49 protein-coding genes (2 of these 49 only partly in view) are annotated in these 56,375 nt (G+C 72.3%); 14 read left to right on the plus strand and 35 right to left on the minus strand.

Going from position 1 to position 56,375, the window contains the following annotated elements:
• The 3 genes in view from LN251_RS41665 to LN251_RS41675 are tightly spaced (at most 1 nt apart) and all read right to left on the minus strand, a layout consistent with a single transcriptional unit that may run on beyond the window.
• Positions 1–662, minus strand: partial view of a succinate dehydrogenase/fumarate reductase iron-sulfur subunit gene (locus LN251_RS41665; RefSeq protein ID WP_058921614.1) — the 5' portion only. The gene continues 88 nt to the left of window position 1, outside the view; the window shows 662 of its 750 coding nt (coding positions 1–662); it begins with the start codon at positions 660–662; its stop codon lies beyond the left edge, outside the window.
• Complete coding sequence (locus tag LN251_RS41670; RefSeq protein ID WP_458249331.1) at positions 659–2,605, minus strand: fumarate reductase/succinate dehydrogenase flavoprotein subunit; 1,947 nt, start codon at positions 2,603–2,605, stop codon at positions 659–661. The genes LN251_RS41665 and LN251_RS41670 overlap by 4 nt, the downstream gene beginning before the upstream one ends.
• Before the next feature lies 1 nt (position 2,606).
• A complete protein-coding gene (locus LN251_RS41675; RefSeq protein ID WP_458249546.1) occupies positions 2,607–3,278 on the minus strand; it encodes a succinate dehydrogenase in 672 nt (223 codons plus the stop codon).
• A gap of 120 nt (positions 3,279–3,398) precedes the next feature.
• Between LN251_RS41675 and LN251_RS41680 the strand changes: the two genes are divergently transcribed.
• Positions 3,399–4,286 carry a LysR family transcriptional regulator gene (locus LN251_RS41680; RefSeq protein WP_458249332.1) on the plus strand — a complete coding sequence of 296 codons (888 nt, stop codon included), beginning with the start codon at positions 3,399–3,401 and terminating at the stop codon, positions 4,284–4,286.
• A gap of 69 nt (positions 4,287–4,355) precedes the next feature.
• Here the strand turns inward: LN251_RS41680 and LN251_RS41685 are convergent, their stop codons facing one another.
• From LN251_RS41685 to LN251_RS41710, 6 genes are all read right to left on the minus strand, one after another.
• On the minus strand, positions 4,356–5,135 hold the full coding sequence (locus tag LN251_RS41685) for an SDR family NAD(P)-dependent oxidoreductase (protein ID WP_362987031.1): 780 nt from the start codon (positions 5,133–5,135) through the stop codon (positions 4,356–4,358).
• Positions 5,136–5,171: 36 nt separating this feature from the next.
• Positions 5,172–5,996: an alpha/beta hydrolase gene (locus tag LN251_RS41690; protein ID WP_458249333.1), complete on the minus strand. Its 825-nt coding sequence runs from the start codon at positions 5,994–5,996 to the stop codon at positions 5,172–5,174.
• Between the two features lie 128 nt (positions 5,997–6,124).
• A complete protein-coding gene (locus LN251_RS41695) occupies positions 6,125–8,821 on the minus strand; it encodes an AAA family ATPase (RefSeq protein WP_458249334.1) in 2,697 nt (898 codons plus the stop codon).
• Positions 8,822–9,094: 273 nt separating this feature from the next.
• Positions 9,095–11,230, minus strand: coding sequence for a putative bifunctional diguanylate cyclase/phosphodiesterase (locus LN251_RS41700; protein WP_458249335.1), 2,136 nt, complete (start codon positions 11,228–11,230; stop codon positions 9,095–9,097).
• Entirely contained in the window at positions 11,227–12,039 is an 813-nt protein-coding gene (locus LN251_RS41705; protein ID WP_458249336.1) for an SAM-dependent methyltransferase, read from the minus strand. Before LN251_RS41705 ends, LN251_RS41700 begins: the two co-directional genes overlap by 4 nt.
• Positions 12,040–12,289: 250 nt before the next feature.
• Complete coding sequence (locus LN251_RS41710) at positions 12,290–13,252, minus strand: SCO0930 family lipoprotein (protein WP_249835043.1); 963 nt, start codon at positions 13,250–13,252, stop codon at positions 12,290–12,292.
• Between the two features lie 744 nt (positions 13,253–13,996).
• On the opposite strand from LN251_RS41710, the gene LN251_RS41715 reads away from it, so the two are divergent.
• The 3 genes from LN251_RS41715 to LN251_RS41725 all read left to right on the plus strand — a co-directional run bounded on the left by LN251_RS41715 (position 13,997) and on the right by LN251_RS41725 (position 15,648).
• The gene (locus LN251_RS41715; protein ID WP_458249337.1) at positions 13,997–14,125 is read left to right on the plus strand and encodes a hypothetical protein; all 129 of its coding nucleotides are present in this window, start codon (positions 13,997–13,999) and stop codon (positions 14,123–14,125) included.
• A 16-nt stretch (positions 14,126–14,141) separates the two neighbouring features.
• Positions 14,142–14,906, plus strand: coding sequence for a bestrophin-like domain (locus LN251_RS41720; protein ID WP_458249338.1), 765 nt, complete (start codon positions 14,142–14,144; stop codon positions 14,904–14,906).
• Between the two features lie 199 nt (positions 14,907–15,105).
• Positions 15,106–15,648, plus strand: a complete 543-nt coding sequence (locus LN251_RS41725; RefSeq protein ID WP_458249339.1) for a hypothetical protein — start codon at positions 15,106–15,108, stop codon at positions 15,646–15,648.
• Positions 15,649–15,763: 115 nt separating this feature from the next.
• Here the strand turns inward: LN251_RS41725 and LN251_RS41730 are convergent, their stop codons facing one another.
• Entirely contained in the window at positions 15,764–16,258 is a 495-nt protein-coding gene (locus tag LN251_RS41730) for a hypothetical protein (protein WP_058921626.1), read from the minus strand.
• 333 nt (positions 16,259–16,591) lie between these two features.
• Between LN251_RS41730 and LN251_RS41735 the strand changes: the two genes are divergently transcribed.
• Complete coding sequence (locus tag LN251_RS41735) at positions 16,592–17,248, plus strand: class F sortase (RefSeq protein ID WP_458249340.1); 657 nt, start codon at positions 16,592–16,594, stop codon at positions 17,246–17,248.
• Between the two features lie 30 nt (positions 17,249–17,278).
• Here the strand turns inward: LN251_RS41735 and LN251_RS41740 are convergent, their stop codons facing one another.
• Both LN251_RS41740 and lysX read right to left on the minus strand, forming a co-directional pair.
• Positions 17,279–18,118: a polysaccharide deacetylase family protein gene (locus tag LN251_RS41740; RefSeq protein WP_458249341.1), complete on the minus strand. Its 840-nt coding sequence runs from the start codon at positions 18,116–18,118 to the stop codon at positions 17,279–17,281.
• 96 nt (positions 18,119–18,214) lie between these two features.
• Positions 18,215–21,496: a bifunctional lysylphosphatidylglycerol synthetase/lysine--tRNA ligase LysX gene (lysX, locus tag LN251_RS41745; RefSeq protein ID WP_458249342.1), complete on the minus strand. Its 3,282-nt coding sequence runs from the start codon at positions 21,494–21,496 to the stop codon at positions 18,215–18,217.
• Positions 21,497–21,584: 88 nt separating this feature from the next.
• On the opposite strand from lysX, the gene LN251_RS41750 reads away from it, so the two are divergent.
• Positions 21,585–22,046, plus strand: a complete 462-nt coding sequence (locus LN251_RS41750; RefSeq protein ID WP_058921629.1) for a universal stress protein — start codon at positions 21,585–21,587, stop codon at positions 22,044–22,046.
• 13 nt (positions 22,047–22,059) lie between these two features.
• Here the strand turns inward: LN251_RS41750 and LN251_RS41755 are convergent, their stop codons facing one another.
• A complete protein-coding gene (locus tag LN251_RS41755) occupies positions 22,060–22,878 on the minus strand; it encodes an alpha/beta fold hydrolase (RefSeq protein WP_458249343.1) in 819 nt (272 codons plus the stop codon).
• A 57-nt stretch (positions 22,879–22,935) separates the two neighbouring features.
• On the opposite strand from LN251_RS41755, the gene LN251_RS41760 reads away from it, so the two are divergent.
• Complete coding sequence (locus LN251_RS41760; RefSeq protein ID WP_458249344.1) at positions 22,936–23,415, plus strand: MarR family winged helix-turn-helix transcriptional regulator; 480 nt, start codon at positions 22,936–22,938, stop codon at positions 23,413–23,415.
• A gap of 1 nt (position 23,416) precedes the next feature.
• Here LN251_RS41760 and LN251_RS41765 read toward each other — a convergent pair whose 3' ends face one another.
• Positions 23,417–24,568 carry a CapA family protein gene (locus LN251_RS41765; protein WP_458249345.1) on the minus strand — a complete coding sequence of 384 codons (1,152 nt, stop codon included), beginning with the start codon at positions 24,566–24,568 and terminating at the stop codon, positions 23,417–23,419.
• 232 nt (positions 24,569–24,800) lie between these two features.
• Here LN251_RS41765 and LN251_RS41770 point away from each other — a divergent pair, with 232 nt between their 5' ends.
• The 3 genes from LN251_RS41770 to LN251_RS41780 all read left to right on the plus strand — a co-directional run bounded on the left by LN251_RS41770 (position 24,801) and on the right by LN251_RS41780 (position 26,833).
• The gene (locus tag LN251_RS41770) at positions 24,801–25,346 is read left to right on the plus strand and encodes a sigma-70 family RNA polymerase sigma factor (RefSeq protein WP_058921633.1); all 546 of its coding nucleotides are present in this window, start codon (positions 24,801–24,803) and stop codon (positions 25,344–25,346) included.
• 173 nt (positions 25,347–25,519) lie between these two features.
• Entirely contained in the window at positions 25,520–26,032 is a 513-nt protein-coding gene (locus LN251_RS41775; RefSeq protein WP_458249346.1) for a hypothetical protein, read from the plus strand.
• A gap of 150 nt (positions 26,033–26,182) precedes the next feature.
• On the plus strand, positions 26,183–26,833 hold the full coding sequence (locus LN251_RS41780; RefSeq protein WP_458249347.1) for a zf-HC2 domain-containing protein: 651 nt from the start codon (positions 26,183–26,185) through the stop codon (positions 26,831–26,833).
• 21 nt (positions 26,834–26,854) lie between these two features.
• Here the strand turns inward: LN251_RS41780 and LN251_RS41785 are convergent, their stop codons facing one another.
• Together LN251_RS41785 and LN251_RS41790 are read right to left on the minus strand one after the other, a co-directional pair.
• Positions 26,855–27,718, minus strand: a complete 864-nt coding sequence (locus tag LN251_RS41785) for an Fpg/Nei family DNA glycosylase (protein ID WP_458249348.1) — start codon at positions 27,716–27,718, stop codon at positions 26,855–26,857.
• 49 nt (positions 27,719–27,767) lie between these two features.
• Positions 27,768–29,834 (minus strand): SpoIIE family protein phosphatase, encoded by a 2,067-nt coding sequence (locus tag LN251_RS41790; RefSeq protein WP_458249349.1) that lies wholly within the window; start codon positions 29,832–29,834, stop codon positions 27,768–27,770.
• Between the two features lie 174 nt (positions 29,835–30,008).
• Here LN251_RS41790 and LN251_RS41795 point away from each other — a divergent pair, with 174 nt between their 5' ends.
• A complete protein-coding gene (locus tag LN251_RS41795) occupies positions 30,009–31,433 on the plus strand; it encodes a lipase maturation factor family protein (RefSeq protein WP_458249350.1) in 1,425 nt (474 codons plus the stop codon).
• A 10-nt stretch (positions 31,434–31,443) separates the two neighbouring features.
• On the opposite strand, the gene LN251_RS41800 is transcribed toward LN251_RS41795, so the two are convergent.
• Complete coding sequence (locus LN251_RS41800) at positions 31,444–32,697, minus strand: alpha/beta hydrolase family protein (RefSeq protein WP_458249351.1); 1,254 nt, start codon at positions 32,695–32,697, stop codon at positions 31,444–31,446.
• A 235-nt stretch (positions 32,698–32,932) separates the two neighbouring features.
• Here LN251_RS41800 and LN251_RS41805 point away from each other — a divergent pair, with 235 nt between their 5' ends.
• A complete protein-coding gene (locus LN251_RS41805; protein ID WP_458249352.1) occupies positions 32,933–34,285 on the plus strand; it encodes an MFS transporter in 1,353 nt (450 codons plus the stop codon).
• Here LN251_RS41805 and LN251_RS41810 read toward each other — a convergent pair.
• The 8 genes from LN251_RS41810 to LN251_RS41845 are packed head-to-tail and all read right to left on the minus strand — an operon-like array spanning position 34,280 to position 42,116.
• Positions 34,280–35,113 carry an amidohydrolase family protein gene (locus tag LN251_RS41810; protein ID WP_458249353.1) on the minus strand — a complete coding sequence of 278 codons (834 nt, stop codon included), beginning with the start codon at positions 35,111–35,113 and terminating at the stop codon, positions 34,280–34,282. The two genes, LN251_RS41805 and LN251_RS41810, sit on opposite strands and share 6 nt — an antisense overlap.
• Positions 35,110–35,424, minus strand: coding sequence for an L-rhamnose mutarotase (locus LN251_RS41815; protein ID WP_458249354.1), 315 nt, complete (start codon positions 35,422–35,424; stop codon positions 35,110–35,112). Before LN251_RS41815 ends, LN251_RS41810 begins: the two co-directional genes overlap by 4 nt.
• Positions 35,421–36,407: an aldo/keto reductase gene (locus LN251_RS41820; RefSeq protein WP_458249355.1), complete on the minus strand. Its 987-nt coding sequence runs from the start codon at positions 36,405–36,407 to the stop codon at positions 35,421–35,423. Before LN251_RS41820 ends, LN251_RS41815 begins: the two co-directional genes overlap by 4 nt.
• A complete protein-coding gene (locus tag LN251_RS41825; RefSeq protein WP_458249356.1) occupies positions 36,404–37,159 on the minus strand; it encodes an SDR family NAD(P)-dependent oxidoreductase in 756 nt (251 codons plus the stop codon). The genes LN251_RS41820 and LN251_RS41825 overlap by 4 nt, the downstream gene beginning before the upstream one ends.
• Positions 37,156–38,496 (minus strand): L-fuconate dehydratase, encoded by a 1,341-nt coding sequence (locus tag LN251_RS41830; RefSeq protein ID WP_458249357.1) that lies wholly within the window; start codon positions 38,494–38,496, stop codon positions 37,156–37,158. Before LN251_RS41830 ends, LN251_RS41825 begins: the two co-directional genes overlap by 4 nt.
• 32 nt (positions 38,497–38,528) lie before the next feature.
• Positions 38,529–39,554, minus strand: a complete 1,026-nt coding sequence (locus LN251_RS41835) for an ABC transporter permease (RefSeq protein ID WP_458249358.1) — start codon at positions 39,552–39,554, stop codon at positions 38,529–38,531.
• Positions 39,547–41,049, minus strand: a complete 1,503-nt coding sequence (locus LN251_RS41840; RefSeq protein ID WP_458249359.1) for a sugar ABC transporter ATP-binding protein — start codon at positions 41,047–41,049, stop codon at positions 39,547–39,549. Before LN251_RS41840 ends, LN251_RS41835 begins: the two co-directional genes overlap by 8 nt.
• Positions 41,046–42,116: a sugar ABC transporter substrate-binding protein gene (locus LN251_RS41845; protein WP_458249360.1), complete on the minus strand. Its 1,071-nt coding sequence runs from the start codon at positions 42,114–42,116 to the stop codon at positions 41,046–41,048. The genes LN251_RS41840 and LN251_RS41845 overlap by 4 nt, the downstream gene beginning before the upstream one ends.
• A gap of 163 nt (positions 42,117–42,279) precedes the next feature.
• On the opposite strand from LN251_RS41845, the gene LN251_RS41850 reads away from it, so the two are divergent.
• The gene (locus LN251_RS41850) at positions 42,280–42,981 is read left to right on the plus strand and encodes a FadR/GntR family transcriptional regulator (RefSeq protein WP_458249361.1); all 702 of its coding nucleotides are present in this window, start codon (positions 42,280–42,282) and stop codon (positions 42,979–42,981) included.
• 10 nt (positions 42,982–42,991) lie between these two features.
• Here the strand turns inward: LN251_RS41850 and LN251_RS41855 are convergent, their stop codons facing one another.
• From LN251_RS41855 to LN251_RS41870, 4 genes are all read right to left on the minus strand, one after another.
• The gene (locus tag LN251_RS41855) at positions 42,992–43,660 is read right to left on the minus strand and encodes an alpha/beta hydrolase (RefSeq protein ID WP_458249362.1); all 669 of its coding nucleotides are present in this window, start codon (positions 43,658–43,660) and stop codon (positions 42,992–42,994) included.
• Between the two features lie 410 nt (positions 43,661–44,070).
• The gene (locus LN251_RS41860; protein ID WP_458249363.1) at positions 44,071–45,225 is read right to left on the minus strand and encodes an RNA polymerase sigma factor; all 1,155 of its coding nucleotides are present in this window, start codon (positions 45,223–45,225) and stop codon (positions 44,071–44,073) included.
• Positions 45,218–45,640 (minus strand): YciI family protein, encoded by a 423-nt coding sequence (locus LN251_RS41865; RefSeq protein ID WP_058921651.1) that lies wholly within the window; start codon positions 45,638–45,640, stop codon positions 45,218–45,220. The genes LN251_RS41860 and LN251_RS41865 overlap by 8 nt, the downstream gene beginning before the upstream one ends.
• 120 nt (positions 45,641–45,760) lie before the next feature.
• Positions 45,761–47,203 (minus strand): DHA2 family efflux MFS transporter permease subunit, encoded by a 1,443-nt coding sequence (locus LN251_RS41870; RefSeq protein WP_458249364.1) that lies wholly within the window; start codon positions 47,201–47,203, stop codon positions 45,761–45,763.
• Between the two features lie 130 nt (positions 47,204–47,333).
• Between LN251_RS41870 and LN251_RS41875 the strand changes: the two genes are divergently transcribed.
• Complete coding sequence (locus tag LN251_RS41875) at positions 47,334–48,023, plus strand: TetR/AcrR family transcriptional regulator (RefSeq protein WP_458249365.1); 690 nt, start codon at positions 47,334–47,336, stop codon at positions 48,021–48,023.
• 29 nt (positions 48,024–48,052) lie between these two features.
• Here LN251_RS41875 and LN251_RS41880 read toward each other — a convergent pair whose 3' ends face one another.
• The 6 genes from LN251_RS41880 to LN251_RS41905 form a co-directional block, all read right to left on the minus strand.
• A complete protein-coding gene (locus LN251_RS41880; RefSeq protein WP_458249366.1) occupies positions 48,053–51,073 on the minus strand; it encodes an alpha-mannosidase in 3,021 nt (1,006 codons plus the stop codon).
• Between the two features lie 83 nt (positions 51,074–51,156).
• Positions 51,157–53,157, minus strand: coding sequence for an endo-beta-N-acetylglucosaminidase (locus LN251_RS41885; protein ID WP_458249367.1), 2,001 nt, complete (start codon positions 53,155–53,157; stop codon positions 51,157–51,159).
• Entirely contained in the window at positions 53,154–54,410 is a 1,257-nt protein-coding gene (locus LN251_RS41890) for a glycoside hydrolase 5 family protein (RefSeq protein ID WP_458249368.1), read from the minus strand. The genes LN251_RS41885 and LN251_RS41890 overlap by 4 nt, the downstream gene beginning before the upstream one ends.
• A 34-nt stretch (positions 54,411–54,444) precedes the next feature.
• The gene (locus LN251_RS41895) at positions 54,445–55,350 is read right to left on the minus strand and encodes a carbohydrate ABC transporter permease (protein WP_458249369.1); all 906 of its coding nucleotides are present in this window, start codon (positions 55,348–55,350) and stop codon (positions 54,445–54,447) included.
• Positions 55,347–56,249, minus strand: a complete 903-nt coding sequence (locus LN251_RS41900; protein WP_458249370.1) for a carbohydrate ABC transporter permease — start codon at positions 56,247–56,249, stop codon at positions 55,347–55,349. The genes LN251_RS41895 and LN251_RS41900 overlap by 4 nt, the downstream gene beginning before the upstream one ends.
• A gap of 6 nt (positions 56,250–56,255) precedes the next feature.
• A protein-coding gene (locus tag LN251_RS41905; RefSeq protein WP_458249371.1) for an ABC transporter substrate-binding protein crosses the window boundary here: on the minus strand, positions 56,256–56,375 show its 3' end. The gene runs 1,173 nt beyond the window's last position; 120 of the gene's 1,293 nt are visible here — the last part of the coding sequence; its start codon lies beyond the right edge, outside the window; the stop codon is at positions 56,256–56,258.

The following is a 56,375-nucleotide window of genomic DNA, read 5'->3' on the forward strand; positions in this document are numbered from 1 at the left end:
GTGGCGCACTCGCCGGTCAGCGTGCAGCCGCCGAAGCCCTCCTCGTCCATCTGCGCGACCATGTCCAGCACGCGCGTCTCCCGCTCGGGCGCTCCCTGCGGCAGCACGTTGAGATGGTTGACCTTGGCGGAGGTGAACAGCATCGCCGCCCCGTTCGGGCACGCGGCCACGCACGCCCCGCAGCCGATGCACTCGGCGTGCTCGAAGGCGAAGTCGGCGTCCGGCTTGGGCACGGGGGTGGCGTGCGCCTCCGGGGCGGACCCGGTGGGCGCCGTGATGTACCCGCCGGCCTGGATGATCCGGTCGAACGCGGACCGGTCCACGACCAGGTCCTTGATCACGGGGAACGCCGACGCCCGCCACGGCTCGATGTCGATGGTGTCGCCGTCCTTGAAGGACCGCATGTGCAGCTGGCAGGTGGTGGTCCGCTCGGGCCCGTGCGCGTCCCCGTTGATCACGAGGGAGCACGCGCCGCAGATGCCCTCGCGGCAGTCGTGGTCGAAGGCGACCGGGTCCTCGCCCTTGAGGATGAGCTCCTCGTTGAGGGTGTCGAGCATTTCCAGGAAGGACATGTCGGAGGAGATGCCGTCCACCTCGTACGTGGACATGGCGCCTTCGGCGTCGGCGTTCTTCTGCCGCCAGACGCGCAGGGTGAGCCTCATGCGTAGCTCCGCTGGGTGGGGTGGACGTACTCGAAGACGAGGTCTTCCTTGTGCAGGGTGGGCGCCTGACCGGTGCCGGTGAACTCCCAGGCGGCCGCGTAGGCGAACTCGTCGTCGCGGCGGGCGGCTTCGCCGTCCGGCGTCTGGGACTCCTCGCGGAAGTGGCCGCCGCAGGACTCGGCGCGGTGCAGGGCGTCGAGGCACATCAGCTCGGCGAGCTCCAGGTAGTCGACGACGCGGTTGGCCTTCTCCAGCGCCTGGTTGAACTCCTCGCCGGTGCCGGGCACCTTGATGCGCCGCCAGAACTCCTCGCGGATCTCCGGGATGCGCTCCAGTGCCTTGCGCAGCCCGGCGTCGGAGCGCGCCATGCCGCAGAACTCCCACATGAGTTCGCCGACTTCGCGGTGGAAGGAGTCGGGCGTGCGGTCGCCGTCGACCGACAGCAGCAGGTTCAGCCGGTCCTGCGTCTCGGCCAGCACCTCCTGGACGACGGGGTGTTCGTCGGTGACCTCGCCCTGGCGGGGGTTGCGGGCGAGGTAGTCGTTGATGGTGGCCGGCAGGACGAAGTAGCCGTCGGCCAAGCCCTGCATCAGCGCGGAGGCGCCGAGGCGGTTCGCGCCGTGGTCGGAGAAGTTGGCCTCCCCGACGGCGAACAGGCCGGGGACGGTGGTCTGCAGGTCGTAGTCGACCCACAGGCCGCCCATCGTGTAGTGCACGGCCGGGTAGATCCGCATGGGCACCCGGTACGGATCCTCGTCGGTGATCCGCTGGTACATGTCGAAGAGGTTGCCGTACTTGGCCTCGACGGCCTTGCGGCCCATGCGCTCGATGGCGTCGGCGAAGTCCAGGTAGACGCCCTGTCCGCCGGGCCCGACGCCGCGGCCCTCGTCGCAGACGTTCTTCGCTGCGCGGGAGGCGATGTCGCGCGGGACCAGGTTGCCGAAGGAGGGGTAGATGCGCTCCAGGTAGTAGTCGCGCTCGTCCTCGGGGATCTCGTTCGGCGGGCGGGTGTCTCCCTTGGCCTTGGGCACCCAGATCCGGCCGTCGTTGCGCAGCGACTCGCTCATCAGGGTCAGCTTGGACTGGTGGTCGCCGGTGCGCGGGATGCACGTCGGGTGGATCTGCGTGAAGCAGGGGTTGGCGAAGTACGCGCCGCGGCGGTGGGCCCGCCAGATGGCCGTCGCGTTGGAGTTCATGGCGTTCGTCGACAGGTAGAAGACGTTGCCGTAACCCCCGGACGCCAGGACGACGGCGTCCGCGAAGTACGTGGAGATCTTCCCGGTGATCAGGTCGCGGGCGACGATGCCGCGCGCCCGCCCGTCGACCACGATCAGGTCGAGCATCTCGGTGCGCGGGTGCATCTCGACGTTCCCGGCGGCGATCTGCCGGCTCAGCGCCTGGTAGGCGCCGAGGAGGAGCTGCTGGCCCGTCTGGCCGCGGGCGTAGAAGGTCCGCGAGACCTGTACGCCGCCGAAGGAGCGGGTGTCGAGCAGGCCGCCGTACTCGCGGGCGAACGGCACCCCCTGGGCCACGCACTGGTCGATGATCTCGACGGAGATCTGCGCGAGGCGGTGCACGTTGGACTCGCGTGCCCGGAAGTCGCCGCCCTTGACGGTGTCGTAGAACAGCCGGTGCACGGAGTCGCCGTCGTTGCGGTAGTTCTTCGCCGCGTTGATGCCTCCTTGCGCGGCGATGGAGTGGGCGCGGCGCGGGGAGTCCTGGTAGCAGAACTGCACGACGTGATAGCCCTGTTCGGCGAGCGTGGCGCCGGCGGAGCCCCCCGCGAGGCCGGTGCCGACCACGATGACCGTGTGCTTGCGCCGGTTGGCGGGGTTGACCAGCTTGGCCTCGAAACGGCGCCTGTCCCAGCGCTCGTTGACGGGTCCGGCCGGGGCCTTGGTGTCGGCGACGGGTGCGCCGGTGACGTAGTCGGTGTAGGTCATGTCAGCTCACCACTCCGGTCATGACGCCCACGGGGACGGCGATGAAGCCGGCCGTGAGCAGCAGCGCGAGGACGTTGGCGACGGTCTTCAGGGCGCGGTCGCGGGTGCGGCTGCCGACGCCGAGGGTCTGGGCGGCGCTCCAGAAGCCGTGCCGGATGTGCAGGCCGAGCGCGAGCATCGCGACGATGTAGACGACGTTGCCGTACCAGGTGGAGAAGGTGTCCACGACGTTCTGGTACGGGTGGCCGGGCTGGAAGCCGCCCGCGTGCACGGTGCCGGTGGTCAGGTCCAGGATGTGCCAGACGATGAACAGGCCGAGGATGATCCCGCCCCAGCGCATGGTGCGCGTCGCGTAGCTCGCCCCGGCCTTCGTGTGCACGTACTTGCTGGGCCGCGCCTTGATGTCGCGGCGGCTGAGCTGGTACGCGGAGACGGCGTGCGCGACGACGGCGGCGATCAGCACGACGCGGACCAGCCACAGCGTCCACTCGTAGTGCATGAACGGTTCGCCTACGGTGCGCAGCCAGTGGGCGTAGTGGTTGAACTCGCCGGGGCCGAAGAAGATCTTCAAATTGCCGATCACATGGGCGACCAGGTACAGCAGCATGATCACGCCACTGACGGCCATCACCGTCTTCTTGCCGACGGAGCTGTCCCACACGGTGCGCGCCATCGACGGCCGTCGGTCCGTCCGCGTTGCCAGAGCCATGAGTCCTGACGTTAGGACCGTTCGGCCCCATCGGTCCAAGACATGATCGAGCTCGTTTCCATAGGCCACGGCTATCGTACGAGGATGCAGTTCCAGCAACTCCAGTACTTCGTGGCCGTCGCCGAGACCCGGCACTTCACCCGGGCCGCCGAACTGGTCCACGTGGCCCAGCCGTCGCTGTCCCAGCAGATCAGGGCGCTGGAGCGGGAGCTCGGGGCCGATCTGTTCCGGCGCGCGCGGGGCAACATCACGCTCACCGACGCGGGCGAGGCGCTGCTGCCGCTGGCCCGCCGGATCCTGGCCGACGCGGACACCGCAAGGCACGAGGTGCAGGAGCTGGCGCAGCTGCGCAGCGGCCGGGTGCGGCTGGGCGCCACCCCGAGCCTGTGCACCGGTCTGCTGCCGGACGTGCTGCGCGCCTTCCACGACCGCTATCCCGGCATCCGGCTGCTGATCGAGGAGGGCGGCTCGCACGACCTCGTACGGGAGCTGGCGCGCGGCGCCCTGGACCTGGCCCTGGTCGTCCTGCCGCTGCCGACACCGTCCCCGGCGCTGACCACGGTGGAGCTGCTGCGCGAGGACCTGGTGGTGGTGTCCTCACCGGAGTCCCCCGCCCCCGGCGGCGCCAGCCGGCGCACCGTGCGCATCTCCGATCTGGAGGGCGAGCGCCTGGTGATGTTCCGGCACGGCTACGACCTGCGGGAGCTGACCGTGGCCGCGTGCCGTGCCGAGGGCTTCGAGCCGGAGTTCGCGGTGGAGGGCGGCGAGATGGACGCGGTGCTGGGGTTCGTGCGGGCGGGGCTGGGCGTGGCCGTCGTACCCCGGATGGTGGCGACGCGGACCGGCCGGGGGCTGCGGGTGACTCCCCTCGCCCGGCCGGGCCTGTATCGCACGATCGCGCTGGCGCACCGCAGCGACGTCGCTCCGCCGCGAGCGGCGCGGGAGCTGCAGCGGATGCTGCTGGAGCGGTGAGCGGCGCCGAGCGGAGCCCGTCCGCTCACGGGGCCGGGAGCAAGGCGCCGTCGCTCACCCAGTGGGGACTCACCAGGTGGGGATGAACCCGCCGTCGATCACCAGGTCGCTGCCGGTGATGTTGCGGGAGTGGTCGCCGGCGAGAAAGAGGACCAGGTCGGCGATCTCGGCGGGCTGGGAGAAGCGGCCGGTGACGGCGGCCTTCGAGGCCTGTGCGACCACGTCGTCGGGGGTGATGCCGGCGGCGGCCGAGACCGTCTGCGCCACTCCCCCGCCGCCCAGCCACAGCTCCGTCTCGACGGGGCCGGGGCTGACCGTGTTGACGCGGATGCCCTTCGGGCCGACCTCCTTCGACAGCGCCTTGGAGAAGGCGACCAGGGCGGCCTTGCCCGCGCTGTAGTCGATGACCAGCGGGTCCGGGAGGGTGGCGTTGACGGAGGCGACCGTGATCACCGAGCCGTCGCCGGCGTCCAGCATCACGGGCAGCGCGGCCCGGGTGACCCGTACCGCCGTCAGCAGGTTGAGGTCGATCGTGCGCCGCCACTCCTCGTCGGTGACCGACAGGAAGCCGCCGGTGCGGGCGGGTGCCGAGCCGACGTTGTTGACCAGGACGTCGATGCGTCCGCCGGCCGCCGCGACCAGTTCCCCGGCCGCGTCGGGCTCGGCGAGATCGACCGGCACCCAGGTCACCGAGCCCTCCTTCACCAGCGTGTCCAGCCGTTCGGAGGTCGTGCGCGATCCCGCCACGACCTGGGCGCCCGCCTGGGCGAGGGCCTCCACGATCGCCAGTCCGATGCCCTTGCTGGCGCCGGTGACGACGGCGGTCCTGCCCTGCAGTTCGGTGCTCATACTGTCCGACTCCCTTGATGCGATGGAAAAGCGATGTCAGGCGTGCGCGGTGTCATGGCCCTGGATGTTCTGCCGGTCCAGCCAGTCCAGGGCGTACTCGGCGACGGTCCGCCAGCCGTGGTCCACGGTGAGCGAGTGGCCGCGGTCGGGGAACTGCTTGAGCTCGGTGACGGCCGGCGAGTCGCCGTAGAGCTTGTAGGCGGAGCGGGTCACCACGTCCGGGACGGTGTGGTCGGCCTGTCCGGAGATCAGCAGCAGCGGGCCCCGGTCGGGGTTGCGGACGGCGACCTCGGCGGCCGAGTGCCGGGTGAAGTTGGCGAACGCGGCCTCGAACAGCGGGCGGCCCGGCGAGGGGACGGTGAACCGCTCGTGCAGGGCGTCGGACTCGGCCTGCTCCAGCGCGTTGCCGAAGCCGTAGCGGAACTGCGCGGGCGTCAGGGACACCGAGCGCTTGCGGTTGGCCGGGTTGCCCAGCACGGGGAAGCCGGAGCGCAGCTGGGCCGGGGGAAGCGCCTTGACGCCCTTGATCTGCGCCGGGTCGACGGCTACCGCCGCCCGGGCCAGGCCCTTGCCGAGCAGCTTCTGCGCGATCAGCCCGCCGAAGGAGTGCCCGATCAGCACCGGCGGGGCGTCCAGGGAGCGGATGATGCCGGCGTAGTGGTCGGTGACGTCGTCGATGCCGAGCCCCGCGACGGCCTCCGGGTGCCGGCGCGCCTCGGCGACGGTGCCGGCCTCGCCGGGCCAGCCGGGGGCCACGGGCGCGTACCCGCGCTCGGCCGCCAGGTCGATCCAGGGCTGCCAGGACGAGGCGTGCAGCCACAGTCCGTGGATGAGGACGAGAGGGACGCGTGGTGTGGCCATGGCCGTTTCTCCTGGGCTTCGGGACCGCCGTGGGGCGGTGCGTTGCCTTCACGGTGCCGCGGCAGTCACCCCCGCCGATTGAGTCGAATGACTGTCGCCGGCGACGGTGGCTGAGGGCGCGGAACGCGTCAGGTCCCCTCCAGGGCGTCCCGCAGGGAGGCGCGGGAGGAGATGCCGAGCTTCGGGAAGATCCGGTACAGGTGCGCGCCGACGGTGCGCGGGGACAGGAAGAGCCGGGCGCCGATCTCCTTGTTGCTCAGGCCGCTCGCCGCGAGTTCGGCTATCTGCCGCTCCTGCGGGGTGAGCGCCGCGCCCGTCGCGGTGGGCTCGCCGGGCAGCCCGGAGGCGCGCAGCTCGGCCTGGGCGCGGCGCAGCCAGGGCGTGGCGCCGAGCCGCTCGAAGGTCTCGGCTGCCCGGCCGAGGGCCGTGCGGGCGGTGGTGCGGTCGCGGGTACGGCGCAGCCACATGCCCTGCTCCAGGCGGACCCGGGCCAGCTCGAAGGGGAAGTCGACACCGGCGGGATGGGCGACCGCCCGCTCGAACAGCGGCCCCGCCTCGGTGTCCTCCGCCGTCATCGCCAGCGCCGCCGTGGTCAGGAAGTCCAGGCGCGGGGAGACGGCCGGCAGCCCCTGGTCGCGGGCCGCCAGGGCGTGCGTCCGTGCCTGGTCGAGGCGGCCGGTGTGCACGGCCGCCTCGACCAGGTCCAGCAGCGTGCGCAGGGACTGCTGGGAGTACGGCGTGAAGGTGCCGGGGGCGGTGAGGCCGCCGGCGTAGGCGTACGCGCTCTCGTAGTCGCCGGTGGTCAGGCCGAGGGCCGCGCCGGTGGCCTCGGCGAGCTGGGTGAGGTAGCCGACACCGCGCGGGCGGGCCCAGCGGTCGACGCGGTCGAGAGCGGCGCGCGCGGCGTCGGCGTCGCCGCGCCAGGCCGCGAGAAGGCCGAGGAAACCGTGGTACTGGTACTCGAACAGCCGGTAGCCGTGGGCGACGGTGAGGGCGAGGCCGCGGCGGCCGGTCTCCTCGGCGGCGTCCCACTCGCCGCTGGAGATCTGGTCGAGCATGACGAGCTGCTGCAGCGTCATCGCGTTGGTGACGGCGCCGCTGCCCGTCTCCCGGTCGGCGACCCGGCGCACCAGCGTGCGGTGCTCGGCGAGCGCGTCGAGGAAGTACGCGGCCACGCCGAGCCGCATCACGTCCCAGGGCTGGCCGTCGCCGAGCTCGCCGAACGCGGCCAGCACCCGCTCGCGCGCACCGGCGCCCCTGCGGGCCACATCGCCCCAGGCGTCCCGGTAGAGCGGGGTCGGGCCGCCGACGCGCTCAGCGTCCCGGTCGGTCAGCGCGTCGCTCACCCGCCACAGGGCGGGGTCGGCGGAGAACACGCTGATGGCCAGCAGCAGGTTCAGCAGGCGTGCGCGGATCTCGTCGTCGGCGTCCGGCGGGAGCGCCTGGAGTTCCGCGGCGACCCTGCGGTGGGCGGAGCGGACGTCGCCGTCCTCGTAGAGCGCGGTGTAGGCGTACGTGATCACGGCCGTCGGCGACTGGCCCGTCCCGGCCAGCCGGTCGGACGCCTCGCGCAGTTCGTGCGCCTGGTCCAGCAGCGCGGACTGGGCGGCGACGAAGGCGGCTTCCCCCAGGCGGCGGGAGCGCCTCGCCGCGGTGGGGCTGAGTTCGGCGGCCCGGGTCAGCAGGGTGAGGGCGGCCGCCGAGCCGCCGCGCGCGGTGGCGGAGCGGGCTGCGCGCTCCAGGACGACGGCGACGGACTCGTCCGGGTCGACGGTGGCCGCCGCGAGGTGGGTGGCATGGCGTTCGAGTTCCTCGCGGTGCAGGCGGGCCAGGTCGGCGTGGGCGGCACGGCGTTCGTTGGGGGTGGCGGACTGCAGCAGGGCGGAGCGGACGAGCGGGTGGCGGAAGACCAGGTCGCCGGTGCCGGCGTCGGTGGTGAGCAGGCCGCGGGCGACGGCGACGTCGACGGCGCGCAGCGGATAGCGGGTCCGGCCCGGGAGCGCGGCGGCACCGGTGCCGTCGAGGGCGGCCCGCAGCAGCTCGGCGCGCTCGGCCGGGTCGAGGCCGGCGATACGGTCGCCGTACAGGCGCTCCAGCCGCCTGGGCAGCGGCAGTTCGGGCCGGTCGGCGGAGCCGTCCACGCCGGCGGGCAGCTCCAGCAGGGCGAGGGGGTTGCCGCGGGCCTGGTCGAGGATCCGGGACCGGGCCGGCTCGGCGAGGCCGGGACTGCTGGTGTCCAGCAGCAGGGCCGAGGCCTCGGCCGACAGCGGGGGCACCGTCAGCTCGGGAAGCCCGGAGCTGTCCCACGGCGACGGCGTGTCGGCCCGCACCCCCACCGCCATCCGCACGGCGTGTCCGGACAGCCGCCGCGCGATGAACCGTGCCACCTCCCCGCTCTGCGGATCGAGCCACTGCGCGTCGTCGATCACGAGCAGCAGCGGTACGTCGCCGGAGGCCAGGGCCAGCAGATCCAGTACGGCGATGCCCAGGGCCATCACCGACGGCGGCTCACCGGTGCTCCGGCCGAAGACGATGTCGAACGCCGCCCGCGTCGCCGTGTCCAGGGCGTCGGCGCCGGCCAGCAGCGGGTGCAGCAGCTGGTGCAGTCCCGCGAACGCCAGTCCGGCCTCCGCCTCCACCCCGGCCGCCCGCACGACGCGCTGCCCCAGCCCGGCCGCGTGTGCCGCCGCCAGGTCCAGCAGCGCGCTCTTGCCCACCCCGGGCTCGCCCCGCAGCACGAGCGCCCGCCCCTCGCCGGAGGCGACGAGCCCGTCCAGCTCACCGACCTCCCCCTCCCGCCCCACGACCGACCCCACACTCGCCATGCGCACATGCTCCCCCTTACCGCCCGAAGCCGCCGCCGGAACCCCGACCACCGCCCCGACGCTGCGTCCGCCGGCGGACAGGAACGAACCGCCGCCGGCCCGGACGGGCCGAGAGGGGTGGCGCGGGCCGCCGCCCAGCCGGAGGGTCGGCGGAGCGGGCGCGGTCCGCCGACCGTCCCGGACGGTTGGGGAGCGGGCTCGGACGTGGAAGCGGGCCGCCGCCCTCCCAGGACCGGCCGAGGCATTCGTCGGCGGCCCTGGACCCCCGTCCGCTCAGCCCGTCGCGTCGACCAGGGCCAGTTGGTGCAGGCGGTCCGGGGGGCCGGGGCGGGCGTAGTACCAGCCCTGGGCCGTGTCGCAGCCCAGTATCCGCAGCTGCTCGGCCTGGGCTCCGGTCTCCACGCCCTCGACGGTGACCGCGAGGTCGAGGCTGTGGGCGAGTGAGACGATCCCCTCGACGATCTTGAGGTCGACGGGGTCGGCCGGGAACTGCTGCATGCCCTGGGTGAAGGAGCGGTCCAGCTTCAGGATGCTGACCGGCAGGCGGCGCAGGTTGGCCAGGTTCGAGTAGCCGGTGCCGAAGTCGTCGAGGGCGATGTCGACGCCCATCTCGGCGAGCCGGCGCAGCGGCTTGAGCAGGTCGTCGTCCGCGCCGATCAACGCCGACTCGGTGACCTCCAGGCACAGGGCGTCCGGTTCGACGCCCGCGCGTTCCAGGATGTCGACGGTGTCCTGCACCAGTCCGGGGTGGGTGAGCTGGCAGGGCGAGAGGTTGACGTTGATGCGCAGCGGCCCCGCCAGGTCGTGCCGTTCCCGCCACTTGCGGGCCTGCCGTACCGACTGCTCCAGCACCCAGCGGCCGAGCGGCACGATCAGGCCGGTGTGTTCGGCGAGCGGGATGAAGCGGTCCGGGCCGAGGACGCCGTGCTGCGGGTGCAGCCAGCGCACCAGGGCCTCGGCGCCCCGGACGCTGCCGTCGCCGAGGTGGACCAGCGGCTGGTACTCGATGAAGAACTCGTCCCGCTCCAGCGCGGCCGGCAGGGCGGTGGTCAGGCCGTGCCGGGTGATGGCGCGGGCGTCGGCCTCCGGGTCGGCGAGCTCGAAGCGGTTGCCGCCCGCCGACTTGGCCCGGTACATGGTGATGTCGGCGCTGCGCAGCACCTCGGCCGGGCTGCGCTCACCGGCCGGGCCCTCGACGATGCCGATGCTGCCGCGCACGGTCAGTTCACGGCCGTCGATGCTGATGGGGGCGAGCAGCGCGCTCATGATGCGGGTGGCGAGGTCGTCGACCTCGCGCTGGGTGTCGGGGCCGGTGGTCAGCGCCACGAACTCGTCGCCGCCGAGCCGGGCGACCATCTCGCCGGGCGCGGTGGCGCAGGACTGCAGGCGGTCGGCGACCTCGACGAGCAGCCGGTCGCCGGCCGCGTGGCCGAGGCTGTCGTTGACGGTCTTGAAGCCGTCGAGGTCGAGGTAGCACAGGCCGAAGCGCTGGCCGCTGCCCGCGCCGAGGGCCTTCTCCAGGCGCTCGAAGAAGAAGGTGCGGTTGGGCAGCCCGGTGAGCGCGTCGTGCGTGGCCTCGTAGCGCAGGCGGAGGTTGAGCAGCCGGCGCTCGGTGGTGTCCTCCATGAGGGCGAGCTGGTACTGCGGTTCGCCGTCGGCGTCGCGCAGCAGGGAGACCGTCAGGTTGGTCCACAGGACCGTTCCGTCAGGGCGGTAGAAGGCTTTTTCGAGGTGGTAGTGCTCGCGCTCGCCGCGGACGAGCTCCTCGTACAGCGTCCAGGTCTGGGGCGCGTCCTCGGGGTGCGTCCACTCCTTGACGTTGCGGGTGCGCAGGCTGTCTTCGGGGATGCCGAACATGCGCAGCAGGGCGCCGTTGACCTGGAGGATGTTGCCGTCGAGGTCGGCCATGCCGATCCCTATGGCCGCGCCTTCGAAGACCGCGCGGAAGCGGGCCTCGGTGGCGTGCAGCGCCTGCGCCACCACGCCCTGCGCCTTCAGGGCGGCGGCGGAGATGGCCTCCTGCTCGGCGAGGGTCCGCTCGCGCAGCTCCTGGGCGAACCCGGCGGCCATGGCGTGCTGCAACCGCGAGCAGCGGGCCCGCAGTTCCTCCCGGTCGCCGTCCTCACCGCAGTACAGCACGAGGTAGGCGTCGACACAGTCGAGGGTCCGACTGAGCGCCTCGGGGTCGGTGCAGTGGACGGAGACGAGGGCGGCGCCCACCGCCCTGCCCTCGTCCGCGTCGAGCGGTCGCGCGTGCAGGGCCCGGCTCAACCGCCGGGCCAGCGGCAGGAGTTCCTGCTCGAACTCCGGCCGGGTCAGCGACGTGGAGGTCACGGGGAAGACCGCCCGGCTCCAGATCGTCGCGAACCGGCGCAGTCTGTCCTCCGGCCCGTCCGGCTCCGCGGTCACGCCGTACGCCCCACGCCCGCGAACCCGGAGAAGGCATAAGGATCCTCGTCCTCGGGCGCCGCGTCCGGCCGCCAGTGCGGCATCGGCACCAGTCCCGGTTCCACCATGTCGTACCCCTCGAAGAACCGCGCGATCTCCTCGCGCGAACGCATGATCAGCGGGTTGCGAATGTCCTTGTACACGTCGACCGTGCCCGCGGCCCGCGCCGGGGAGAGCGGGATTCCCTCGTACGAGGCATGAGTGAGGATCAGCATGCTGCCGGGCGCGAGCGCGTCGCGCAGCCGGGCCACCGCCTCGTACGGGTCGTCCTCGTCCTCCACGAAGTGCAGTATGGCAACGAGAAGCAGCGCCACTGGCCGATTCAGGTCGATCAGGCGCTCCACTTCGGCGCTGGCGAGGATCTCCTGCGGCTTGCGGAGGTCCGCGGCGACGACGGCCGCGGTGTCGTGGCCCTCGAGAACCGCCTGGCTGTGCGCGACGGCGACGGGGTCGTGGTCGACGTAGACGACGTGCGCGCCGGGGCTGGCACTCTCGGCCACCTCGTGGACGTTTCCGAAGGTCGGGATGCCGGAACCGATGTCCAGGAACTGGGTGATGCCCTCACCGGCCGCGAACCGCACGGCGCGGCGCATGAACGCCCGGTTCGCCTGCATGATCTTGGGCAGGCCCGGCATGAACTCCATCGCCTTGCGGGCCGCTTCCCGGTCGACCTCGAAGTTGTGCGAACCGCCCAGGTAGTAGTCGTAGATCCGGGAGACGCTCGGCACCGAGATGTCGATGCTCCGTGGGGCCCAGGCGGGACGTTCCATCTATCTCTCCAGGGGCGTAGGCGATCCGGTGTTCGAGCTGAGGCTACTGATCGCCTGCCAACGGGGCGAGCTGAAACGGAAATTGACCGTCCGTTCCCGGTCACTGCCTGCGGCACGTGCCGCATTCGCCCGTCGAAAAGCGGCAAATCGCCGGGCACACACAGCGGTCCGCCCCCTCCGTGCGGTGCGGAGGGGGCGGACCTGCGATCGAACGCGCGTGGAGGTGCGGTCAACCCTGGGGAGGTGACGCCTACTTCTTCGGCGCGCCGATCGGCTTTCCGGAGGGAGCCATGACGTACCAGGTGCCGCCGACACCCTGACCGTTGGTGTCGCCCGGCTTGGTGTCGCCCGAGAAGGTGTACGCCGGCCAGCAGTCGACGGTCATCTGCTTGACGCCGTCGGGGCGGGTGAAGCCCATCAGGCCCTTCTTCTCGATGCCCTTGGTGTCGTTAGGGGAGACCGGGGCGACGGCCGGCCACTTCTCCAGGCAGGCGCCGGCGCAGTTGGAGATCACCTTCGGCCAGGCCACGTCCTTGATGAAGCGGTAGACCGTCATGCCGTTCTTGTCGACGACGATGTCGCCGAGCTTCGGGTCCTTGCGGACGGAGAGTCCGGGCAGGCTCGCCAGGGACGCCTTCTTGCCGGTGGGGGCCAAAGCGAACCACTTGCCGCCGACGCCCTGTCCGCTCACGTCCCCGGCCTTGGCGTCCTTCGCGTAGCGGTATGCCGGCCAGCCGCCGATGGTGAGCTGCTTGCTGCCGTCGGCCCGGGTGACCTCGCCCAGCAGGGACTTGTCGATACCGGCGCCCGCGGCGGCGTCGTCGGCGGGCACGGGCGGCCACGCCTTGGCACAGTCGCCGTCGCAGTTGGACTTGGGCGGCTCGGCGGTGTCCTCGTCGTAGCGGTACAGGGTCAGACCGGCGGAGTCGGTGAGCACCTTGCCGAGTTCGGCGTTGTCACTGACGGCGAGCTTGCCGGCGGAGGTGCTCTGGCCGCCCGCGGCCTGCTGCCCGTCGGCGCCGTACCCGTTGCCCGGGCTGGCGCTCGCGCTCGTACCGGCGCCCACGCTGCCGTATCCACCGGCCGGGGCCGTGGCGCCCACGTTCTGGCTGCCCACCGAAGAGGTGCCGCTTTCCTGGCCGCACGCGGTCGTAAGGGCCAGCAAGGCCGCGGCGCCCACCACGAACGAGGCGCTCCGCCAGGAGGTCTTCATCGTCAACAACTCCCCATTGTCACAAGGGTGTTGCAGCGCCCTGCTGCGCCGCCGCACGAGCATGGGTACGCACGGGAGGTGCGGTTGTGTTCAATCGCGTCACATATTTCTTTCCGGAACCCGTGTCGCCCCCACCCCAACTCGCACATATATGCGCATTCATGGCCGCCCAGGGTGACGTCGATCAAGCCATCGCACGCCACCGTCCCCCGTTCGGGCCAACCTGCTCACACGTCGGCGTGTGACGGCCCGGAAAGCACCATGATCTTCTTCGTGCACGGACCCGAACCGACCCAAAACGCCCTGATGGCGCGGGTGTTGACGCTGGCCGCGTTGACCTGGCTGCTCGTCGGGGCCCCGGCCGGCAGCGCGGCCGCCGACGCCTGCGCCTACGCGTCGACCGGCCCCGACGGGACACAGGCGGTGGCGGTCGCCGGACGCCTCTCCTGGCCGATACCCCCGGCATGCCCGAAGCCCACTCCCCCGCCGCCCGAGCCCCCGACCCCGCCCTGCCCGACGCCGGCCCCCACACCGCCCCCGGTTCCGAGCCCACCCCCGGCCCCGAAGCCCCCGCCGCCCCGGCCGAAACCCACGCCGAAGCCCGTCCCGCCGCCACCTGCGCCCCCCACCCGCGCCGCCGCCCCGCCCGAGGCCCCACCGCCACCTCCACCGCCTCCCGCCCCCGCCCCACCCCCGCCTCCGAAGCCGTCACCCAGGCCGGTGCCGCACCCGTCCGCCGCCCCCGTGAGCTATCCGCGCCACCGGGCGCCCGCGCCGCACACCCTCCGCCACGACGGCCCCTCACCGCTGACCTTCGTCCTGCTCATCACCGCGCCCGCCGCGATCGCCGTCGCCGCACTGCGCCCGCGCTGACTCCTGGAGGCACCTCTTGCCGGATTGGCTTGTTCTCACCCTCGCGATGCTGGCCGCGTGCGTCGTGGTGGTCGTCATCACGGTCGTACGCCACAAGGCCGCGCCCGAGGACGAGGACCCCAGCGAGACCCCGGACGTCATCGAGTACATGACCATGTGGATCGGCGTGGTGTACGCCATCGTCCTGGGCCTGGCCATCGCCGGGGTGTGGGAGGGCCGCAGCGCCGCCCAGGACCACGTGCAGACGGAGGCGGTCGCGCTGCACGAGATCTCGGAGCGGGTGCGGGTCTATCCGCCCGATGTGCGCGACCGCATCCGGGAGGATGTCAACGCCTATGTCGGACAGGTCGTCACCACCGAGTGGAAGGCGATGGCCGACCACGCGAGGACGACCGCGCGCGGCGACGAGCTCTTCGACCGCGTCCGCCACGACGTCACCGACTACCGGCCGGCGAACGACTTCGAGGCCCAGGCCTACCAGCCGCTGCTCGACCAGGTGACGACGGCCGCGCAGGCCCGCAGCGCCCGCGCGGACTCGCTCGGAGCGATCATGCCGGGCGTGGTGTGGTTCGGGCTGCTGAGCGGGGCCGTGATCACCATCGGCATGGTCTTCGCGCTGCAGATCCGGCGCACCGCGCGCGAGCTGGTCCTCGCCGGGCTGTTCTCCGCCCTGATCGCCTTCCTGCTCTTCCTCATCTGGGACTTCGACGCGCCCTACAGCCGGGGCATCACGGCGTCCGCGGCCCCCTTCCTCCATCTCTTCCCGCACCTGAACGCCTGACAGCCCCTCATCCGACGGGCCGTCCGGAGCAAAACACCACGCCGTGCGTGTCCCCTGGGTGGCCCAGCGTTGTGACCCGTTCGCGCGACTGAGATCGCGCAGGCGCACACATGTTCTTAGCGTTTCGGTCATCGAGGTGCATTTATGGCGCAAGCGGAAAAGGTCCGCAGCTGCTCCTCGGGGACCCGGAGGATTCACCATGCGCGCGATACGCGTCGCTTCGGCCGCACTGCTGGGCGTCGGCGCCCTCACCTTCTCCGCACCGCCCGCCGTCGCGAGCGACGGCGGCAACGTCACGCCGTTCGGCTTCAGCGTCCTGCCCACGACCATCACGGCGGGCGGCCGGATCACCTTCCGGCTCGACCGGGACAACGGCGGCTGCAAGGGGTCGGTGACCGTCTCCTCGGCCGTCTTCGACACCGTCACGATCCCGCGCGGACGCTCGTCCGGGACGGCGACGGTGGATGTGACCGCCAAGGCCATGGCGGTGTATCAGGTGACGTTCGCCTGTGACGGGATGAGCGGATCGACGGATCTCACCATCGCGGGCGGCCGGCCGGCGGGCCCCACGCCGCTGCCGGTCACTCCGGCCAACCCCGACCGGGGCGTGCGGGCGGGCGAGGGCGGCAGCATCGCCGGGTTCGACCTCCGGGAGATCGGTCTCGGCGCGGCGCTGATCACCGGCTCGGTCGGGGCGGCCTACCACTTGTCCCGGCGCCGCGGCGGCGAGGACGGCGCCTGACCGGGACCTCGCGCGCATGCCCCCGCCCCGGATCCTGGGCCAGGATCCGGGGCGGGGGCCGTTCGACGTGCGAGGGGTGCGGTCCGTGCGATCCGCGCTCCGAAGGGGGAAGAGCTCAGATCCGCCTCTCCGACCGGCGGCGCATCAGGAACACGCCGCCGCCGATGACGGCCGCCGCGACCAGTCCGCCGCCGATGGCCATGTCGGTCGGGGTCGCCCCGGTGGAGGAGCTGCCGCCGAGACCGCCGCGGACACCGCCGATCACGGTGTAGGCGGTGGGATTGGTCAGGGTCTGGCTGCCGCAGGTCACCGTGATGCTGTGCGAACCGGTGCGGGCGTTGGTGTTCACCGTCGCGGTGCCCCTCGACGTGTTGCTGTTCGCGACCCGGTTCAGCGTGGTGGACGAGAACGCGTCGGAGGTCGCCACGGCCAGCCCCGGGCAGCCGTCGACGGTGATGGTCAGCTGCCCGCCGCGGGCGATGACGCTGGGCAGGGCGACGAGGTTGCTCAGGGTGATGGGCATGCCGTCGCGTGCGACGGCCGTCGGGGCGGCGAGCCCGAGGGTGGCGACCACGGCGGCCGAGGCCGCCAGGGCACGAGTGGTACGCATGTGATCCTCCGCGGAAGACGCCCCGGGTCCCGTCCCCGGTCGATCGGCGAGAAAGCGCCTCCCGCTATGACCCTCAGTTGCGGTGCGACGGCCCGCATTTCGGCGATGGTCCGTCCTGGTGAGAGGACACGCCGGACGACAACCGCACAATCTGATATCTCCGCAGGTCACGGACCGTCAGAAAATTCCTGGGAGCGGCAACTCGGATGGCGCACCGGCAACACGCGGGGCCACCCGTTCGGCTTGTGCCCCGTCGCCGGTCGGGTGCGCGGGACTTAGCGTTCTCGTATGCGCGAATGACGTGGCGACGGCCGCGTCGAGAGGGGAAGTCGAATGTCTGCGTTCGAGCTGGCCGAAGAAGAGGAGCAGCCCAAGAAGCGCGCTCCTTGGGGCGTGATAGCGCTTGTTCTGCTGACCGGCCTCGCGCTCATTCGGAACGGGTCGGGAGAATTCGACGTGGGTCCGCCGCAGCCCGCCTCGGCGGCCGCGGCGGACAGCCGTGTCCCCGGCACCTCGGCCAAGGTCCCGGCGTTGCCGTACGCCGTGCCCGACCGGGTCAGGATCCCCACCATCCGGGTCGACGCGCCGGTCATGCCGGTGGGCCTCGACCCGGACGGCTGGGTCGGTGCGCCCCCGCCGGAGGACCCGAACCTGGCGGGCTGGTTCACCGGCGCGGTGTCGCCCGGGGAGAAGGGGACAGCGGTCGTCGTCGGCCACGTGGACAACAAGTCGGGCCCCGCCGTCTTCTACGGACTCGGGGCGCTGAAGAAGGGAAATCGCATCGAGGTCGCCCGCAAGGACGGAAAGACGGCCGTGTTCGAGATCTACGGCATCGAGGTCTTCGCGAAGAACAATTTCCCCGGCGACCGTGTCTACGGTTCCAAGGGGGAGCCGGAATTGCGGGTCATCACCTGCGGCGGCGGTTTTTCGAAGCAGCACGGTTACGACGGCAACGTCGTCGTCTTCGCCCGCCTGGCCGAGGTCCGCTGAGCGTTCCCCGGCCGGGCGGGCGCCGCCCCGTCAGACGGGGCGGCGCCTGGGCACGGTGAGGTGGTAGCCGGAATCCAGCAGGTGCGGCAGATACCGCTTCAGTGCCCGGACGCTCTGCGAGCGGTCGCCCCCGGCGTCGTGCGAGAGCACCACGACACCGGGGGCGGCGCCGTCCTCGACGTGGTCGACGATCACGCGGGTGCCCGGGGTGGTCCAGTCCTCGGTGTCGATCGTCCAGGCCATGGGCTCCATGCCCAGTTCGGCCTCGATCTGGAAGACCGAGCGGTTCCATGCCCCGTACGGCGCGCGGAACCACAGCGGACGCTCTCCGTAGGCGTCCTCGATGACCTTGCTGGTGCGTTGCAGCTCCGAGCGGATCTGGCGGCGGGTCATCCGTGTCAGCAGGGGGTGGGACCAGGTGTGGTTGCCGACGACGTGCCCCTCGTCGGCCATCCGGGCCAGCAGGTCCCGGTTCCAGTCGGCCTGCTCCCCGCACACGAAGAACATGGCGCGGACGTCGTGTTCGGCCAGGGTGTCCAGGATGTGCGGGGTGTAGCGGGGGTCGGGCCCGTCGTCGAAGGTCAGCACCATGGTGCGACCGTGCCCGGAGATGCGCAGGAACGGCTCGTGCCGGACCGCGGTGCGGGCGGCCGTCCGGTGCGGCGGTCCGTAGCCGGTCAGGGGCTGGAGACGGTAGGCGGAGGACTTGAGCACGGGACGTGCCTGCGGCCCGGCGGCGGCGGAGGCGGCCGGGTGCGCCGGCTCGTCGCCCGCGCCCAGTGCGAACGCGCCGGCGGTGCCGGCGGCACCCAGGGCGGCGGCGCCGGCGATCAGCATCCGGCGGCGCGTGAGGAACTGATCCTTCTTCATGACCCATCAGTCGCCCGGCGAGGGGCCGACGCCCCGCAGCGACACCGCGGCGGCGGCGGGAATGCACCCGCTCGGCCCAAGCCGACAGGGCCGGGGTCAGCGGCGGCGCACCAGCGGGAAGGGCAGCGTCTCCCGGATCGTGCGGCCGGTGAGGAACATGACCAGCCGGTCCACGCCGATGCCGAGGCCCCCGGTGGGCGGCATCGCGTACTCGAGGGCGTCGAGGAAGTCCTCGTCCAGTTCCATGGCCTCGGGGTCTCCCCCGGCGGCGAGCAGGGACTGGGCGGTCAGGCGGCGGCGCTGCTCGACCGGGTCGGTCAGCTCCGAGTACGCGGTGCCCAGTTCGGTGCCGAAGGCGACCAGGTCCCAGCGCTCGGCGAGCCGCGGGTCGGCGCGGTGCTGCCGGGTGAGCGGGGAGACGTCGGTGGGGAAGTCCTTGTAGAACGTGGGCAGCTGGGTCTTCTCCTCCACCAGCCGCTCGTACATCTCCAGGACGACGTCGCCGCGGCCGTCGTCGGGGGTGTGCGGCACGCCGGCCCGGTCGCAGAACCGCCGCAGCGCGGGCAGGTCCGTGTCCGCGTCGATCTCCTCCCCCAGGGCCTCGGAGATCGCGCCGTGGACCGTCTTGACCGGCCACCGGCCCGAGATGTCGTACTCCTTGCCGTCCTTGCGGGCGACGGGTGTGCCGAACGCGGCGGTGGCGGCGCCCTGGATGAGTTCCCGGGTGAGGTCGAGCATCACGTCGTAGTCGGCGAAGGCCTGGTAGGCCTCCAGCATGGTGAACTCGGGGTTGTGCTTGTGGGAGACGCCCTCGTTGCGGAAGGTGCGGCCCATCTCGAAGACCTTCTCCAGGCCGCCGACGCACAGCCGCTTGAGGTAGAGCTCGGGGGCGATGCGCAGGTAGAGGTCGAGGTCGTAGGCGTTGATGTGGGTGGTGAAAGGGCGGGCGTTGGCGCCGCCGTGGATCTGCTGGAGCATCGGCGTCTCGACCTCCAGGTAGCCGCGCTCCAGCAGGCCCTGGCGCAGGGCCTGTACGGCGGTGGAGCGGGCGCGGACGATCTCGCGGGCGTCGGGCCCGGAGATCAGGTCGACGTAGCGCATGCGGACCTTGGCCTCGGGGTCGGCCAGGCCACGGCGTTTGTCGGGCAGGGGGCGCAGGCACTTGCCGGTCAGCTGCCAGGAGGTGACGAAGACGGTGGGTTCGCCCTTGTCGCTGACGCCGGCCTCACCGGTCGCGGTGATGTGGTCGCCGATGTCGGTGTCGGCGGTGAACCGGTCGAGGGCGGGCCCGGACTCGGCGCGGGTGAGCGCCAGTTGGTGATCACCCGACCAGTCGCGCAGGACGACGAAGACGATGCCGCCGAAGTCGCGGACGAGCATGATCCGGCCGGCGACGGTGACGTGCTCGCCCTCACGGACGTCGGCGAGGGCGTGGGTGGGGGCGGGGACGCCGACCGGGTAGGGGTCCGTGCCCTCGGCGCGCAGGCGGTCCAGGGTGCGGTGCCGGACGCGGACTTGTTCGGGCAGGCCGGCCGACGGGACGCCGGGCCCGGCCTCGCCCCCTCCGTCGAGGCCGAGCGCCGACAGCGACGGCAGGCCCTCCGTCGTGGCGGGCCTGGTCGCTCCCTTCGAGTGCCCCTTTCCCCAGAGTTTGCGCATCGACGGTACGGAGACGAAGCCTTCGGCGATTCCGGAGGCCAGGCCGATGCGGGCGAGGGCGCCCGCGTCGCCGTAGCAGATGAAGCGCGGGTACCACTGCGGGTGGTACTTGGCGTTGGAGCGGTACAGGGCCTCCAGCTGCCACCAGCGGGAGAAGAACAGCAGCAGTCGCCGCCAGAGCCTGAGGACCGGTCCGGCGCCGATGCGGGCGCCCTCCTCGAAGACCGAGCGGAAGACGGCGAAGTTCAGGGAGATCCGGCGTACGCCCAGCTTGGGGGCCGCGGCGCACAGTTCGGCGACCATGAACTCCATGACGCCGTTGGGCGCGGTGCGGTCACGGCGCATCAGGTCGAGGGAGACGCCGTCGCCGCCCCAGGGGACGAAGGAGAGCAGGGCGAGGAGGCGGCCGTCCGGGCCGAGGGCCTCCACGAGGAGGCAGTCGCCGTCGGCCGGGTCGCCGAGGCGGTCCAGGGCCATGGAGAAGCCGCGTTCGGTCTCGGTGTCGCGCCAGGCGTCGGCCCTGTCGACGATCTCCTCCATCTCCGCGTCGGTGAGAGCGGAGTGGCGGCGGATGCGGCTGGTGGCGCCGGTGCGGCGGACGCGGTGGACGGCCTGCCGGGTCACCCGCATGTCGCGGCCGTCGAGGTCGAAGTCGGCGACGTTCAGGATCGCCTCGTCGCCGAGCTGGAGCGCGCCGAGGCCGGCGCGGGCGTAGGCCCTGGCGCCGTCCTCCGAGGCGCCCATCGCCGCCGGCGCCCAGGCGTGCCGGCGGGCCACCTCCTGCCAGGCGGCGATGGCGTGCGGCCATGCCTCGCGGTCGCCGACGGGGTCGCCGCTGGCCAGGCAGACGCCGGCCTCCACGCGGTAGGTGACGGCGGCCTTGCCGCTGGGCGAGAAGACGACGGCCTTGTCGCGGCGGGTCGCGAAGTAGCCGAGGGAGTCGTTCTCGCCGTAGGCGCCGAGGAGGGCGCGGATGCGGGGTTCCTCGTCGCCGTGCAGGGCGGATTGCATGCGCTGGGAGCGGAACAGGGTGGCGGCCGCGTTGAGCAGGGCGAGGGCGCCGAACAGGCCGAGCAGGAAGTGCAGGGCGCGGGGCGGCCGGCCGTCGAAGGAACGGGCGGAGACCAGGCCGCCGCACACCCGGTTGGCGGCCCACAGCAGTCGCTGGCCCCAGGGCAGGGTGCCGGGGAACAGCTCGACCAGGCCCCAGCCGGCGAGGATGCCCAGGGCGAGGCCGGCGACGAGGACGCCGACCGCGCGGCGGACGGCGGCCGGGCGCGAGGCGGCGTAGAACTCGCGGCGGGCGACGATCAGCACGACGAGCAGCAGTCCGCAGACGACGAGGGACGGCAGCGCCTCGGCGTACAGGCGGTTGAACAGCACGTCGACGGCGTCGTCGACGACCAGCAGCCCCAGGTACACCACCACCAGCCACCAGGCGACCTTCTTGCGGGCGGCGGTCGCGCCGGCCAGCAGCAGCAGGAAGACGGCGTAGGCGAGGTTGGCGCTGACCGGGACGGTGATCAGGTCGAGGAAGCGGACGACGGGGCGCAGCAGGAGGCGCAGGGGCGGGATGAGCGCCAGCAGGGCGCACAGGACGGCGAGGGCGCCGAAGAAGGCCGCGAAGGCCTCGGGCACCTTGCTCGTCGGGCCGGTTCCGGGCTGCGGTGTCGGGCCCGGCGCTTCCTTGCGCGCGGAGGCCTCCGCCGTGGCACTCATGTACCGACTGTAGGAAGGAACGGGCCGTCACGCTTCCCCAAGGTCCCGCGCACGGGGCGGATCTGGGCGTTCCGATAACCTCACAGCCGTGACGGAACAGCACTCGCACCAGTTCGAGCGGGGTACCGACGGGCCCAAGGTCATCGTCGTCGGCGTGGACGGCTCCGACTCCTCCCTTCGGGCGGCGGCGTACGCCGGGGGTCTGGCCCGGCGTCAGCGGGCGCTGCTCGCCGTCGTCTACGTCCAGCCGGTGATGGCGGCGGGCGCGGCGATGGGGGCGCCGGTGGCGGAGACGACGGACGAGATCGCCGAGGACCTGGTCAAGCAGATCCGCGAGGCCACCGAGCGCACGAAGGGGATATTCGACGTGCGCTGGGAGTTCCACACCTTCCGCGGCGACCCTTACGGCGGTCTGGTGAAGGCGGCGGACGAGCTCAAGGCGGACGCGGTGGTGGTGGGCGCCTCGGAGCAGGCGGGCCACCGGATCGTGGGGTCGGTGGCGGTGCGCCTGGTGAAGGCGGGGCGCTGGCCGGTGACCGTGGTGCCGTAGCCCGGAGGGCGACTCACAGGCTGCTCAGGAAGTCCAGCACGATGGCGTTGAACTCTGCCGGCTTCTCCAGGTTCGGGTAGTGCGAGGTGCCCTCGACCACTATCGAGCGGCCGTCGCGGACGGTGCGCGCGAAGCGTTCGGCGTCGGCGATCAGACTCGGCGATTCGAGCGCTCCGTTCACGGTGAGCACCGGTACGTCGATCTTCGGCACCCGAGGCCAGGTGTTCGTCATGTGCACGTGCAGATCGGGCTCGTCCGGTGTGTGCTTGGCGATGGTGTGCAGGGCCATCTCGCGCAGCCGGTCCAGCATGGCGGGTTCGAGGTCGTCGGTGCCGCGTGAGTGGCCGGCGGCGGCCTGCAGGAACACTGCCAGCCAGCCCTCGATGTCCCCGGCGCGCAACGTGCGGTCGAACTCTGCCTGGAATCGCAGGCTGGCCTCGTCGGTGTACTGGAAGTCACTGGTCGTGGCACCGCTCAGGACGAGGCCGCGGACCAGCTCGGGATACTCGATCGCGGTGTCGCTCGCGATGGCCCCGCCCATCGAGACGCCGACCAGAACCGCGGGCCCGGCGTCGAGGTGCCGCAGCAGGGCGGCGAGGTCGTCGGCCCAGCGGAAGGGGTCGCTCGCGTTGGCGGACCAGCCGTGGCCCCGCACGTCCACCGCGATCACCCGGTGCTCCGCCGCGGCGAGGGACGGTGTCTGGTCCTCGAAGAGACGATGGTCGACGAACCCGGAATGCAGCAGGACCACCGGGTCGCCGGAGCCGGTGTCGAGGTAGGCGAGGTCGCCGTCGGAGGACGGGAAGAGACGGAGATCCGAAGGAGCTGTCATGACAACCAAGGTGTCATCTCGCCGCGAATTTGGCAACTGAGGTGTCATGATGGTCGGGTGAACGACAGCGACGAACCCCTCGCCCCCGACGAGCTGGGCCACCGCATCGCGGAGGTCTTCGACGTGGTCGGCCCGCTCTACCGGCGGGCCCTGCGCAAGCTGGAGCAGGGCGAACCGGCCGAGGGCGCCTCCGTCGGGGTGCGCTCGGTGCTGGACCTGCTGCGGCTGAGCGAGCCCATGACGGTGCCGCAGATGGCCCGCGTCCTGGCGCTGAGCCGGCAGTTCGTGCAGCGCATGGTCAACGACGCGGCGGCTCGCGGCTGGACCGAGGTGACGCCCAACCCGGCGCACCAGCGCTCCTCCCTGATCCGGCTCACCGAGGAGGGCAGGGCCACCATCACCGCGATCCGCGCCCGCGAACACGCCCTGAACCAGCAGGTCGGCGGCGGCCTGACCGGCGCCGACCTGAGGGCGTGCCTGCGGGTGCTGCGGGAGATGCTGAAGACCTTCGACCAGGCCGATTCCGACCCGGACTGACCTACTTCCCCATCACCAGGCCGTCCTTGGCCGCGCCACGGCTGAGCACGACGTCCCGGATACGGTCGCGCACCCCCTGCAGGCCGGCGCCCTGGTCGATCGCCCGGTTGAGGTCGACCACCCGTCCGGCGTCGACGTCGAACATCTGCGGGATGAACTCGGCCCTGGTCACCTCCCAGCGTCCGCCGGGGCGGGCGGGCGGGGCGAAGGTGAAGCGGCCGAGGGTGGACTGGTCGCCGCGCGGGTCCTGGACGCCCTGCTGGTTGGTCATCTCGCCGGCGATCTGGTCACCCATGCCGTAGATCACCCAGGTGCCGTTGACCTTCTCGTAGGCCTGCGGAACGTGGGCGTGGGTGCCGAGGATGAGGTCGATGTCGGGGCGGCCGTCCGTACGGGAGGCGGTGAGCGTCCGGGCCAGATCGAGCTGCTGCTGGTCCGGCTCGTCCTGCCACTCGGTGCCCCAGTGCACGGAGACGACGACCACGTCGGCGCCGGCCTGCCGGGCGGCGCGGGCGTCCGCGACGATCCGGCCCGGGTCGAGGAGGTTGACGGCCCACGGCTCGCCCGCGGGCATCGGGATGCCGTTGGTGTCGTAGGTGTAGGCGAGGTGGGCGACCTTCGCCGGCCCCGCCTGGAGGATGGTGGCGGTGTGCGCCTCGGCCTCCGTGCGCGCCGAGCCCGCGTGCCGCACTCCCGCGCGGTCGAGGGTGTCGAGGGTGCGGGCGATGCCCGCGGCGCCGTCGTCGAGGCTGTGGTTGGAGGCGGTGGAGCAGCCGTCGTAGCCGGTGGCGGCGAGGCCCTGGGCCACCTCGGGCGGGGACTTGAAGACGGGATAGCCGGTGTAGTCGCCGTTCTCCCCGTAGACGGTCTCCATGTGACACAGCGCCAGATCGGCGCGGGAGACGATGGGCCGGACACCCTCGAGCATCGGGCGGAAGTCGTAGCGGCTGCCGCCGCCGTCGAAGCGCGCGCGGTCGATGATCGAGGTGTGCGGCAGGACGTCACCGGAGGCGACGAGCGTGAACCCGCGGGCGGGGGCCGGGGCGGGCCGCCCCGCCCGCGGCGCCGCGTCGTGGTGCTGGGCCTGGCAGGCGGCGCCTCCGGCGAGGACGGCCGTGAGGGCCAGGGCAACCTGCTGTCTGCGTGCAATCATCAGCTCACCCCACTGTAGTCATATTTACCCACAAAAGGTACGAACTGGTCTGCGCCGTCCCCGGCTTCGACCCGCCGATTAGCCCGTCCGGCACGCGGGAGCGGACCCCGCCCCGGTGTGAACGGTCCGTCACGGACCGTTCGTCGTACCGTTCGTCGACGCGATCGACCGTCCGCCGCAGATCCCGGCGCAGCCCCTGTCCCGAATCCGCCCCCTGCGATGCCATACGCGCATGACGGCCGGAACCACCCTCACGAACGGGACGACCGCCGAGCACGAGCTCGCCGCACTGCAGCGGGAGCACGGCCGGCCCCTCTTCGCGCTGCTGCTCCGGCTCTGCGACGGCGACCGCCAGCGCGCCGAGGACCTGGTGCAGGAGACCCTCGTGCGCGCCTGGCAGCATCCCGAGGCGCTGCGCGCCGACGACTTCGAGTCCGTACGGCCGTGGCTGATGACCGTGGGACGGCGGCTGGCCATCGACGCGCGGCGGGCCCGGCAGGCGCGGCCGGCCGAGGTGGGTGACGCGATCCTGGAGAACTCACGCGTGATCGCCGACCACGCCGAACGGGCCGCCGCCGCGCTCGATGTGCGCGAGGCTGTGAAGACACTCACTCCCGAGCACCGTGAAGTCCTGGTGCTCGTGTACTTCCAGGGGGCGAGTGTGGCGGAAGCCGCGGAGGCCCTCGGAATCCCTGCCGGTACCGTGAAGTCCCGCGCGTACTACGCGCTGCGCGCCTTGCGCCGAGTGCTTCCCGGATATGCGGCCGACCTGCGGTGAAACCAACGGATCAGTCAAACCTCCGTAAAGCGCCTTGCTGAGGACCCCGGTTGAGTAATCGGCTGTCCTCATCCGTGTTCCGGATGGGGCCGTGGCACCGGTTTTCCGGCGCCGCGGCCCCAGGGCCCGGGTGCTCGGGCAGACGCGCACGCACCGGAGGAAGGCAGGAAGGGATGCTGGACAGAGGTCACGAGAGCACGGACGGCACCGGCGGGGAACTGGTCGTCCCCATGGCCTGGTTGTACGCGGAGTACATCGCCGACGAGCTGCTGCGCACGGGCGACCTGATGCCGCCGACGTCCATGGAGTTCCGCGCCGGGCGCGACGCCCTGGCCCTGACCGTCTTCCTGTCGGACACCGACGGCGAACTCTCCGGCATCCGGGTGGTGTCCCAGCTGGAGACCTGGATGTCCCTGACGGCCTACGACGAGCCGTGGCAGGACTGGGTGCGCGAGCGGATGGCCGATGTCGCCGCCGCGGCGGCCGCCTCGGGCGGGCCCGCGCCGGACCTGGAACTCGCGGCCGCGGCCTGGCGCTGGCTGGAGGAGACCGAGTTGCTGGCGCCCGACCTGAACGCTGTTCCCGGCGGAGCCGTAGGGGTCGGCGAGGACGAAGGCCCCAAGGTGTGGACGAAGGCGTGGCAGCTCGGACTGCCCCTCGGTCATCTCGCGATCCACCTTTTCTAGACGTCTTTCGTTCCGGACCAATCCGCGGGCCGGGCCGCTCCGAACCCCTTGGTTGCGATTCCTCTGAGCCTTGAGTGATTCGGCGGTCTGGTCCGTACCGGTGGGAGCAAGGAGTAACCCAACCCGCACCCAACGGCACGAGGTTTCGGCATGAGGTCCCAGGAAAGGCATCGCGACGTCGCCGCGTACGCGCTCGGCGTGCTGGACGAGGCGGATGCCTTCCGCTTCGAGGACCACCTCATGGAGTGCGCGCACTGCGCCGCTCACGTGACCGAGTTCGGGCCCGTCACCCGGCAGATGATGCTCTACCGCCGGTCGACGCCACGGTTCGTGAGCCCCATGACCCGCCCCGGCCCCCAGCTGCTGGACCGGCTGATGGCCGCGGTGGCCAGCCGGCAGCGGGCCACGCGCCGGCGTTTCCTGTACGGCCTGGCCGCCTCGGTCGCCATCGCCGCGGCCGGCCCCGGGATCATGATGCTCGCCGGTGGCGGCGACGGAGCCGTGCGGATGGCGGCGACCGACGCGAAGACCGGCGTGTGGGCCCAGGTGACCACGGCGGACGCGGACATGGGCAGCGCCGTGGAGCTCGAGGTCAAGGACGGCGCCGGTCCGCGGGCCTGCCGTCTGGTGGCCGTCGGCCGCGACGGCTCCGAGCAGATCGTGACCAGCTGGAACGTCCCGGACCACGACGCCCGCCCCATCACGATGAGCGGCAGCACGGCCATGCACACCGCCGAGATCGCCCGCTACGAGCTGCGGACGGCGCAGGGCGAGCACCTGGTGACGCTGGCCTCGCACTGAGCGGGCGGCCTCTCGTCCGGCCTACTTCAGCAGCCGCGACATCCTCCGGTCGGCCAGCGGCTTGCCGCCCGTCTGGCACGTCGGGCAGTACTGCAGGGAGGAGTCGCTGAAGGAGACCTCGCGGATGATGTCGCCGCAGACCGGGCAGGGCTCGCCGGTGCGGCCGTGGACACGCAGACCGCTCTTCTTCTCCGCCTTCAGCCGGCCCGCCGCCAGCCCGCGGGAACGCTCGACCGCCTCGGTGAGGGTGGTGCGCAGGGCCACGTACAGGCGGGTGGTCTCCTCCGGGGTGAGGGACGCGGCCAGTTTGAACGGGGACATCTTCGCCGCGTGCAGGATCTCGTCGCTGTAGGCGTTGCCCACCCCGGCGATCAGGCCCTGGTCGCGCAGGGCGCCCTTGATCTGCCGCCTCTCGGGCTCCAGGAGCTCGGCGAACGCCCGCTCGTCGAAGGTGTCGGCGAGGGGGTCCGGGCCGAGGCGGGCGATGCCCGGGACCTCGTGGGGGTCCTGGACGACGTAGACCGCGAGGCGCTTCTGGGTGCCGGCCTCGGTGAGGTCGAAGCCCTCACCGGTCTCCAGGGCCACGCGCAGCGCGAGGGGGCCCTTGCCGGGGCGGGGCGGGCCGTCGGGCAGCCGGTCCTTCCACTGCAGCCAGCCGGCGCGGGCCAGATGGGTCACGAAGTGCGGGCCGCCGTCGGTCGCGAGGTCGAGGAACTTGCCGTGCCGCCGCACGGCGGTGACCTTGCGGCCCTCGACGGCGGAGAGCGGAGGGTCGTAGGTCTTCAGGACGCTGATCGCGACGGGCAGCACCCGCACCATCTCGTGTCCGACCAGGTGCTCGGTCAGGAAGTCCTTGAGCGCTTCGACCTCGGGGAGTTCCGGCATACGTCCAGAGTGCCACCCGGCACCGACAGCGCCAGGCGGGCCGGCCGGGTCACGGCATCAGGAACTCGCACCACACGCACTTGCCGCCGCCGCGCGCCTCCACCCCCCACACGTCCGTGAGCAGGTCGACCAGGAGCAGGCCCCGGCCCGAGACGCCCGACTCCCCCGCCTCGCGGCGGCGCGGCAGGGCGCTGGAGGAGTCCTCCACCTCCACGCGCAGCCTCCGCTCGCTGCTCGTGAGCACCCTCAGGGTGAGGATCGCGGAGCCCTCGGTGTGCATGAGCGCGTTGGTGATCAGCTCGTCGGCGACCAGCTCGATCTCGTCGGCGCGGTCCTTCGCCCCCCAGGCGCGGACCGCGGCCCGGATCATGTGGCGGGCCTCGGTGAGGGCCTCGGGGTCGCCGGGTGCCACGTGCTGCTGGAGCCGGCCGCCGGAGCGGGGGGCGTCCAGGCCGCGGCGGCGCATCAGCAGCAGGGCGACATCGTCGTCGCCGCCACGTTCCTCGGCGACGTCGATGAGGCAGTCCGCGAGGTCGCGTACGTCGTTCGGGCCGGCGGCGATGAGGGCGGTCAGGGTCCGCATGCCGTCGTCGAGGTCGGCGCCGGGCTGTTCGACCAGGCCGTCGGTGCACAGCATGAGCGTGTGGCCGGGGTCGAGCTCGATGGTTCCGACGGGGTATTCGAGGCTGCCGAACTCGGCGGACAGGCCGAGCGGCAGACCGCCCGGGACCGAGATGCGGTGGCAGCCGCCGTCCTCGTCGCGGATCAGCGGGTCGATGTGGCCGGCCCGGACCACCTGGACCACTCCGGTGGTGAGGTCGGCCTCTGCGTACAGGCAGGTCGCGAAGCGGTCGGTGTCGAGTTCGTGGAGGAAGACCGAGGCCCGGGCCATGACGGTGGCCGGGGTGTGGCCCTCGGCGGCGTAGGCGCGCAGCACGATCCGCAGCTGGCCCATCACGGCGGCCGCGTGCGTGTCGTGGCCCTGGACGTCGCCGATGACGGCGCCGACCCGGCCGCCGGGCAGCGGGATCAGGTCGTACCAGTCGCCGCCGATGTCCCGGCCGAGGGAGGCCGAGCGGTAGCGCACGGCGACGTCGGCGCCGCGGACACTGGGGATGGTGCGCGGCAGCATGGCCTGCTGGAGACCGGTGGCGAGGTCCTTCTCCTGTTCGTAGAAGGTGGCCCGCTGCAGGCTCTGCGCGATGCTGCTGCCCAGGGCGAGCAGGACGTCGCGCTCGTCGGGCGAGAACCCGCGCCGGTCGCTGTAGAGCAGGCCCATGGCGCCGATCGGGCGGGCCTGCACGATCAGCGGGAGGTAGGCGGCGGCGGTGATCTCCAGGCCGGTGATGTGCGGCCACAGGATGGGATAGCCCTCGGCGAACTCCTCGGGCGACTCGATGAAGCGGGGCGTGAGGGTCCGTACGACCTCGCTCATCGGGTAGGGCTCGTCGATCCGGGTGACGAGGGTGCCGGGCACGAAGCTGCCCTCGGGGCCCTCGGCGATCAGCCGGATGCGGCCGGCCTCCACCAGGCCCATGACCATGCTGGTGGCGCCGAGATGGGTGAGGCCCTGGGTGTCCTTGAGGACGTCGATGACGTCCTGCACGGTGCGGGCGTGGGCGAGGGCGGCCGTGGTGAGCTGCACGACGCTGGACTGGTCGCGCCGGGCCTCCTCCTGGGCGGTCCGCTCCTCGTGGGAGGCGAGTTCGGCGAGCTCCTGGGTCGCGTCGCGGACGATGCCGATGATGCGGCGCGGGCGGCCGGTCTCGTCGCGCCGGATGTAGCCCTGGGTGTGGGTCCAGCGCAGGCTGCCGTCGCGGCGGCGGATGCGGAAGTAGGCGCCGTAGTTCTCGCTGCCGTCCTTCATGGCCTGGGCGACCAGGGCGTCGAGGCGGTAGGCCTCGGCGGGCGGGACCCGGAAGGAGAGGTTCTCGGGGTGGCCGTCGAATTCGTCGGGGCGCACGTCGAAGACCTCGTGGGCCTGGGCGTCCATGTGGAACAGGCCGCTGTCGAGGTCCCAGTCGAAACTGCCCATGCGGTTGAGCGCCAGGATCGGATCCGGGTGGGCGGGCCAGTCGTCCGGGAGTGACAGGGCGCTCGCTCCCCGATCAACCATGGAGCCACCTTGCCAGGGTTTGACCGATTCTTCGACCGGGACGACAGTACACATTCGCCCCTTTTCGCTTCACGGCCGTGCCATGATCCCCCCACGGGTTACGCAGGCGGAAGATGGTTACACGGAGCGTGACGCAGGGTTCCGGCGCGACGACGGAGTGAGGAGCGCACGGCCGTGGACTGGTTCACCGCACCCGCGTACTGGACGAGCCGGCTGGTCTTCCAGCGGGCCCTGGCCGGCCTGTACCTCGTGGCGTTCCTCTCGGCGGCCCTGCAGTTCCGGGCGCTCATCGGGGAAAGGGGCATGCTGCCGGTCCCCCGCTTCACCGCCCGGGTGCCCTTCCGGCGCGCCCCCAGCCTTTTCCAACTGCACTACTCCGACCGCTTCTTCGCGTTGTGCGCCTGGACGGGCTGCGCGGTCGCCGCGGCGCTGGCCGCCGGCCTGGACTCCCGGCTGCCCCTGTGGGGCGGGATGCTGCTGTGGCTGCTGCCCTGGCTGCTGTACCTGTCGATCGTCAACGTCGGCCAGACCTGGTACGCGTTCGGCTGGGAGTCCCTGCTCCTGGAGGTCGGCTTCCTCGCCGTCTTCCTCGGCAACGACGAGGTGGCCCCGCCGGTCCTCGTGCTCTTCCTGCTCCGCTGGATCCTCTTCCGCGTCGAATTCGGCGCGGGGCTGATCAAGATGCGCGGGGACGCGTGCTGGCGGAAGCTGACGTGCCTGGACTTCCACCACGAGACGCAGCCGATGCCGGGCCCGCTCAGCTGGTTCTTCCATCATCTGCCGGCGCCCGCTCACCGGGTCGAGGTGGCCGCGAACCACGTCACCCAGCTCGTCGTGCCGGTCCTGCTCTTCGCCCCCCAGCCGGTCGCCACGGCGGCGGCTTCCCTGATGATCGTCACGCAGCTCTGGCTGGTGCTGTCGGGCAACTTCTCCTGGCTGAACTGGATCACCATCGTGCTGGCGGCGTCCGCGCTCGCGCTCCCCTCCGGCGCCCCGTCGTCCGTGCCGGCCGCCCCGCTCTGGTACGAGGTCCTGGTGGCGGCGGTCGCCGTCCTGCTCGTCGCGCTCAGTTACCGTCCCGTCGCCAACATGGTCTCCCGCCGCCAGATCATGAACCGCTCCTTCGACCCGCTCCATCTGGTGAACACTTACGGCGCGTTCGGCAGCGTCAGCCGGATCAGGCACGAGGTGGTCATCGAGGGCACCGCCGACGACGTGCCGCGCGAGGACTCCGACTGGCGGGAGTACGAGTTCCGCGGCAAGCCGGGCGACCCCCGGCGCTGGCCGCGCCAGTTCGCGCCGTACCACCTCCGCCTGGACTGGCTGATGTGGTTCGCGGCGCTCTCGCCCGCCTACGCCGACACCTGGTTCGGCGGGCTGGTGGAGCGGCTGCTGGAGAACGACCGCGACACGCTGCGGCTGCTGCGGCGCTCCCCGTTCCCGCCGGACGAGCCGCCGCGCTTCGTACGGGCCCGGCTGTTCCGCTACCGGTACACGAGTTGGCGCGAGCTGCGGGAGACGGGGGCGTGCTGGGAACGGACCTATGTCCGGGAGTACCTGCCGCCGACACGGTTGGCGGGGGCGGCGCAGCGGTCCTGAACGGCGGCCGTCACACGGGCCGTCGGGGGAACATGCGCATCTCGGGGTAGCGGCCCGACGTGCCGTCCAGCAGGCCGTCGTCGTCCCGGCCCCGCAGCCAGCGGTCGAAGAAGGCGGCGAGGCAGGCCCGTTCGGCGGCGATGGCGCGCCTCGGCGGGATGGTGCCGATGTTCGCCACGACCGTCTCGCGGGACAGGCCCAGCCGGTGGGCGATCTGCGGGATCAGCGCCTCCGCGTCGGTGTACGTCGCGTGTTCCGCGCCCCGCAGGGTCAGGCCCCGGTGCCGGCCGCGGCTGTGCCGCCACAGCGCGTTCCACGACGGCACGCCGTCGAGGTCGTTGCCGTCCATGCCCATCAGCAGGAACGGCCGGTCCAGACCGTCGGCGGCGACGGTGGAGAGGTGGCCGGGCGTGCTGTCCTGCTGGACGTACGCCAGGACGCCGTCGAGATCGGCCGCCGCCGCGATGCGCCGGTCGTCGTGCATGGCCTGCAGGGCGGTGAAGCCGCCCGCCGACTGGCCGAACATGCCGACGCGGCCCATGTCCAGGGCACCGCGCAGCTCCCCGGGGAGCGCGCCGGGCAGTGCGTCGAGGAGGAAGCGGGCGTCGGCCACGCGGACGGCCAGCGTCTTGCGCAGCAGGGCCGTGATGCGGTCCTCGTCCGGGGACGCCTTGTCGTACTCGGCCGGCAGGACGGTCCTCTCGACGCGCCCGTCGGGGAACTGGACGGCCACGGCGTCGTAGGTGTGGTCGAGCATCACCACGACATGCCCCCGGGAGGCCAGGTCGTCGCAGAGCGTGGTGCCGAGGGAGCGCGGGTCCCCCGCACCGGGCGAGTAGCAGATCACCGGGCGCGGGGACGCGGAGCGGTCGATCGGGGCGCCCGCGTGGGCGTGCGTGCGCGTGGCCGACCAGTCGACGGCGTGGGCGGGCACGCCGGTGAAGCTGTTGAGGGCATCGAACGCGGCGGCCTCGCCCGGGAGCATCTGCGGGGCGGCGGGATGTCCGTCGACGGCGCGGGCCGGGTAGCGGACGCTGACCATCAGCTCCCGGTACGGCCGGGACGGGACCCAGGGGTCGCTGCGGGTGCGGTCGACGAGGCGCAGGGATACCGTCCCCACGGGGTGCGGCCCGCTCGGCGGCGGCAGGGTCGGCTTCAACAGGCCCGCCGTGCTGGGGTCCGCGGACGCGGTCGGCCCGGTGATGCCGGGCAGAACAGTGGCGGCGGCGACGGCCGAGAGCAGGGCGGCGCGGCGGGTCAGCATGGCGGGCCTCTTCGTCTGTGGGGTTTCCGCTTTCTGCGGCTCCTCCAGGGTTGTGGATCAAGGCGGCCGTCACCATCCGGTGGGCCGGTCGACGGGCCTGGGGGTTAACCCGTACGCGGGGGCCGGACGCGCAATGAATTGCCTTTCGTGCGCGGCCGGGCGGGAGCTAGGGTTCGTCGTCCGAGGGGTCCTTGTGCCGTCGTCCGGGTCCTTGTGCCGTCGTCCGGGGGGTCGTGTGCCGTCGTTCTCCTCCGCTGTGTCCGATCCTGCCCGTCCGGTCGCTTCGAGCCTGTGGCGGGATGCCGACTTCCGTCGGCTGTGGGTGGGCCAGACGGCCTCCCAACTGGGCGAACAGGCAAGCCTGGTGGTGCTGCCGCTCTTCGCCGTTCTCACCCTGCACGCCGGTGCCGGGCAGTTGGGCGTCCTGCGCGCGGTGGGGCAGGCGCCGATCCTGCTGCTGTCGCTCCTCGCGGGCGCCTGGGTGGACCGGTGGCGGACCCGCACGCTGATGGTGGTGACGGACGCCGGACGGGCCCTGGTCCTGGGCGCCACGGCCGTGGCCGGCCTCCTCGGCCTGCTGGGCCTGCCCGCGCTGCTCGTGGTCGCCTTCGTCGTCGGTGCTCTGTCGGTGTTCTTCGACGTGGCCTACCAGGCGTCCCTGGTGCGGCTGGTGCACCGCGACCAGCTGGTGCAAGGCAACAGCGCGCTCGAGGGCAGTCGGTCGGCGGCGCAGATCGGCGGTCCCGCTCTCGGCGGTGCGCTGGTGTCCGCGCTGTCGGCGCCGGTCGCCGCCGCCTCCGGCGCGGTGTTCTTCGCCTGCTCGTTCCTGTCGATCCGGCGGATGCGCCGCCGCGAGTCCGTCCCGGCCGGACCGAGGACGCCGGACACGGCGGTGACGCCCGGAGCCGGGGCACGGCCGGCGTCCGCCGGCCTGGAGCGTCCCGCGCGGCTCCGGCGGCGGATCGCCGAAGGGCTGCGGTTCGTCGCCGGTGACGCCTCGCTGCGGACCGTGTGCCTGGCGTCGGCCGCCTTCCAGTTCTTCTTCGCGGCCGTGATGACGGCCTACCTGCTGTTCCTGCCGAGGGACCTGCGTCTGCCCGGCGCCGCCGTCGGGGCGGCGCTCGCGGCGACCGGGCCGGGCGCGCTCCTGGGCTCGGTACTGGCCGCCCGTCTGCCGGGCCGCTTCGGGCACGGCCCGGTGCTCGTGTGGGCGGCGGCGCTCGGCGACGGGGTGTTCCTACTGGTGCCCGCGCTGCACGGCCCGCCCGTGAGGACGGTTCCCGCGCTCCTCGCGGTCGGCTTCGTCTTCGGCGCCTTCGGTCAGCTGGTGAACGTCACGATCATGGCCGTACGGCAGAGCGTCGCGCCGGACGGGATGCAGGGCCGGGTGGCGGCGACGATCAGCTTCGTCGGCATGGGGCTGACCCCGTTCGGCTCGCTCCTCGGCGGCCTTCTCGCGCAGGCGTGGGGTCCGCGGACGGGCCTCGCGGCAGCGGCCGCGGGCATGCTCCTGTCGCCGGTCCTGATGGCCCTCTCCCCGCTCGCCCGCCTGGGGCGGACGCTTCCCGGCGGGCCGGTCGGGTCATAGCCGGTAGACGCGGGTCGCGGTGTCCTCCAGGATCTGCGTCCGCTCGGACTCGCCCAGACCGGCGATCAGTAGCCGCGCCGCTTCCATGACATCGCCGTAGGGCGCGGCGAGGGTGCACACCGGCCAGTCCGAGCCGAACATCAGACGGCCGGGGCCGAAGGCCTCCAGGGCCGTGTCGGCGTACGGGCGGAGGTCGTCGAGCGTCCAGGCGGCGGGGCCGGCCTCGGTGACCAGGCCGGAGAGCTTGGCGACCGTGTTGGGGAGGGCGGCCAGAGCCCGCAGGTCCGCCGCCCAGGGGTCCAGGGCACCGGAGGCGATGGGTGGCTTGCCCAAGTGGTCCAGGACGAAGGTGAGTCGGGGAACGTGCGCCGCCGCCTTCGCGCAGGCCGGAAGCTGATGAGGCAGGACCACCAGGTCGTAGACCAGGCCGGCCTCGGCCACCGCGGTCAGGCCGCGCAGGACGTCGGGGCGCAGCAGCCACTCGGGGTCCGGCTCGCCCTGGACCTGGTGGCGGATGCCCTTGAGCCGGGCGCCGCCGGGGAGGGCGCGCAGACGGGCGAGTTCGTCGGCGACGTCGGGGCGGGTGAGGTCGGTCCAGCCGACGACGCCGGCGACGAGGTCGTGCGCGTCGGCCAGGGCGAGGAGCTCAGGGGTCTCCTCGGCGACAGTGACGGTCTGGACCAGGACGGTGCGGTCGACGCCCGCCGCCCGGGCCCCGGGTTCGAGGTCGGCGACCGTGAAGTCCCGTCGTATCGGGCTGTGTCGGGGAATCCAGTCCTGTTCGCGGGCCGACAGGTACCACACGTGGTGGTGGGCGTCGACCGTCATGGCAGCTCCCACACCACGGGCAGGCCCGCGTCCGCGCCCTCGTCGGAGTAGTCGTGCACCACGTCCAGCAGCTCCGCCATACGGGCCTGCCAGGCCACATTGACCGGCAGCTGCTCCAGCTCCGCGAGGAGGCGGGCGTAGTCCTCGCACTCCAGGACGTGGAAGAGGTCGGTGCCGCTGCGCCAGATGGTCCAGGACGTGGCGCCCGCCGCGCGGATGGCGTCCGTGAGCTCCTCGGGAACCTCCCGGTGGGCGGCCTCGTACGGGGCGACGCGGTCCGCGCGGACCTTGGTGTGCAGGGCGACTCTCATGACGGCTCCTCCTCGGGAACGGGGGCCTCGGCGGGCAGGAGCCCCTCCGCGCGCAGCTCCTGCCACAGGCCCGAGGGCACCCTCGCGGCGAACTGCCTTGCGTTGTCGCGTACTTCGGCGGCCGAGCGGGCGCCGACGAGGACGCTCGCGACCGCCGGATGCGCGGCGCAGAACGCCAGGGCCGCGGCCCGCAGGGTGGTGCCGTGCCGTTCGGCGATCGCCTTCAGGAGCAGAGCGCGGTCCAGCAACCCGCTTGGTGCTGCCGCGTAGTTGTACGTGGCGTCCGGCTTCGGATCGGCCAGCAGGCCGGAGTTGAAGGCGCCGCCGATCACCACCGACGTGCCGCGTTCCTCGGCCGCCGGCAGCAGCTCGGTCAGCGCCCGCTGGTCGAGGAGGGTGTAGCGGCCCGCGCACAGGACGACGTCGACGTCGGTGTCGCGGACGAAACGGGTGAGCATCTCGGCCTGGTTCATGCCGGCGCCGATCGCGCCGACCATGCCCTCGGAGCGGAGTTTCTCCAGCGCCGGGTAGCCCTCCCGGAACGCCTGCTCGGCGTGGTCGTCGGGGTCGTGCAGGTAGACGGCGTCGACGCGGTCGAGGCCGAGGCGTTCCAGACCGGCCTCCAGGGTGCGTCGTACGCCGTCGGCGCTGAAGTCCCACATGCGGCGCTGTGTGGCGGGCACGGCGAAGCCGTTCGCCAGGTCGTCGCCACCGCCGTCCGACGGCTCCAGGCGGCGGCCGACCTTGGTGGAGATCGTGTAGTCCGCGCGGGGGTGGGCGCGCAGCGCGGCGCCGAGGCGGCGTTCGGACAGTCCGAGGCCGTAGTGCGGGGCGGTGTCGAAGTAGCGGATGCCCTCCGCCCAGGCGGCGGACACGGCCTCGTGCGCCTGCTCCTCGGTCACCTCGGTGTAGAGGTTGCCGATCACCGCCCCGCCGAAGCCGAGGGCGCTGACCTGGACGCCGCTGCCGCCGAGGCGGTTCACCGGCCCACCGGCCTCAGGCGCAGGCCCTGCATGCCGCCGTCGACGGCGAGCGAGGTGCCGGTGGTGGCCCCGGACAGCGGGCTCGCCAAGTAGGCGATGGCACCGGCGACTTCGTCCGCCGAGACGAGCCGGCCGGTGGGCTGGCGGGCCTCCAGGGCGGCGCGTTCGGCGGCCGGGTCGTCGGCCTTGTCCAGCAGGCGGCCGATCCACGGGGTGTCCGCCGTACCGGGGTTGACGCAGTTGACGCGGATGCCCTCGCGGATGTGGTCGGCGGCCATGGCGAGGGTGAGGGAGTACACGGCGCCCTTGGTGGCGCTGTACAGGGCGCGCTGCGGGAGGCCGGCCGTGGCCGCGACGGAGCAGGTGTTGACGATCGCCGCGTGCCGCGAAGCGCGCAGGTGCGGCAGCGCGGCGCGGGCGACGCGCACCATGCCGACCACGTTGACGTCGAGGACCCGGTGCCACTCGGCGTCGTCGTTGTCCTCGACGGTGCCCTGCGCGCCGATGCCCGCGTTGTTGACCACCACGTCGAGGCCGCCCAGCTCGGCGGCCGCGGCCGCGACCGCCTCCCGTACGGAGGTGTCGTCGCCGACGTCGGCGGGGAAGGCCAGCAGCGGCTTGCGCACCGTCGAGGGGTCGAGGTCGAGGACGGCGACCTGCGCGCCGCGGGCGGCGAGGAGGTCGGCCGTGGCCCGTCCGATGCCGGAGGCTCCGCCCGTCACCAGGGCCTTCAGCCCCGCGAAGTCGGTCATGCCGCCCGTCCCTTCTTCTCGTCGCGGTCCGCGGCCCAGAAGCCGCCGTCGGGGAAGGTGTACCGCGTGAGGGACTCCGGTCGCATGGCGGCCGAGAATCCGGATGCGGTGGGTGCCCGGTAGTGACCGTCGCGGATCACCACCGGATCGAGGAAGTGGTCGTGCAGATGGTCGACGTACTCGATGACCCGGTCCTCGGTGGTGCCGGTGACCGCGACGTAGTCGAACATCGACAGGTGCTGGACGAGTTCGCACAGGCCGACGCCGCCGGCGTGGGGGCAGACCGGTACGCCGAACTTGGCGGCGAGCAGCAGGATCGCGAGGTTCTCGTTGACGCCGCCGACGCGGGCCGCGTCGATCTGCACGATGTCCAGGGCGCCCGCCTGCAGCAGTTGCTTGAACACGACGCGGTTCTGGACGTGTTCGCCGGTGGCGACCTTGACGGGGGCGACGGCCTCGCGGACGGCGGCGTGCCCGAGGACGTCGTCGGGGCTGGTGGGCTCCTCGATCCAGTACGGGTCGAACTCGGCGAGTGCCTTGGTCCAGCGGATGGCCTCGGCGACGTCCCAGCGCTGGTTGGCGTCGATCGCCATGCGGACGTCCGGGCCGACGACCGAGCGGGCGACCCGGCAGCGGCGGATGTCGTCGTCGAGGTCGGCGCCGACCTTCAGCTTGATCTGCGTGAAGCCGTCGGCGACCGCCTGGGCGGCGAGCCGGGTGAGCTTCTCGTCGCTGTAGCCGAGCCAGCCCGCCGAGGTCGTGTAGGCGGGGTAACCGTGTTCCAGCAGCCGGTCCGCGCGCTCCTCCGCTCCCGCGCGGCCCCGGCGCAGGATGTCCAGTGCCTCCTGGGGGGTGAGCGCGTCCGTCAGGTAGCGGAAGTCGATCTGGCCGACCAGCCACTCGGGGTCGGACTCCGCGAGCAGCCGCCACAGCGGCTTGTCGGCCCGCTTGGCGGCCAGGTCCCAGACGGCGTTGACGACCGCGCCGATCGCCATGTGCATCACGCCCTTCTCGGGTCCGAGCCAGCGCAGCTGGCTGTCCCCGGTCAGGTCCCGGTAGACCACCCCCGGATCGGCGCACACCTCGTCCACGAGCCGTCCCACCACGTGGTGGCGCAGCGCGTGGATCGCGGCGACCTGGACCTCGTTGCCCCGCCCGATGGTGAAGGTGAACCCGTGCCCCTCCAGGCCGTCCTCGGCGTCGGTGCGCAGCACCAGGTAGGCGGCCGAGTAGTCGGGGTCGGGGTTCATCGCGTCGGAGCCGTCGAGCTCACGCGAGGTGGGGAACCGGATGTCGTAGGTGTCGACCGCGGTGATGCGGGCGGGCGTCGAGGACACGGAGGGCCTTTCGTTCGGGGGCTGGGGCGGGGTCAGTCCTGGGCGCGGCCGGTGGTGAGACGGGCGATCAGCAGGGCGATCAGGATGATTCCGCCGTAGATGGCCTGGATCCAGTACGGCTGGACCTGCGCCTGGGTCAGCAGGTTGTCGACGGTGCCCAGCAGCAGGACGCCGGTCAGGGCGCCGAACATGGTGCCCTTGCCGCCGTCGAGGCTGATCCCGCCGATCACCGCCGCGGCGAACACCGTGAAGATCATGTTCTGGCCCTGGTTGGCGTTGATCGCCCCCACGTAGCCGGTCTTCATGATGCCGCCGACCGCGGCGAGCACGCCCGCGCTCACGTACACGCCGAGCATCACGCGGTCCACCCGGATGCCGGCCGCCCGGGCCGCCTCGGCGTTGCCGCCGATGGCGTACAGGGCGCGGCCGACACGGTGGTAGCGGAGCACGGCGCCGGTGACGGCGAAGCCCGCGGCGGCCACCCACACCGAGATCGGCACCTGCAGGAACGTGGTGGTGTGGATCGCGAAGAAGGCGTCCGGCATGTCGAAGAGCGTCTTGCCCTTCGTGGCGCCGACCAGCACGCCGCGCAGGATGATCAGCATCGCGAGCGTGACGATGAACGCGTTGAGCCTGAGCTTCACCACGAGGAGGCCGTTGAAGAGGCCGACCGCGCCGCCCACCACGAGGACGGCGAGCATCGCCAGCCAGGTGGGCAGTTCGACGCCCCAGCCCGCGCTCGCCGCCGGCAGCACGAGCAGTGCGCCCACCGCGGGCGCGATACCGACCACCGACTCCAGGGAGAGGTCGAACTTGCCGGTGATCAGGACGAGGGCCTCCGCGAGGACCACCATCGCCAGCGACGCCGACGACGCGGCGATGGAGATGAGGTTGTTCTTGGTGAGGAACGAGTCGTTGACGAAGGCCCCGATCACCAGAACCGCCAACAGGGCGGGCAGCAGCGCGAGTTCGCGTGCCCGTCGCAGCAGTACGGCCCGCGCCGACCGGGCGTCGGGCAGACTGACCGGCTTCACCGGCGGAGCCTTGGTGTCAGCCATGGTGGTCCACTCCTTCGATGGAGGCGATCAGCTCGTGGTCGCGCCAGCCCGCCGGGTGCTCGGCGACGACGCGGCCGTGGAAGAGGACGAGGACGCGGTCGCAGCGCCGCAGGTCGTCGATTTCGTCGGAGACGACCAGGACGGCGGTGCCGTCCTCGCGGGCGCTGTCCACGCGGGCCAGCAGTGACTCCTTGGACTTCACGTCGACTCCGGCGGTGGGGTTGATGAGGACCAGCAGCCGGGGATCGGAGGCGAGGGCGCGGGCCATGACGACCTTCTGCGCGTTGCCGCCGGACAGGTCGGAGACCGGTTGCTCGGGGCCCTCGGTGTGGATGTCGAGGCGGTCGATCAGCTCGGCGGCGAAGCCTCGTCTGCGGTCGGTGCCGATGAGGCCGAAGCGGCCGAGCCGGCCGAGGACGCTCATGGTGGCGTTGTCGCCGACGGACATGGTGCGCACCAGGCCCTGGTCGTGCCGGTCGCGCGGGACGCAGCCGATGCCGGCCGCGAGCGCGGCCGGCACGGAGCCGAACCGCAGCGGTGCGCCGTCGAGACGGGCCGTTCCGCCGGTGGGCGCGCGCAGGCCCGCGAAGGCCTCCGCGAGCTCGACCTTGCCGCTGGCGCTGGAGCCGGCGAGCCCGACGACCTCACCGCGCCGGACGGTCAGGTCGATGTTCTCGTACGTCTCCGAGGTGAGCCCCTGCGCCTGGAGCAGGACGGGCGCGCTGTCGTCCACGAGCCGTTCCTGGACGGCCTGTTCGGCGATCGCCTCGATGCTCTCGCCCGCCATGGCCTCGATCAGTGCCGCTCTCGGCAGTTCGGCGACCGGGGCCGTGGTGATCCAGCGGGCGTCGCGCAGCACGGTGACGGTCTGGCAGACCTCGTAGACCTCCTGCAGGTGGTGCGAGATGAACAGGAAGGTGACGCCGGAGTCCTGCAGGCCGCGCATGCGCGCGAACAGCCGCTCGATCTCCCGGTTGTCGAGCTGGGCGGTGGGCTCGTCGAGGACGATGAACCGGGCGCCGAAGCTCAGCGCCCGGGCGATCTCCACCATTTGACGGTCCTCGACCTTGAGGTCGGCGGTGCGCGCCTCGGGGTCGACGTGCACGTCCCAGGTGTCGAGGAGCGCGGCCGCCTCGTTCTTCAGGCGGCGCCAGCTGATGAACCCGCGGCTGAGCGGCTGCCGGTTGATGAAGAGGTTCTCGGCGACCGTCAACTCGGGCACGACGGTCGGGTGTTGGTAGACGCAGGCCACCTTGCGGCGCCAGGCGTCGCGGTCGGCGAGCGAGGGGGCCGGTTCGCCGTCGAAGCGGACGGTGCCCTCGTCGGGTGCCTGGAGTCCGGTGAGGATGTTGACCAGGGTCGACTTGCCGGCGCCGTTGCGGCCGACGAGGGCGTGGGACTCGCCGGGCAGCACGGTGAGCCGGCCGTCGGCGAGGGCGGTGGTGGGGCCGTAGCGCTTGGCGATGTCGCGGGCCTCGACGAGTGGTGTCGTCATTTGACCGTGTTGCCCCAGAGCTTGGGGTCGTCGACGTTGGACTTGGTGACCAGCGGGGCGGGCAACTGGTCCTCGAGCATGCCGCCGGGCAGCTTGACGATGGTGGAGTCGTGGTCGGTCGGGCCGGGCTGGAAGGTCTTCCCCTGCATCGCCGCCTTGATGTAGTACATGCCGTACTTGGCGTAGGCGTCGGCGGGCTGGGAGACGGTCGCGTCGATCTCGCCCTTGCGGATGGCCTCGAACTCCTGCGGGATGCCGTCGTTGGAGACGATGACGATGTGGCCCTTGCTGCCCGCCGCCTTGAGCATGTTCTTCGACTTCAGCGTCTGCAGGGTCGGCGCGAGGTAGACGCCGCCGGCCTGCATGTAAATGCCCTTGATGTCGGGGTTGGCGTTGAGCAGGGTGTCGAGCTTGGAGGCGGCCGTGTCGGACTCCCACTTGGCGGGGATCTCCAGCACCTTCAGCTTGGGGTACTTCTTCTTCACGCAGGAGCGGAAGGCCTCCGAGCGGTCGCGGCCGTTGACGGAGGCCAGGTCGCCCATGATCTGCACGACCTTGCCGCTGGTGATGTGCGCCCCGAGGTAGTCGCAGGCCTTGGTGCCGTAGGCGACGTTGTCGGCGCGTACGACCATGGCGACCTTGCCCTTGTCGGGCGCCACGTCGACGGCGACGACCGGCACTCCCTTGCGCTCGGCCTGCTTGAGGCCGGCCTCGATGGCGGCGCTGTCCAGGGGGGCGACGACCAGGCCCTTCACACCCTGGTTGAGCTGGTTGTCGATGTCGGTGATCTGCTGCGAGGGGTCACTGTTGGAGTTGACGGTCTTCAGCGCGTCGACCCCTTCGGACGTGGCCATCTTCGGCACGTAGTCGTTGTACGACTGCCAGAACGGCGAGGTCAGCAGGGGCAGGATCACCCCGACCTTGCCGGTGCCGCCGCCTCCCGTGCTGCCGGAGCCGGTGTCCTTGGTGCTTCCGCACGCCGCGAGCGCGAGCGAGGCGCTCGCCGTGACCGCGACCGCTGCGACGATCCGAACTCTGTTCCGCTTCCCCACTGTCCTGCCGGGCATCTGGCGGCTCCTCGTTGAGCGTGTTCGAGCAGATGTCCGCATACTTATCAGACCACTCAAGCAAAACAACACCCTCTGGCGGCAGATTTCCGCGATTACGGCCGTAGTGGTCCGACCACCTTGACGGTTAGACTGCGGCGCACCCGGTGAGTGGAGGAATGGCGTGGACGAGACAGCCCCACAGAAGGGCACCGTGACGCAGCGCGCCATCGAGCAGATCAAGGCGTTCATCGCCGAGGGTCGGCTGGAGCCGGGCCAGCGCCTGCCCACCGAGCGCGACCTCGCCGTGCAGCTCGGCATCTCCCGCAGCTCGATGAGGGAGGCGATCCGCGCGCTGACCGTGCTCGGGGTGCTGGAGGCGCGGCACGGCTCCGGCATCTACGTCACCCAGCTGGAGGCCGGCGATCTGCTGGAGACCTTCGGCGTGGTCGCCGACCTCTCGCGGGGCCCGGCCCTGGTGGAGTTGCTGGAGGTGCGGCGCATCCTGGAGTCGACGGCGACCGCGCTGGCGGCGGCCCGTATCACGCCCGACCAGCTGGCCGAGGTGGAGAAGCACCTGCTGGCGATGAACGCCACCGACGATCCGGAGGAGATCCTCGCCCACGACCTCGCCTTCCACCGCGAGATCGCGGCGGCGGCCGGCAACGACACCATGGCGGCCATCCTGGAGGGCCTGTCGTCACGGACCTTCCGTGCCCGGGTGTGGCGCGGCTACCAGGAGGAGGGCGCCTTCGAGCGGACCCGCCGGGAGCACGCGGCGATCCACCGCGCCCTGGTGTCGCGCGACCCGGAGGCGGCACGGGCGGCGGCGGCCGCGCACGTGGGCGAGGTCGAGGAGTGGCTGCGGGCCCAACTGGGCGGCTGAAAAGGCCAGTTCATACGCCCCTCTCCGGGACGGCGAGTTCGACGAGGTGGCGGGCGGTGCCGTCCGGGTCGACGATCTGGTGCAGATGCTCGCCGGGCAGGTGGGCCACGCGCCAGCCCCGTTCGCGTGCCTCGGCGGCCGGGCCGTCGTAAGGAGGACCGAACAGCAGGTACGAGCAGGGGTGGTCGTCCCAGCCGACGGGGACCGGGATGCGCTGCTCGTAGTAGGACAGCGGGAGGCGCGGCTGCTCCTCCACGACGGTCCGCCGCAGCGCCGGGTCCGGGAACATGGGGGCCACGTCCGCCTCCTCCCACCAGTCGGTCCACCGCGGCAGCCGGCCGTCGACGGCCAACGGCCGCAGGAAGTCGAGCAGTTCGGGGGTGGCGACCGGAGTCGGCCCGCTCCGGGCCGGCAGGGCGGCGTCGACGAAGACCGTGCCCACCACGGGACGGTCGAGGCCCGCCCGCGTCACCGGGACGAACAGGCCCGCGTTGCTGTGGGCCACGAGCACGACGGGCCGGCCGGCAGGAACCCGCCGGAGGTCGTCGCGGACCGCGTCCACCACGCGGGGCCAGAACGGCGCAGCACCCGACCCGACACCCAGCAGGGACGGCACCCGCACCTGGTACCCCGCCGCCACGAGCCGTTCGGCCACCGGACGCCACGTCGAGGGGCCCACGGACGGACTGTGCACGAGAACGAAGATCGGCCGCATACGACGATCCTGTCGCCCCCACGCCCACGAGCGCGACACAATCGGCCGACAGCAGAGCGGCCCGCGTCGGCAGGCGCCTGCGCCAGGCCTCCCAGCCCGTCCGGCGTTTGAGGACGAGGCCCGTTCAGGGCCGAACGGGGATCTGGGGGCGGAGCGTCGGCACCGAGAACGGGCCGCGTACCGACTCGGGCGCGGCCGTTCGGTCACGTCGACGGAGCCACCGTCGGCAGGCGCCTGCGCCACGCCTCCCAGCCCGTCCGGCGTTTGAGGACGAGGCCCGTTCAGGGCCGAACGGGGATCTGGGGGCGGAGCCCACAGCAACGGCGCGCCCGACCCCCGACGACCGCAGCGGCAGTCGACTCGGACGCGTCCGGTCAGTTCTGTCGGTTGCTCCGGCCAGAGTTGAGGCGGGCCGCCTGGCGGGTCAGGTGGTCGCGCTCGGCGAGGTTCGGGGCCTTGTGGGCCGCCTCGGCGTACAGCCGGGCCGCCGTGGCGAGGTCTCCGTCGCGTTCGTGGAGGTACGCCGCCACCGCCGTGTGCCGGGGCAGGCCGGTGTCCAGTTCCGCGAGCGCGGCCAGGCCGGCGCGCGGTCCGTCCGCCTCGCCGACGGCGACCGCGCGGTTGAGCCGGACGACGGGGCTCTCGGTGAGACGGGTGAGCTCGTCGTACCACTCGACGATCTGCACCCAGTCGGTCTCCTCGGCGGTGGGCGCGTCGGCGTGCAGGGCGGCGATGGCGGCCTGCGCCTGGAACTCGCCCAGCCGGTCGCGGCCGAGGGCCGCCTGGAGGATCGCGACGCCTTCGGCGATCAGGCGCGTGTCCCACCGGCCGCGATCCTGCTCGGCGAGCGGGATCAGGCCGCCGTCGGGCGCGGTCCGGGCGGCGCGCCGGGCGTGGTGGAGCAGCATCAGGGCCAACAGCCCGGACACCTCGGGGTGGTCGACGACGGCGGCGAGCTGCCGGGTGAGCCGGACGGCCTCGGCGGCGAGGTCGACGTCGCCGGAGTAGCCCTCGTTGAAGACCAGGTAGAGGACACGCAGCACGGTGGCGACGTCGCCGGGCTGGTCGAAGCGCACGCCGGACACGGTCCGCTTGGCGCGGCCGATCCGCTGGGCCATGGTCGCCTCGGGCACCAGGTAGGCCCGGGCGATCTGCCGGGTGGTCAGTCCGCCGACCGCGCGCAGGGTGAGGGCCACGGCGGAGGACGGGGTGAGCGAGGGGTGGGCACACAGGAAGTAGAGCTGGAGCGTGTCGTCCACGGCGGGCGCCGGGCCGGGAGCCGGTTCCTCCTCGACGCGGTCCTCACGACGGCGGCGCGCGGTGTCCGCGCGGGTCCGGTCGAGGAACTTCCGCCAGGCCACGGCCACCAGCCAGCCCTTCGCGTCGCGCGGCGGGTCGGCGGGCCAGACGCGAAGGGCCTCCACCAGCGCGTCCTGCACGGCGTCCTCGGCCGCCGCGAAGTCGGCTCCGCGGCGGACGAGGACGGCGAGGACACCCGGCGTGAGGCTCCTGAGCAGCGCCTCATCCACTGGCGTGGCAGTCCGCGTCGGTGGGCGAGGCGGCGTAGAACGGGCGCAGTTCCAGCCACTCGTGGATCGGCTTCCCGCCGGCCCCGGGCGCGGCCGACAGCTCGCCCGCCAGCTCGACGGCCCGCTCGTGGCTGTCGACGTCGATCACCATCCACCCGGCGATGAGGTCCTTGGTCTCGGCGAAGGGCCCGTCGGTGACGGGCGGGCGCCCCTCACCGTCGTAGCGCACCCAGGTCCCCTCGGGGGCGAGGGCCTGCCCGTCGACGTACTCCCCGGTCTTCACCAGCCGGTCCGCGAAGTCCCGCATGTACTGCACGTGCGCCGAGATCTCCTCCGGCGTCCACTGCTCCATGGGGACGTCGTTCACCGCGGCCGGGGCGCCGCGGTAGTGCTTCAGCAGCAGGTACTTCGCCATCGGGGTTCTCCTCGGTCCTGGTGCGACCCATTGTGGCCGCGTTCGCCCCTGGGACGGAGCAGCGCCGCTGTTCTCGACATCGCCGCGCGAGATTTCTTCCGGCGGGGCGATGTACGACCGTCAGTGCATGGCCATACCGGGCATCACCTGGGGTTTCCCGCGCGGTACGAGCACCAGCGCGACCAGCGCGCTCGCCGCCGCGACGGCCACGCCGACCGTGAAGGCGTCCGCGAATCCGGCGGCCGTCCCGTGGTCGATGCCGGACGCGGCCGCCGTGGACATCACGGCGACGCCGATCGAACCGCCCACCTCGTGGAAGGTGTTGATGACGCCCGAGGCCAGCCCGGCCTCCTCGTGGGCGACCATCGCCAGCGCGGTGGTGGTGGCGGTGACCAGGACGGCGCCGAAGCCGAAGGAGGCCACGGCGAGGCCGGGGAGGAGGGCCGTGTACACGCCGGCGCCGGACGACAGCGCGGTCAGCGGTACGGTCCCGGCGGCCCCGACCACCAGGCCGGCCACGGCGGTGGCACGGCTGCCGATCCGGCCGACCAGCCGGGAGCCCAGGTGCGCCCCGATTCCGGTGGCCACGGCGACGGGCAGGAACACCAGCCCGGTCCGCAACGGGCTGAGTCCGCGGACGTGCTGGAGGTAGACCGAGCCCAGGAAGAAGGAGGCGATCAGCAGCGCCGACGCGGTCAGCATCAGGAAGACGCCCGCGACGACCGGGCGGCGAGTGAACAGCCGCAGGTCCATCAGCGGGGCGCGGGAGAGCCGCTCGACGGCGACGAAAGCGCCGTAGAGGATGAGCGAGCCGAGCAGTGGCAGCACCGCGGCCGCGCTGCCCCAGCCGGTGTCCCCCGCCTTCACCAGGCCGTAGATGAGCGATCCCGTACCGGCGGTCGCGAGCAGCGCGCCGGGGACGTCGAGGCGGGCCGGCCGTGTCGGGCGCTTGGGCAGCAGGGCGGGCAGGACCGCGAGGGCGAGGGCGCCGACGGGGACGTTGATGTAGAACACCCACTTCCAGCCGGGGCCGTCCGTCAGGGCGCCGCCCAGCAGGACGCCCACCGCGGATCCGGTGCCACCGATGGCCGCCCAGACGCCGAGTGCCTTGTTACGGGCCTCGCCATGGAAGGCGGTGGTGACGATCGACAGAGCGGCCGGGGACATCAGGGCGGCTCCGGCGCCCTGCAGGGTGCGGCCGGTCAGCAGCATGGGCGCGCCCGTCGCCAGGCCGCTGACCAGCGAGGCCGCTGTGAACACCACGAGACCGGCCAGGACGGTGCGGTGGGCGCCGAGCGCGTCGGCGAGCCGGCCGCCGAGCAGCATCAGGCCGCCGAAGCAGAGCGTGTACGCGGTGACCACCCAGGTCAGGGTCTCGCGGCCGAGGGCGAGGTCGGCGGCCATGTCGGGCAGCGCGACGTTCACGACGGTGACGTCGAGGACGAGCATGAACTGCGCCAGACAGAGCACGGCGAGCAGCAGCCCGGGCTTGTGGGCGGTCCCCTCCCGCGGCTCGGGCGGATGGTGCGCCGTGTCCGGGGTCGTGCGGTGGAGGTGACTCATGGCTTCTCCTCGGGTCGTCTCCTGCCGGTGGACGGCATGCCAGGGCCCGGCACAGCCATCGACCTGAACTGTACGGCACAGTTCACATGAACTCAACGGTACAGTTCAGATGGCCGGGTAGACTCCTCCCATGAGCCCGAGGAACCCCGCTCCCGCCCCCGCGCCGCCCGCCAAGCAGCCGCCGGCCGGTCCGCGCGCGGAGGCGAAACGGCAGGCCATCGTGAAGGCGGCGCGCGCGCTCTTCCTGCGGGAGGGGTTCGACGCCAGTGTCGACGCGATCGCGGCGGAGGCAGGCGTGTCGAAGGTGACGGTCTACAACCACTTCGGCAGCAAGGAGGCCCTGTTCGTCGGGGTCGTCAAGGACTCCCTGGACGCCCCCCTGGACGACACGCTGGCCGCGGCGCTCGAGGGGCTCGGCGACTCGGACGACCTGCGGGAGGCGATGATCGCGGCGGCCCGGGCCTGGGTGGCCGACGTCCGCGCGAATCCGGACGTCCTGGCCCTGCGCAATGTCGTCGCCCATGAGCTGCACCGCTTCCCGGACCTCGCCGCGGCCTGGCACCGCAGGGGAACCGAGCACCACCATCCGGCGATGGCCCGGGCGCTGCGGCACCTGGCCGACGAAGGGCGCCTGGAGATCGCCGACTTGGACGTGGCGATCCTGCAGCTGTACTCGCTGCTGGTCTATCCACATCTGGTGTTCAGCGCCTACGGCGCCGAGGTGGACGACGACCTGACGGACCGTCTGATCACGGGCGGGGTCGATCTGTTCCTGGGCCACTACGGCGCACGGGCCGACAGGAGCCGAGGACCCGCCTGAGGAGGACGGTCCGTCCGGTCGGTGTCTGCCTACGCCCTCCGCATCCGCAGCGTCACCAGCTCGAAGGGCCGCAGGCGTACGGCGACGCGCGCGCCGTCGCGCTCCACCGCGGCACCGCCCGCCGACGGCCGTTCCAGGAGGTCGGTCACCGTGACGTCGGCGACCTCGAACCCGGCGGTCAGCACGGCCCGGGCGCGTCCGCCGTGGGCCTCGTGGAAGCGCACCACCACGTCCCCGCTGCCGTCGTCGGCCAGCTTGACGGCGGTGAGCACCACCGCCTCCTGATCGACCGTCACCAGCGGCGCGACCTCGCCCGCGCCCTCGATCCGACGCTCCGGGACGTTGATGCGCCAGCCCTCGCGGACCGCGTCCCCGATGCCCGCCCCGACCACCAGCGCGTGCCGGAAGCGGTGCACCCCCTGGTCGGTCTCCGGGTCCGGGAAACGCGGAGCCCGCAGCAGGGACACGCGGACCGTGGTCGTCGTGCCGCGATCGCCGTCGGTGCGCACCGTACGGGTCACGTCGTGGCCGTAGGTCGAGTCGTTGACGACGGCGACCCCCCAGCCGGGCTCCTCCAGATGGACGAAGCGGTGGTTGCAGGCCTCGAACTTCGCCGCCTCCCAGGAGGTGTTGGTGTGGGTGGGGCGGTGGAAGTGACCGAACTGGGTCTCCGACGCGTACCGTTCGGCGTGCACGTCGAGCGGGAAGGCGAGTTTGAGGAACTTCTCCGTCTCGTGCCAGTCCACCTCCGTGTCCAGCACCAGCCGCCGCTCACCGGGCGGCAGCGACAGCACCTGCGTGACCCGCGACGCGCCGAAGGTACGCACGACTCGCACCGAGATGCCGTCCGCGCCGGGGCTGACCTCGTCGGCGTCGGTGAGGTCGGTGACCGTGTTGCGGTAGAACTCGTCGACGTCCCAGGCGTCCCACATGTTCGGGAAGTCGGGGTGGAGCTGCAGGAGGTTGGCGGGGTGGCCGGGGGCGATCGTCTCGCGGTCGGCCGAGCCGTCGTGGGCGGACACGACCAGGCCCTGGGCGTCGATCTCCACCCGCAGCAGGCCGTTGTCGAGGACGTGCCCGCCGCCGGGCCGGGGCGCGAGGCGGGTCGCCCCCTGGATGAGCGCCGTGCCCGCGCCGCCCGCGGGGACGCCGGCGCGGGTGTGCGGGGCGGCGTTGAAGACGAGCGGCGTCGATCCCTCGCCGGCGAGGGCGCGTTGGGCGGCGTCGATGACGGCGTTCAGTTCCGCGGCGACGCGTTCGTACGTCGCCCTCGCCTCCCGGTGCACCCAGGCGATCGACGACCCGGGCAGGATGTCGTGGAACTGGTGCAGCAGCACCGTCTTCCAGATGCGGTCCAGCTCCTCGTACGGGTAGGGGAACCCGGTGCGGACGGCGGCGGTGGCCGCCCACAGTTCGGCCTCGCGCAGCAGGTGTTCGCTGCGGCGGTTGCCCTGCTTGGTCTTCGCCTGGCTGGTGAGCGTGGCGCGGTGGAGCTCCAGGTAGAGCTCGCCGACCCAGACGGGCGGTTCGGGGTACTCGGCCTCGGCCTTCTCGAAGAAGTCCCGCGGCGTCTCCCAGGCGACGGTCGCCGAGCCCTCCAGGTCGCGCGCGCGGGCGGCCTTGGCGACCATCTCACGGGTGGTGCCACCGCCCCCGTCGCCCCAGCCGGTCGGGGCGAGCGAGTGACGGGCGACGCCCTTGTCCTTGAAGTTGCGGGCCGCGTGGGCGAGTTCGGAGCCCTTCATGGAGCAGTTGTAGGTGTCGACCGGCGGGAAGTGGGTGAAGATCCGGGTGCCGTCGATGCCTTCCCAGCGGAAGGTGTGGTGCGGGAACTTGTTCGTCTGCGACCAGGAGATCTTCTGGGTCAGCAGCCACTTCGACCCGGCCGCCTTGATGATCTGCGGCAGTCCGGCCGCGAAGCCGAAGGTGTCGGGCAGCCAGGCCTCCTCGTTCTCGATGCCGAACTCGTCGAGGAAGAACCGCTTGCCGTGCACGAACTGACGAGCCATCGCCTCCGAGCCGGGCATGTTGGTGTCCGACTCCACCCACATGCCGCCGGCCGGCACGAACCGGCCGTCGGCCACGGCCTTCTTCACCCGCGCCCACACCTCGGGCCGGTGCTGCTTCACCCACGCCCACTGCTGGGCCTGGGACATGGCGAAGACGAAGTCGGGCTCGTCGTCGAGGAGCGCGGTCATGTTGGAGGTGGTGCGGGCGACCTTGCGGACCGTCTCGCGCAGCGGCCACAGCCACGCCGAGTCGATGTGCGCGTGGCCGACCGCGCTGATGCGGTGGGCGGAAGGAGCGGCGGGGGTCGCCAGCACCTCGGCCAGCCGCGAACGGGCCGCCACTGCGGTGGCGTTGACGTCCTGCAGGTCGATCGCGTCCAGCGCGCGCTCCACCGCCCGCAGGACGTCCCAGCGCCGGGCCGACTCCACCGGCAGCTCGGCCATGAGCTCGCCCAGCACCTCCAGGTCGATGACCAGCTGCCACACGGTCTCGTCGAAGACGGCGAGGTCCATGCGAGTGAGGGTGTACTGGGGGTCGCTGCCGGCGGTCTCCTTGTCGCCCAATTGGGTCGGCAGGAAGGGGTGGTAGTCGAGGATGACGGGGTTGGAGGCGGCCTCGACGTGCAGGCGCACCTCCTCGCCGCCTTCGACGGGGGCGCCGATCCGCACCCACTGGTTCCGCGGGTTGAGGCCCTTCACGGGGGTGCCGTCGGGCCGGTAGACCAGGCCCTCGCACTGGAAGCCGGGCATGTTCTCGTCGAAGCCGAGGTCGAGGATCGCCTCGACGGTCTTCCCGGCCCACGCCTCGGGCACCGTCCCGGTGACCCGGAACCAGCTGGTCCCCCACGGAGCACCCCAGCGGGCGCCCACCGCGATCGGCTCGGGCTCGGCGGCCAGCCCCTCGGCGACCGGCACCGGCTCACCGGGCGCGTGCCACACCGCGACCTCCAGCGGCAGGGACTCGGGGTACACGGCGGGGCGGAGGCGCTCGTCGAGGACGCGCTTGAGGCGGCCTTCGACCAGGGTGCGGTCGTCATGCATGCGGGTGCTCCGTGAGTGTTCCGACGGCGGATGATCACGAGGTGCGGGTGATCACAGGGTGCGGGTGGTTTCCGGTGAGGGGGTCACCAGGTATGGGTCACGGTGGCGGGGGCCGACGCGGTGTAGAGCTCCCCCACGGCACGCAGCTCCAACCGCGCGGCCTGCTCGCCCTGTTCGGGCCGCAGCCCGGTGAGGAAGTACGCGCGCTGGCAGGTCGCGCCGAGGAAGCGGCGGGTGCCGTCGGCCAGGAGGCGGTGCAGGGTGTAGTGGCGTACGTCGCCGGGCGCGGGGGTCCAGGCGAGGCGCAGGTCGCCGCCGGAGGCCGCCGTGACGCGCAGGCCGGAGGGGGCGGCGGGGGTGACGACGGCGTCGCGGACCGCGAGACCGCCGAGCCGCCATCTGACCGGACCGGCGGTCGCGGTGAGCCGTACGGCGATCGAGTGGAGCGTCCCGGAGAGGCCTGTGAGCGCGACGGTCGCGGTCTGCCAGCCGTTGACCGAGTTCACGGGCAGATACGTGTACGGCGGTGTCGCACCCGGTGCGTCCGGTTCCGCCAGGGCGACCGCGAGCTCGACGTTCACAGCCCCGGCGTCCGTCCGGTGCGTCAGCTCGATCACCGTGTCAGCACCGACGGGCAGCCGTGTCGCGTACAGCTCGACCACCGTCGGAGCGTCCAGTTCGCCGTCGACGAGCACGCTGCTGCCGCCCCGCCACGCGTCCGCGAAGTCGAAGGACACCGCCGGCCGCGCCCCCGCCGTCCGCACCACCCACCGCCGTGACGGCAGCCGGTCCTGGAGCCCGAGGTGGTTCCACGGCGTGTCCGAGGTGACGGCCCCCTCCTCGTACCAGCGCAGCCCGTGCCCGGTGTTGAAGGTGCTCGCGAAGGGCATCCCGCTCGCCGTCGACCGGTCCGCGACCGACACCGCGGGCGCCCGCCAGGGGTCGGTCGTGTCGGGCCGCGAGGGATCGAGCGAACGCCCGGTCCAGAAGCGGTCGTCGGCGGCGTGGAAGTCGCCCGGGGTGCGCGAGGCCGGCAGGTGGTTGCGTGTCCACTCGGGCCGGTAGAAGCCGAGGGAGGTGATGTGCGCCTTGCCGCCGGGCACGATGGCGTCCCAGTTCACGGACGTGTCCGACCCGCTCGACTCGACGTCGACGCCCGCCCACAACTCGTAGCGGCTGCGGCCCAGTTGCCCGGCCTTGTGCCCGGAGGAGGCAAGGCTGCCCGCGCTCCAGCGGAAGTCGACGAACATGTCGTCGGCTGCCTGGAAGAACGCCTGGTTCTGGCTGTTCAGCGCCCCCTGCCAGCTCACCGTGCCGTTCACGGTCATGGCGTCGTACCAGGTCGCCCGCTGCCCGCGGGCCTTGGCCAGCGCCTTGAGCTCCTTGACGAAGCCGAGCATGTCGGCGCCCAGCGCCGTGTTGCCGCCACCCGTCTCGGCGTTCACGAACCAGCCGTCGAAGCCGTACGCGGCGGCCACGGCCACCAGTTGCGCGGCGAGCGGATAGTGTCCGGCGGCGTCCTTCTGCACCAGGTCCCGGGTCCACTGGAGCTGTCCGCCGTAGGCGACGGGCGGCAGGAAGACATTGCCGAGCACGGGGACGCCGTGGCGGTGGGCGGCGTCGACGATCGGCGCGTTCGGGGCGAGGATCAGCCCCTCGCCGGAGGAGCCGCCCCAGAACACCAGCTCGTCGAGGTACGCCCAGTGCGTGAGGGCGTAGTAGTCGTCGGTGGCCGAGCCCTGCGAGGGGTTGGCGGACGTCGGCCCGAAGGACACCAGCGACTGGACGCGGGCCTGGCCCGAGCGGGCGGTCGTGTTCGCCGGGGTCGGGGTGAAGCGGGGGGCGAGCGGAACGGCGGCTGCGTTGAAGGCGAGGTCCGGGTCGCCGGCGGCCGTCCAGGACTTCAGGCTGCGCCAGGTGATGCCGGTGCCCGGTGAGCCGGAGGGCAGGGAGTCGGGGTACCAGTACGAGGCGTACGGCGGGGTCGCCGCGGCGGTGGTCCTCGGGGCCGCGGCGGCGGGCGGCGGGGGCAGCAGGGCGGCCGCGGCGCCGGCGAGCAGGACGGTGCGTCTGGTGGGGTTCACGAGCTGGTGCCTCCTTGTGGGGTGGGGAGTACCTGTTCGGGAGTGACGACTTCGGTGATGCCGCGCGCGGCGAGGTGGTCGCCGTCGTGCGCGCGGGTGTCGAGGACGGTCGTGGGCCGGGCGCCGTCGGCGGTGAGCCGGAAGAAGGCGTCGAAGACCGGGCCGCCGGGGGCGCAGCGGGAGCGCGAGGCGGGTTCGGCGGGGACGACGAGCGCGGTGGTCCGGGGCGCGGGCGCCGGGTGCTCGCGCGATGCCGCCGCGGCCAGCACCCGTGCCGTGTCCTTCGGGCGCCGGTCGTTGGTCAGCAGGCCGAGCCCGTATTCGAGTGCGGGGAAGTCGGCGAGCTGCCGGGACACGTCGTGGGAGCACCACCAGGTGATGCCCCACAGGTCGGGGCAGTCCAGGGCGTTCGCGACGGTCGCCTCGGTGAAGGCGGCGGCGTGCTCGGGCGGGATCAGCGGGGCGGGTGCGCCGACCTCCTGCAGCCAGACCGGGCGGTGCGGGTCGCCGGCCCAGGCCTTGGAGAGTTCGACGAGGTAGGCGGCGTGGTGCTCGGTGGGGACGGCGGTCCGGCCGTGGCGCTGGGCGGTGCCGTTGAAGACCCAGGAGTGCACGGCCGTCAGCGCCCCGTGCCGGGCGGCCTGGTCCGGGGTGAACGGCATGTCGTCCTGGTACCAGGTGGCGTCGTACTCGGCGTGCAGGTGGAGCCTGCCGGGGGCGCCCTTCTCGCAGGCGGCCAGCATGCGCTCCAGCCAGGCGTCGATCTCGGCCTCGGTCGCCCGGTCGGGGTCGGGGTGCGGGCCGGCCGAGAACTGGTTGACCTCGTTGCCGAGGGTCATGCCGAGGAAGTTGGGCCGGTCGGCGAGCGCGGCGGCGAGCGTGCGCAGGTACTCGGCCTGGCCGTCGAGGACGTCCGGGGCGGTGAAGAGGTTGCGCCGATGCCAGGTGCGCGTCCACGCGGGCAGGAAGTCGAAGCTGCTCAAGTGGCCCTGCAATCCGTCCACGTTGACGTCCAGTCCGCGTTCCGCGGCCGCGTCCACGAGCTGCACGAGCTGCTCGACGGCCCGCCCGCGGATCAGCGTCCGGTTGGGCTGGAAGTAGGGCCACAGCGGGAAGACGCGGATGTGGTCCAGGCCCAGTGCGGCGAGGGAGTCGAGGTCGGCGCGCACGGAGTCCGGGTCGAAGTCGAGCCAGTGGTGGAACCACCCTTCGCTGGGGGTGTAGTTGACGCCGAAGCGCACGGCAGGAGGCATGCGGTGTCCTTGCGGGGGCGGGTCGGGGGGTGTTTCAGCCCTTCACGGCGCCCTCGCCCACCCCGCGGAAGAAGTACCGCTGCAGACAGGCGAACAGGGCGATCAGCGGTGCCACGGCGATGACCGTGCCCGCGGCGACGAGCCGTTCGTCGTTGGCGAAGGTGCCGTGCAGATAGTTGAGACCGATGGTCAGGGTGAACTTGGAGGGGTCGCTCAGCACGATCAGCGGCCACAGGAAGTCGTCCCAGGCGCCCATGAAGGCGAAGATGGCGACGACCGCGACGGTTCCCCTGACCGACGGCAGCGCGATGCGCAGGAACCGCTGCCAGACGTCGGCGCCGTCGACGTAGGCGGCCTCCTCGATCTCGTAGGGCAGGTTGAGGAAGGCGTTGCGCATCAGCAGCACGTTCATGGCGCCGATGCAGCCCGGCAGGACGACCCCGACGAGGGTGTTGTTCAGGCCCAGCTCCCGCATGGTGGTGAACTGGGCGATGATGATGCCCTCGACGGGCACGAGCATCGCGAGGATGAAGACGAGGGTGGCGACGCGGCGCCCCCGGTAGCGCAGCCGGGCGAGCGCGTAGCCGGCGAGGGCCGAACCGACGCAGTTGGTCACGACGTTGGCGGCGGCGACCTTCAGCGAGTTCAGGGCGTAGTCCCAGACGGGGATGGTGTCGGCGACGCGTGCGTAGTTGTGCAGGGTCGGGTGGCCGGGCAGGAACTTCGGCGGGGAACTGAAGATGTCCTCCGTCGGCCCCTTCAAGGAGGTCGACAGCTGCCACAGGAACGGGCCGACGGTCAGGGCCAGGACGGCGAGCAGCAGCGTGTAGCGCAGGACCAGTTCCCACACCCGGATGCGGCGTCCGTGCTCGTCGGTGACGCGGGGTTCCCGCGCCACCGGCTCCTCGATGCGAGGACGTGCCTTCTCCAGGACGCTCATGTCCCGTCCCTCCGGTCGGCGCGCAGCACGAGCAGCATCAGGGCGACGGTGACGACGAAGACGACCACGGAGATGGCCGAGGCGTAGCCGACGCGCCCGGTCAGGCCGGTGCCGGTGCGCTGGACCAGCATGACGAGGGTGGTGTCCTCCCCGGCCGGTCCGCCGCTCGGTCCCGCCATCAGGTACACCTCGGAGAAGACCTTGAAGGCGGCGACCGAGGACAGCGCGCCGACCAGGACCATGGTGGAGCGGACGGCGGGCACGGTGACGGCGAGGAAGCGGCGCACCGCGCCCGCGCCGTCGACGGCGGCGGCCTCGTGGAGTTCGCGCGGGACGTTCGCCAGCGCGGCCAGATAGATGATCATGTAGTAGCCGAGGCCCTTCCAGACCGTGACGGCCATGGCGCTCAGCAGGAGCAGCCACTGGTCGCTGAGGAAGCCGACCCGGCCGACCCCGACGGTCTCCAGCAGCGAGTTGATCAGGCCGCGTTCGTCCAGCAGCCACACCCAGATCAGTCCGACGACGACGATCGAGGCGACGACCGGGGTGTAGAAGGCGGACCGGAAGAAGGTGATGCCGGGGATGTTCCTCTGGACCAGCAGTGCGAGCAGCAGCGGCAGGACGACGAGCGCGGGGACGACCCCCAGCACGTAGAGCGTGCTGTTGCGCAGGCCGATCCAGAACATGTCGTCGTGCAGCAGCTCGCGGAAGTTGGCGAACCCCACGAACTTCCCCGGGATCAGGGTGCGGCGGTCGGTGAGCGAGTTGACCAGCGTGGAGACGAACGGGTACAGGATGAACACGCCGGTGACCAGCAGCCCGGGCGCGGCGAACAGCCACGGGCTGAACGGCAGTTGACGCCGTACGCGCTGCGCCCGGGGGGCGGTGGACAGGGCCATCGGATGCTATCCCTGCTGCTGGAGAAGCGTGTTGCACTGCTTGACAGCGTTGTCGAGAGCCGCCTTGGGGCTCTCCTTGCCCTGCAGCGCCTTGGCCACCTCGTTGCGCAGCGCCGTCTTCATCTG

The organism is Streptomyces sp. MAI_2237, assembly GCF_054189285.1.

What these genes read in the sequence shown, in the direction of transcription:
- LN251_RS41870 (WP_458249364.1), bottom strand. Translation starts at nt 47,203, where the DNA reads ATGAGTCACCTCCACCGCACGACCCCGGACACGGCGCACCATCCGCCC.
- LN251_RS41730 (WP_058921626.1), bottom strand. Translation starts at nt 16,258, where the DNA reads ATGCGTACCACTCGTGCCCTGGCGGCCTCGGCCGCCGTGGTCGCCACC.
- LN251_RS41755 (WP_458249343.1), bottom strand. Translation starts at nt 22,878, where the DNA reads ATGACAGCTCCTTCGGATCTCCGTCTCTTCCCGTCCTCCGACGGCGAC.
- LN251_RS41865 (WP_058921651.1), bottom strand. Translation starts at nt 45,640, where the DNA reads ATGGCGAAGTACCTGCTGCTGAAGCACTACCGCGGCGCCCCGGCCGCG.
- LN251_RS41690 (WP_458249333.1), bottom strand. Translation starts at nt 5,996, where the DNA reads ATGGCCACACCACGCGTCCCTCTCGTCCTCATCCACGGACTGTGGCTG.
- LN251_RS41835 (WP_458249358.1), bottom strand. Translation starts at nt 39,554, where the DNA reads ATGGCTGACACCAAGGCTCCGCCGGTGAAGCCGGTCAGTCTGCCCGAC.
- LN251_RS41765 (WP_458249345.1), bottom strand. Translation starts at nt 24,568, where the DNA reads ATGATTGCACGCAGACAGCAGGTTGCCCTGGCCCTCACGGCCGTCCTC.
- LN251_RS41680 (WP_458249332.1), top strand. Translation starts at nt 3,399, where the DNA reads ATGCAGTTCCAGCAACTCCAGTACTTCGTGGCCGTCGCCGAGACCCGG.
- LN251_RS41725 (WP_458249339.1), top strand. Translation starts at nt 15,106, where the DNA reads ATGCGCGCGATACGCGTCGCTTCGGCCGCACTGCTGGGCGTCGGCGCC.
- LN251_RS41735 (WP_458249340.1), top strand. Translation starts at nt 16,592, where the DNA reads ATGTCTGCGTTCGAGCTGGCCGAAGAAGAGGAGCAGCCCAAGAAGCGC.
- LN251_RS41840 (WP_458249359.1), bottom strand. Translation starts at nt 41,049, where the DNA reads ATGACGACACCACTCGTCGAGGCCCGCGACATCGCCAAGCGCTACGGC.
- LN251_RS41775 (WP_458249346.1), top strand. Translation starts at nt 25,520, where the DNA reads ATGCTGGACAGAGGTCACGAGAGCACGGACGGCACCGGCGGGGAACTG.
- LN251_RS41675 (WP_458249546.1), bottom strand. Translation starts at nt 3,278, where the DNA reads ATGGCGCGCACCGTGTGGGACAGCTCCGTCGGCAAGAAGACGGTGATG.
- lysX (WP_458249342.1), bottom strand. Translation starts at nt 21,496, where the DNA reads ATGAGTGCCACGGCGGAGGCCTCCGCGCGCAAGGAAGCGCCGGGCCCG.
- LN251_RS41740 (WP_458249341.1), bottom strand. Translation starts at nt 18,118, where the DNA reads ATGAAGAAGGATCAGTTCCTCACGCGCCGCCGGATGCTGATCGCCGGC.
- LN251_RS41670 (WP_458249331.1), bottom strand. Translation starts at nt 2,605, where the DNA reads ATGACCTACACCGACTACGTCACCGGCGCACCCGTCGCCGACACCAAG.
- LN251_RS41710 (WP_249835043.1), bottom strand. Translation starts at nt 13,252, where the DNA reads ATGAAGACCTCCTGGCGGAGCGCCTCGTTCGTGGTGGGCGCCGCGGCC.
- LN251_RS41705 (WP_458249336.1), bottom strand. Translation starts at nt 12,039, where the DNA reads ATGGAACGTCCCGCCTGGGCCCCACGGAGCATCGACATCTCGGTGCCG.
- LN251_RS41825 (WP_458249356.1), bottom strand. Translation starts at nt 37,159, where the DNA reads ATGACCGACTTCGCGGGGCTGAAGGCCCTGGTGACGGGCGGAGCCTCC.
- LN251_RS41685 (WP_362987031.1), bottom strand. Translation starts at nt 5,135, where the DNA reads ATGAGCACCGAACTGCAGGGCAGGACCGCCGTCGTCACCGGCGCCAGC.
- LN251_RS41785 (WP_458249348.1), bottom strand. Translation starts at nt 27,718, where the DNA reads ATGCCGGAACTCCCCGAGGTCGAAGCGCTCAAGGACTTCCTGACCGAG.
- LN251_RS41790 (WP_458249349.1), bottom strand. Translation starts at nt 29,834, where the DNA reads ATGGTTGATCGGGGAGCGAGCGCCCTGTCACTCCCGGACGACTGGCCC.
- LN251_RS41880 (WP_458249366.1), bottom strand. Translation starts at nt 51,073, where the DNA reads ATGCATGACGACCGCACCCTGGTCGAAGGCCGCCTCAAGCGCGTCCTC.
- LN251_RS41695 (WP_458249334.1), bottom strand. Translation starts at nt 8,821, where the DNA reads ATGGCGAGTGTGGGGTCGGTCGTGGGGCGGGAGGGGGAGGTCGGTGAG.
- LN251_RS41900 (WP_458249370.1), bottom strand. Translation starts at nt 56,249, where the DNA reads ATGGCCCTGTCCACCGCCCCCCGGGCGCAGCGCGTACGGCGTCAACTG.
- LN251_RS41780 (WP_458249347.1), top strand. Translation starts at nt 26,183, where the DNA reads ATGAGGTCCCAGGAAAGGCATCGCGACGTCGCCGCGTACGCGCTCGGC.
- LN251_RS41890 (WP_458249368.1), bottom strand. Translation starts at nt 54,410, where the DNA reads ATGCCTCCTGCCGTGCGCTTCGGCGTCAACTACACCCCCAGCGAAGGG.
- LN251_RS41845 (WP_458249360.1), bottom strand. Translation starts at nt 42,116, where the DNA reads ATGCCCGGCAGGACAGTGGGGAAGCGGAACAGAGTTCGGATCGTCGCA.
- LN251_RS41875 (WP_458249365.1), top strand. Translation starts at nt 47,334, where the DNA reads ATGAGCCCGAGGAACCCCGCTCCCGCCCCCGCGCCGCCCGCCAAGCAG.
- LN251_RS41815 (WP_458249354.1), bottom strand. Translation starts at nt 35,424, where the DNA reads ATGAGAGTCGCCCTGCACACCAAGGTCCGCGCGGACCGCGTCGCCCCG.
- LN251_RS41800 (WP_458249351.1), bottom strand. Translation starts at nt 32,697, where the DNA reads ATGCTGACCCGCCGCGCCGCCCTGCTCTCGGCCGTCGCCGCCGCCACT.
- LN251_RS41810 (WP_458249353.1), bottom strand. Translation starts at nt 35,113, where the DNA reads ATGACGGTCGACGCCCACCACCACGTGTGGTACCTGTCGGCCCGCGAA.
- LN251_RS41770 (WP_058921633.1), top strand. Translation starts at nt 24,801, where the DNA reads ATGACGGCCGGAACCACCCTCACGAACGGGACGACCGCCGAGCACGAG.
- LN251_RS41895 (WP_458249369.1), bottom strand. Translation starts at nt 55,350, where the DNA reads ATGAGCGTCCTGGAGAAGGCACGTCCTCGCATCGAGGAGCCGGTGGCG.